Below are 57,671 nucleotides of genomic sequence, written 5' to 3' on the forward strand. Positions count from 1 at the left end.
CTAAATCTTAAAGGCATCGCTGCCCCCAAAATCTATTGTCAATTCAATATGTCAATGAACTTGTCAATTATCAATTAGCAGTTATCAATTAACAATCCTAAAATTGCCCTATGATCATTGCTTATTGATCATTGTCTTAGTTAAAACCCAAGGATTCGAACCTTGCTCCTAGCGCCCCACCTGGCGGCCTCTTTTTTTCTATCTCAATCTCTTGTTAGGAACGTCCCGCTTTCTTGCAAAGCCTGCCGGGCCTTTCGTGGTAAGCGGGCATGCCTCTCGGCAAATGCGGGTGCAAATATACAACTACTTTTCTATCTAAACCAAAAGTTTTTTTGAAAAATTTTAACCCCCTTCCAAAACCAACCCAATGAACGTCGCCTTACTCGCTTAGCGGGGGCAAATATACAGCAGATTTTCAATCACACAATAGATTTTTCAATAAGAAATCATTTTTATGAAAAAGAGAAGATTTCAGCTAAAACTACCTTGCCTTAAGCAATGATTTCTATGTTTACTTCCGAAGAAAAAGCGAATTCAACTTAAAACTTAAGAAGTAGATAATCTAAAAGTATAAATATTACATGAAAAAGTCCCAAACAATACCAAAACGGAGCAGAAAATCACCGTATGGATAACCCGGAGCAGAGAAATTATTGTTTCCGTTAAACAAAGCATTAAGATGCTGCAGTTTAAAAAACAGCCTGGCAGTATCCACTTTTGCATTAAAGAAAAAGTCTACTACCGGAAAATTACTAAATTCCTGGGCATCCTGAATGTAAAATTCAGCCAAAACAGGATCATATGCATTCATTTGATATTTGGTGAAATATTTAAGGGTAAATCCCGTCTGCAGGTACAATGCCTCCTTAAACCAAAAATCCTGATAGTACACGGAATTTCGGGTCACAAAATCTGGAACATTCAAAACATCTGATCCTTCCAGGACATTCTGATACATTAGCGTATGATACATCCCAAAAATGCCCCAATTAAACTCCCTTTCTGCTCTAACCTTGAAATAGCGTAAAGGATCACCACTTTGGAAGGGTTTTACATCTCCATTAGCATTTTCAGCAAAAAAAGTATAATTCTGGGTTTGTATCAAATCGGCATTTACCTGGGCAATTTTGGAAAGATCTAGTTTGGCATATAATCGCTGAGAACTTTCATTACTAAAGTCATTTTGCCAGTTGTAATTTATATAATCACTTTGGTACAATAAAAAATTAAAATTGGGTGCAGAACTGTTTTGATTGAATCCGAAGCGTATTTTGTTAAACTCATTTAAACGATAACCAGCTGAGGCATCGAAATAATTTCCAGGCAATTCTGAAGATATATTGATCCTCGCCTCCCCCGTAACGTCAAAACCACCAATATTTTTTTTGTAATTTCCACCTACATGAGGAATATTACCCGCAAGTTTATTCGTCACAATTTCATCTTCCCCATTTATGTAAATTGAATTATAACCATACTCATAATTTGTCATTCCCGCCGCTAAGCTTATGCTTCCCAAAACATTATTCTGAAGATTTAGTGAAAGTTCATTCATTAGATGCTTCAACCTTGTTTCATCATTGAGATTACTGGATTCGAAAGAAGGACCAAAAATATCTGTTTTTGATGCATTCTGCTTAAACTGAAATTTTTTATAACTATAATCGAATACATGTCCCAGAGAAAAACTATTCAGCGAATCTTTTTGCCCGGCAAGCCGGTAGGAATGATTTAAATAAAATCTTTTTCCGAATAGCGTGCTTTTAGCATCTTCAAAATTTACCTCTAATATAGAACGATCATCAAATTCTTCTTCTTTATCTATATATTGTTGAATGGATTGATCTGTTAATCCCCCATTTTCCTCATTAAGCAAATCTTGAGAAACAAAATGACCTTTTGCGTGATACCGATCATCATCGGAATCATAGCTGAATCCCATACGCAAGTTACCCGTACTCGTTAAAATATGCTGAAATCTTCCCAACGCCCTGGTTCCTTTATAGGCTATAAAAGCATTAAAATTTTGCGAAGTATTGATCGTAAATAAAGCATCGAGCTGCTGTCCCTGCTCCGGAACCGTTTTAAAATATAAATCGGTAAAAGGTGTGGGAACATGATAATAATTAATATCCTCCACTTCCATAAAATTAAAATGGCGCGCACGCGCGCCAAATTCAGGAAAGAAAGAGTGGTAATCTTTAATAAAACTTAGGCTGTTATATGTTTGGCCAGTATTGGGGAATGCCAATAATTCAAAGTTATCCTTCCTTAAGTAATTAAACGTATAATCTTTTGTGATCGTAAGAGTTGTATCTACAAAAGTAGTATCGTTTTTGAAAGAAATAATCTTATAATCTGTAATTGGGGGTTTTATGGTATCTTTTTCATTTTGCCCTGGAGGTCCCTGCTCCTGTCCTCCTGCTCTTCCCCCAAGTTTAGTTTGACTAAATACTGAAAGGGATAAGCACAAAAAAAAGAATAAAGAAATGTATTTCATCAAATTTTTCTAAGTGGTAAAAATATAATAATTAACGTAAGACTACTGAAGTTTATTGGAACAAAAAAACCACCCGGTTTGGGTGGTTTGCGATATTTGAAATATTTATATACCAAGATTTTTTATCGCATCACTTTCTTTGGAATATGGATACCCCCTCCAGAAAAAACCTTCCCCTTTATATTTCCAAACAACTTCTTTAGTATTGGTCACTTCCCAAAAACCAAAAGTGCCCTGAGTAATCAAAGTATTTCCATTTGCCAATCTATACGCTCCGGAAACTTTAGCAGAAAAAAGATCAGGATCACTAAAGCTCCATAAGATCTCAAGTTCGTTAGTCCCTGCTGTTTCCAAGTTAAAAATTTCAGGAATTTTTAATTCGTATACTGTAGAATGAGGGTCTACAGATGGAATTCCATTGGAATAGACCAATAAAGAGTTTCCGCCAGCTACTAAATTTGGATTGTGGTTGTGAAAAAATAATCGCTCCCCACTACCGTTGTAAGCTTCCGGATTGCCAAATCGATATACCAAATCTCCACCTTTATCATAATTGCCGCCTTTGGAAGATGATGCTTCAGCAGTTGTGGTACTATGATCGATCACCCATACTTCGCTGAAGTAATTTACACTTAAATAAATAAGATTATTTTCTTCGTCATATTCCAAAGCATTTGCGTGAAAAATATCACCTTTATAATCTCCATCCTTTAAGGCGTCTTCATAATTGATATTCACTTTCATTGGACGTTCTGAAATAACACCAAAGTTTTGAGAAGTAGTATCCCTGTCCTGTATTAAATGGTCCCATACATTCCATTCCCAAACAATTTCATTTAAGTTGGGATTTATTTCTAGGATCTTTTCTGCATATACCTGCTCATCATCACCTGTAAACCCCACCTCCTTTAAGTCATCACCAGTTTTCTTCTCCCAGGCTATAAAAATAATATTCCCATTTGGCAAAATTTCAAGGTCATGGTGAGATAAGCTAAATTCATCAGAGTATTTAAAATCCCATACAATTTCTCCCTGAGGATCAATAATAGCCATACGGCCACCAAAGCCGCCAAAAGTATATGCAGGATCATCATCTGTAAGTGCTACTAATAGATTTCCGTTCGGTAATAATTCTGCGTCATTCCCAATTCCGGATGGGAGGTCCCATTCAAAAATTATCTTTCCATTATTTTTCTCTATCAAATATACCCTGTTCGATGCAGCATTATTAATAAGAACATAACTATCCTCTATGAGTGCTTCGTTATAAATTAGAATTTTAGATACAGGATCTTCTTTAACAGAATTTTCTTCTCCACTTTCATCAGGAACTTCTGTTTGACCGGGTGTTTCTTCAGGTATCCCTACTTGCTCTGGTTCTTCAGGCAACGTATGGTAATCGTCTTTTTCACAGGAAGAAATAAGCAATGAGAATAAAAATATAAATTTGAGTTTCCGCATGTGCTAAAATAAAAAAAAGGTGATTTGAAATTAATCAAACCACCTTTAAAATTAGAACTTTAATATTAGAAAGACACTTCGACACTTGTTCCTGAACCAAAATTACCATCGAAAGATGTTAATACTGTTCCAGCATAACTTATGGTCACAGAACCTAAATTAGGATAGGTTAAACCATCACCATATGAATCTTCAATATTAAAAGTATAGGTTCCTGCAGGTATACATAACGAACGGTTTAAGGTTGCAGTACCTCTAGAAATAGATCCCGCAGCTGCACTGATTATTGTTTCACCTGCAGAATCAACTAAAGAATAAGAAGTTTCATCAGAATATCCATCAAATACGATGTCTATGACAAATTCCTTTCCAGGACAAACTCTGGCTACATTCAGTCTAATAGGCTTACCTACGGAAAAACCGGCTTCTTCCTGAATATTAAGATTTAACGCTTTTCCAGCCACACCCAAACCAACATCGGAAACCTGAACACTTAAAGTTCCTTCATTAGAACCTGCAGGAATCGTTACAGTTGCAGGTACAGAATATCCTTCTGAACCTAAACTGGTATTATCCAATACCAATACATTAAAGGTTCTGGCCTGATCTACCACATTAGCGGTATAAACCTTTACATCATAAGTGGTGGTTCCACCAACTTCAACACCAACATTAGTTCCTGAAGGTGCTGCTTCGAAGGTTACATAATCTGGTTCAGTAAAATCATCATCGAAATCGCAACTAGAGACAAGCCCAAGTGAAAGAAGGACAACGAATATTTTTAAATAATGTTTCATCATTTTTATCTTTTTAGGATTGACTTTTTAGTTTTGAGTACTAATGAATGGGTTGTAAAGAATTTCTTCTTCAGGTATTTCGAAAGTTAACCTTTCATCATCATAAGGAATGGCAACACCAACAAAAGACAGATGATTTGCTCCTCTTACCACAGTTCCCTGGTTTCTTTTAAGAGCAAGGTAAGATTTACCTTCACCCCACAGCTCAATTCGAGTTTGTAGATAAATTTCATCTACTAAAGCCGGACCTGAAAGACCATCTAAATAAGAAGTATCATCTACTCTCATATCAAGAATTGCTCTAAGTGAAGCTTTAGCATCAGCATCCATTCCTAAGTTTGCAGCAGCTTCAGCATTTAAAAGATACATTTCGGCTACTCTCATATACACAAGATCACTAATGATCGTTTGTGAAGAACCTCTAGGTACTCTTTGCTCTTCGAAGAATTTATACCATGGTTGTAAATAGTTAGAAGAACCGGGGTTTTGAACAAACTGTCCTTTTCTAACATCATCATCAGCAATCTCAGCATATAATCCAGCGTCCATGGCCTTGTAATCACCATACCCCGCATAACTATAAGAGAAATAGTCCATTTGTCCCCACCAGGAAACAAGACCTACTCCACTATCTGAAGTTAAATCAACACCCCACATCCAACCTGGAGAGTTTACACTGTTAAATCCTCCACCAGAACCGTTATCAACATCATCATCAGTATCATCTGTATAAACAACTTCCTGATTTGTCATAATAGAATAGTTACCAGTATTGATCACCTCATCAGTCAAATCCTTAACTTCCTGCCATCTGTCCATTTGAGCAGCTAAAGCATAAGCTAAAATACCTTTAGCAACATCCTGATTCACCTCATTTTTCGCACTTCTGTTAAAACCTTCCAATAGAGAAATTGCAGAATTCAAATCACTTTCAATAAAATCATAAATTTCACCTGCAGTTACTTTTTCACCATTTACATCATCCGGAGAATCATAAAAAGGTAAAATTGGTTGAGATGGATCATAACCATTCTGAAAATACTGAGTTAAGTAGAAGTAAGAATGAGCTCGTAAAGCCTTCGCCTGTCCAAGAATATAGCGATTGGCTTCAACTTCCGGAATAGCATCATTACCACCAGCAGAAGCAATTACTACGTTTGCAGAACGAATAATCCTATAGTAGTATCTCCAGGGCATGTAGTTTCTGGATCTCGTAAAATCCTGCGGAGCCTGAAATTCAGTAATATCTGCACGATACCATCCAAAAGAACTAACTGAAAGGGCTACATCTCCGGAAAGCATATCTCCATAGATATCATAACCCTTTTGGCCAAAATCATCATGGTTCCCTGTTCCACCAGTACCGGAGTTGAACTGTAGCGAATAAATTCCCGCTAAGGTTCCGGCAAGTACATCCGGATTATCTGTCGCAGCTTCAGTTACCTGTTCCTGCGTTAAAAATTGCGAAGGTTCTTTCTCAAGAAACTCTTCACTACATCCAATTCCCATAAAGAGAACAGATGATAACAGTGTTATTTTAATTAAACTTTTCATATTTTGAATTTTTATTTTTTAAAATTTCACTCTTACTCCTACAGTTACTGTAGTAAGAGGAGCATATAAACGACGTCCAGAGTTACCTGTTTCACTCGTATTAGGCAGGAAGCCATCTCTTGCAGTCTTTACGAACAAATTGTCACCAGTTGCAAATATATTCACAAGATCTATACCAGTTTGGCCTAAAAGATCCTTTGAAATTGTATATCCAATCAATGCGTTATTAAGCGCAAGATAATCTGTACTAGTAACAAACCTATCTGAAGTTGAAGTCGAATTCACATAAAAAGCATCAGATAAAGCAGGAACATCAGTAATGTCACCAGGGTTCATCCATCTGTCTCTAATATCTGTATGAAAGTTGTTTCCAACTGCACCAAACCTGTCACTCATTAACTCCGCATATTGAAAGTCAATAGCATAACCTCCTAGACTGTAGATAAACTGAGTTGAGAAATTAAAGTTCTTAAAAGTACCACCTAATCTTATACCACCTCTTACATCAGGGATGGCAGATTTGCCAATATACTTATCAGTTGCCTGGGCATAGGTAGAAGTTACTTCTCTTTCTATAGTAGCATCTGGATTAGTTGCTAAATATGGTGTTAAAGAGGTAATGGTTTCATCCCCATCATCAAATAAACCGTTCCCGTTTATATCATCAAAATACCTGTAGAACAAAGGAGCTCCATTTGCTGGATCTACCCCCGCATATTCTCTAACATAAAGATCAAAAATTGAACTTCCTTCAGAATAAGCAAATGGACTATTAGATGGATCTAAAATTCTCTCCTCCCCAGTTGAAGGATCAATTGGCATTCTAAGAATTTCATTATCTAAAATTTCACCATTAATATTGAGGTCTAAAGAGAAATCTGTAGTATTGATCAAATGACCTGTAAGATTAAATTCTAAACCGGTATTTCTCAATTCACCGTCATTCACAGTAACTACAGCAATACCTTGTGATGGACCCACTCTTCTATCAAAAATAAGGTTGTCTGTATTTTTAATATAATAATCTACAGCACCGTCAATATATTTTCCTAAACCAAACTCAACACCAGCCTGGAACTGTTTTGATGTTTCCCAGGTAAGATCAGGATTTCCATTTCCTCTTGCCGAAAGTGAAATTTGATCGTTCAGGTTATTGATATCAAAAGTATCGTATCCTGAATAGTATCCAACACCAGCTTCATCCCCAGTAATACCATAAGAGGCTTTTAATTTCAAGAAGCTAAGAACATCATTGTTGTACAAAAAGTCCTCATTAGTTACAACCCAAGCAGCACCAACAGAGCCAAATGTACCCCATTTATCATTTACAAACCTTGAAGATCCATCACGACGAACAGAAGCTGTAAGGTAATATCTATCAAGAAAGTCGTAGTTTACCTGACCGAAGAAAGACTCAAGTGCTCTACCTTGATTGAAACCAGTAGATGGACTAGCTGTAACTACATAGTTATTCAACTCATAAAGTTCTGCAGCCACCTGCTTAGTTTTGCTGGATGTATTATTATCTAAATCAAAATCGTTTGTCTCATGAGCAATCAATGCTTCCAAAGTATGATCACCAAATTGATTGTTGTAACGCAATAATTGCAAGAAGTTCAACGTAAGAACCTCAGTATCCCTGGTAAATAAAGCACCTCCATCACCTACAGAAGTACCATAGAATGCATTGGATGCACTTTTAAATCTATCAAATGCATATTGCGCTCCAAATCTAGTTTCTAGAGATAAATGTTCACTAAAATCAATATCTAATGAAAAATTACCGTTGATCTCATTTCTCTCAGTAGCATTGTAATCGTATAATGCTGATCCAATGGGATTCAGGTTATCAGACTGGGGACGTGTTCTAAATCCAGAAGTACTACCATAATCTAATTGATTTCCTCCAAAAATTGGATCCGGAACTAATTGCCCGTTATCATCTCTCAAGTAAACCCCAAAAATTGGAGCAGTTTTGTCTGCAAATTCAAATAAGTTTTCAGAACCAACGGTTTGTCCATTATTTAAACTTTCAGAATAGGCATAACCAATATTCACACCTACATCTAACCAGTCTTTCACGTTAGAATTAACGTTTAAACGCGTAGTATATCGATCATATCCCGTATTGATTGCATAACCATCATCATTTAAATATCCAACAGATGCAAAGTATTTTGTTTTTTCATTTCCACCACCAAAACGAACATTTGCTTCCGTCCTAACTGCAGCACTAAAAGCCTCATCTGCATAATTTTCAGGAGTATATCTTCTGGTTACACCCGGTCTTACCTGTCTGGTTTCCGGATCAATAAGTTCCGCGGCAGTTTCTACATTAAAGATATTATATCCAGCCGGGATATAGTTATCTGAAAATAAACGCGCATTGGCATAAGCCGCAGGATCTGCCACTCCAGTAAATCTACCTCTGTTATAAATACCTTCATATACATAACCTGTATAAACTTCAGGAGATCTTATTACATCATACCGTGGTATAATCTGGTCGTTAACCCCCGTTTTTACATCAACTTCAATATAATCTTTCCCAGAAGTACCCTTCTTAGTAGTAATTAAAACTACCCCATTTGCACCTCTGGAACCATAAATAGCAGTTGCAGATGCATCTTTTAGAATAGTAGTGGATAATATATCTGATGGGTTAATGGAGTTTAGCGTTGCTTCAATAATATTAGTTTGAGTAGTACTATTGGGATCTCCCCCAGATAATGGCACTCCATCTAATACATAAAGTGGTGCCCGGTTACCGTTTACAGATCCAAATCCACGAATACGAACAGTTGAAGTCGTACCAGGTTGTCCTGAATTATTAATAACATTCACCCCGGCAACCTCTCCGGCCAAGGCCTGAGTAACATTCGAGTAAGACTTAGCTTGAAGATTTTCTGCATCAATAGTTGTTGCAGTACCCGCAAAAGATTGCTTGGTTGCAGTACCATAACCTACAATTACCACTTCATCCAGGGCAGCAGCGTCCGCAGCCATAGCAACGTCATAAACATCAGCCGCAGAAACAGTAACCTGTTGATTGGAAAATCCTAAATAACTAAAGACAATAACATCACCTACCTCTACAGATAGACTGTATTTACCATCAAAGTCAGTTTGAGTACCATTCGAGGTACCTTGTTCAATAACATTCACTCCAGGCAGTGGTAAACCATCTTCGTCTATCACCGTACCCGTTACGAGTTTTTCTTGTGCAAAACCAATTTGCACCACTAACACTAACAAGAGTGTTAGAATTCCATGTAGTTTTCTTTTCATTATTTGTTAAATTTGAATTAGCCTGTGCCAAAAATCATAATAAATTATTAATACACCAAACTTTTCTGACTTTTAACTTTTCGAAATCTTTCCCAATAATACTACATTTACGGAATGTTTACACCTTTTGGATTTAAAAAAACCCTAAAATTTTAAGAAGTTTGCTTTCATTTTATTCTAAAAATTTAACTATTGCCGGCACAGATGAGGCGGGAAGAGGTTGCCTCGCTGGCCCGGTAACTGCTGCCGCAGTCATTTTACCAAGATCTTTTGAAAATTCTCAACTAAATGATTCGAAGCTTACCAGTTTGAAGATGAGGAATATCCTAAGAGCATGTATTGAAGCAGAGGCTCTTTGTTTTGGCGTAGCCCATGTTGACATGATTGAAATAGATAAAATAAATATCCTCAACGCTTCCTTTCTCGCCATGCATCGAGCTCTGGACCAACTTTCCCACGAGCCTAACAAAATTATTGTAGATGGAAATAGATTTAAAATATATCGTGATATACCCCACGAATGTGTCATTAAGGGTGATGGAAAATTTTTAAGTATTGCCGCTGCTTCTATCCTGGCAAAAACTTACCGAGATAAATATATGGAACAGATTCATCATGAATTTCCCATGTACAACTGGAAACAGAATAAGGGATATCCCACAAAAGAACACAGGCAGGCCATTAGAGAATATGGGGTAACAAAATACCACCGAAAAAGTTTCAGACTTCTTCCCGAACAGTTGACCATTGAGTTTTAAGTCATTAAATTTGCAATAACCAGTTATTTTTAATGAAAGATCTCTCAAAATTAGTTTTCCTTTTTTTCCTTATTATTTCATGTTCTTCTGAAGAAAAAGGCGAAATAAAGCTTTCGAGGCTTATACATGCTGATACAGAGTTGATCATTACCACACCAGATTTTTCTGAATTACAACAAACACTTAACGCCAATGCCTTTTTAAATATTAGTTCTTCTGCCTTAAAAAAGAAAATTCAAAAACAACTAAATTTCCTTGATAAGCTGGCACTGAAAAGGGAAATATTGTTCACATTTTCTAATCTCGAGAATCAAACGCTTACGTATACAATAAGTACCAGAAAAGATTCTTCTTTCTTTCAACTGGATTCCCTTCAGGATAAAAAAGTGGAGAATTTTAATGAAAATGGGGTCTATTTTAAACGATTTACCTTAGGAAATAGCAAATTTTTAGTCACAGAAATTGGGGATTATTATATAATAAGCAATTCCAGAGACAAACTTACCCAGATTTCAAAAGGTGAGAATCTCCTTGAATATAGTGAGTTTAAAAAAGTATTCGAGGCAAGGGATCCTGCAAAAACTTCCGTCATCTTTCGAAAAGATCTGAAACTACCAGAATTAGATAATTTCCTTGAAAGTTTTGGCCAGTTTAATTTTAAAAACCTGGCTAACTGGACTGTGCTGGATCTCGATCTTGAAGATAACCAGTTCAAAATAAATGGAATTACAATAAACTCTGAGCAGAAAAATTTTCAGGATGTACTGAGGGATCAGGAGGCAACCCCGTCAAAAAACATCAATATTATCCCTTCTTCCTTTATCTCATTTTCAACAGTAAACTACAGCGATTATCAGGTTTTTGATTCGCAGCGCAATTCTTATATTTCAGATTCTATCCCATCTATAAATAACCTTTTTAATTTCTCTTCGGAAATTTCAAAAACTGAAATTCCAGATGGAACCGCTTTTTCTGTTGGTTTAGACGATCTTGAACTGGGAATAGAATCGCTGACTGAAATTGCAGCTGAAAACCTAAATTTTCGTGGCGTTTCTATTTTTAGAGTAAATGATTCTGAAGAAATTGCGCAAAAATTTAAACCATTTTTCAATGCTGAAAATTTGGCCTACGCCTGCGTTATAAACCATTCCGCAGTTTTTTCAAAAGAAATTTCTGTATTGGAAAATATGATTTCCGCAAACCTTAATTCCTCTTTATTATCACACCAAACTTATTTCAAAGATTTCATCAACCAACTTGCATCTGAGTCTTCCATGCTAATACTGGCGAAAACGACCAATTTCAACAAAGCTGTTTTTAATAAAGAAAACTCCGGTTTTGAACAAAACAGCCTTTTCGCAATACAGTTTATCACCGAAGATAACTTTACTCATATCCACGGAATTTTTTCCGCCGAAAGTAAGAATTCGGAACAAATTCAAGCTGTTGCCCAATCTGGTTCTATAAAAATAGAAAAAACCATTTCCGGAAAGTTCCAGTTCTTTAGAAATCACCAAACAGGTCAATTGGACGTTGTTGTGCAGGACAAGGACAACATGCTTTATCTACTTTCGAATAAAGGAAGCATCTTCTGGAAGAAGCAATTAGAATCAAAAATTTCAGGATCCATCCATGAAATTGATCTTTTCAAAAATGCTAATAAGCAACTTGCATTTACTACGAGCCATGAGTTGCAGGTGATTGATCGCCAGGGAAAAACAGTAAAACCTTTTCCAAATAAATTTAATGATACTTTCACGCAGCCTTTATCGGTTTTTGATTATGATAATAATCGCACCTATCGTTTTGTCTTAACTCAGCATAGTAAGGTGTATATGCTTGATCCAAATGGAAAAAGCATTAAAGGTTTCGATTTTGAAAATGCCAAAACTGAAATTATCACAGCGCCAAAACATATTCGAATTGGTTCCAAAGATTATATTTTGGTAGCGGAAAAATCTGGAAAGCTGAATATATTGAGCCGCCAGGGAAACATTCGTGTTCCTGTAACTGAATCTATTAATTTTTCTGAAAACGAATGGTTTGGTCATGAGGGGAAATTTATTTCTACAACTGCAGATCATCGAATCATCGAAATAGATCAAAACGGGAAAGTTTCGACTGGAACAGAAACGCTGGCGGAAAATGTGCGTTTAGTGTCCAATGATGAAAATTTAGTCTATCTAAATGAAAATCAATTGCATATCAATGGCGCAACTATTAATTTAGATTTTGGATTGTATACAGATCCCCAAATTTTCGAAGTTGGGAAAAATACCTATGTTGGGATTACAGATCTACAAACCAGCCAGGTTTTTATTTTTGATCAGGATGCGCAGTTGTTACCAGGATTTCCGGTTTATGGAACTTCAGAAATTAATATCTCCCATGCAAATCCCGATACAAAAAAAGAATTGATCGTAAAAGGTGAGGATAATGAGATCCTGATCTATGAATTTTAATAAAAAAAGGGCTGAATGTCAGCCCTTTTTTTATTCATTCTTTAGCAAACTCTATTCGTATCCTGGATTTTGAGTTAAAAGATCATTGGCATCTATTTCACGCTGTGGAATAGGGAAGGATAATTTTGGGGAACTTGCGGGTAAGGTTGCGATCTCCCTTCCTGTTCTTTTATAATCGAACACAAGAAAACCTTCAAACATTAATTCTAATTCCCTTTCTTTAAGCACGTCTTCCACAGTAACTTCAGTAAGAAGATCAGCCCCTGCTCTTAATCTTAATTTATTCACGTCTTCTACAGGACTTGCCCCTATTACCGTACCCTCTCTAAGATTTGCTTCAGCTCGTATTAAATACATTTCAGCAAGTCTTAACAGGGAGATATTCGCATATTGATTGGTGTATTTCCCGGTCAACGTCCCCTCATTTTGGGCACTGGTATAGAAAAAATCCCCTCTCGCATCATTCTCCCCGAACATTTCCAAATAGGCTTCATTCACTGTAACATCGCCCCCACGACCTCCGAAGGTTTGATCCGCATAATGCGTGACCAGTACATTGGCTCCGTCCTGGGTGGTTACCTGAAAAGCAAAAACGTCTTCAGTGCTGTCTACATCATTATTAAATGCATCTTCAAAAGTACTGGTTAAAGAATGAGCACTATTTTGAATGACATCATCAGCGGCATCCCGGGCTCCAGCATAATTACCCATTTGCAAATATACTCTGGCCAGCAATGCCTGAGCAGCATATTTATCGGCAAAAATTCCATTATCCTCTGGCAACAGGCTGTAGGCCATTTCAAGATCTGAAACTACCTGGCTATAAACTTCAGAGGCACTGGCTCTTGGAATTTGCAAATCCTGGGCGTAATCTATGATACCTTCTAAACTCAAAGGCACTCCTATTTGTCCATCTGGCGACATAAAAAATCTGTTTAGATCGAAATAATTCAGCGCTCTTAAGAAATAGGCTTCTCCCATTACCTGATCGCGATCTTCCTCTTCTAGCAAATCCGAATAATCCAGCACCAGGTTTGCCTGATTTATCGCTTCATATCCATTAAGCCAAAGGTCACTTACAAAACCATTATCAATAAAAATATTTTTATTAAAAACCTGTCTTGGGGGCTGGAAAGTTCCTCCCCAGGTAATTTGATCTGTTGTACCGTAAAGGTCTGCCAGAAGTTGCAAATATCCTCCATAAGACGGTGATTGGCCAGTCTCGTTATAAACTCCAATAAGGATGTTCTTTACATTTTCTGCAGATGAAATTGCGGTACCTACTGAAATTGATTGCCTTGGTTCAAGATCCAATTTATCATCACAGCCAGAGAAGCATAGAACGAGTGCAATCATCCAGATTGAATTATATAATTTTTTCATATTATTTTTTTAGAAGTTAATGTTAAGTCCTAACGACATAGTTTGTACCGCAGGAGCCGAATAAAATGTCACTCCTACCCCCTGACCGGCATCACTGGTAGATTCCGGATCATACCCGTCATAATCTGTGATCGTAAGCAAATTAATTCCAGTAAAATAAATACGGAATTTATCAAGTCCCACTTCCTGTATAAACCTATCCGGAATGGTATATCCAAGTGTTAAATTCCGAAGCCGAATAAAATCTGCCTCCTGAAGGTATCTGGAAGAAGTAGCCGTACCATTCCCACCAAAAAGTCTGGCTTGGGGTACATTGGTGATATCACCAGGTTGCTGCCATCTGTCTAACTGATCTGCACTTTGGTTATCAAAATAATCAGCATTTGCACTTTGATAAATTCCACCTCCGTTATAGATACTTGCACCCCAGTTTCCTGTAAAAGTAAACCCAAAATCTACTCCCTTATAATAAAGATTATTGGTGAAACCAGCAATCCAGTCAGCATAAGGTTGTCCAAGTATAACGCGGTTGGCTTCATTAGGATCTGTAGTAGTTTCACGACCTCCACCTTCTTCATTGATATAATACAGCGCATCTCCATTATCAGGATCAACTCCAGCATACTCTCGGAGATAAAAAGCCGATAAAGATTCTCCCTCCCTTAAAATCGTTTGTCCCGAAACCACATCGTCTCCATTTGGCAATTCTTTTACTTCATTATTATTTTTGGCTATATTAAAATTGGTACTCCAGGTGAAGTTTTCTTTTTGAATATTTTTAGTGTTTAGGACAAATTCGATACCTTTATTTTCTAACAAACCAATATTTTTGGTGATGTTGGCCTGTCCTGAAGTTCCAGGTAGAGGTTGGGAAAATATAAGTCCGTCAGATCTTTTGATATAATAATCAATTTCTCCCGAAATTCTATTATTCAAAAATCCATATTCCAAACCAATGTCAGTTTGTTTAACGCTCTCCCAGGTTAATTGCGGATTCGCAGCCTGTATTGGTGCAATACCCGGACGTTGATTGTAAGAAATTCCGCCGAATAATCCCAATGCAGCATAATCACCAATATTAGCATTTCCGGTCTCCCCATAACTTGCCCTAAGTTTTAAGAAAGATAAGACATCACTATTTCTCAAAAATTCTTCCTCACTAATGATCCAACCTGCAGAAATTGCCGGAAAAGTACCATAGCGTACATCTTCTCCAAATCTTGAAGATCCATCCCTTCGAACACTCACTTTCAGGAGATATTTATCATATAAACTATAAGTAAGCCTGGCAAAATAGGATAAAAAGCTATTTGCAGATTCAGCACCTGAGCCACTTGTAATCTCCGCAGCACTATCTATGGTCTGGAAATCATCGGTGGGGAATTGAATACCTGTTACATCCTGAAAGCGTCTATTGGACTGATTGTATTCCATACCAGCTACAATTTCCAGATCGTGAATGTCATTAAAAACTTCAGAAAAGGTAAAGTAATTACTACTTACATATGACTCGGTCCCCACACTAGATGCATAGGCCTCTCCATTAGTAGACTGGAATGGAGCCAACCTTCCTGTATAGCTATCTTCATTCTGATAGTAAAGGTCGTATCCAAAATCTGAGTTAAATTTGAGATTATCTAAAAATCTATATTCTCCAAAGACCCTTCCCAAGACTCTTTTAATTACTGTGTTATAAAATGAATGTTTATCCTGAAGTAAAAAGTTTGGATAAAGCGTATTTGGATTGGGATCACCATTTTCTAAATATGCCGGGGAAAGCGCCGGTTGGGCAATTGCCTGTAAAGGTGTAACAAAGGCGTTATCATTCGCTATCCTGTCTATATTAGTTCTTGAAAAACTCAAATTCATTCCTGCTTTAAATTTTTCATTGAATGTATGACCTACATTCACCCGGGCATTGATCCTTTCAAGTTCATTGCCTGTTACTATACCTTCAGTATCATTGAAGGCTCCGGAAAAGAAATACGTAGTTTTCTCATTTCCGCCAGACATCGAAAATGTCGCATCCTGTACGTGTCCATTTTGAAGCGCGAGGTCTTGCCAGTCTGTATCAATTTCCCTGTTTTGCCAATCTGTTCCATCTGCAAGAAAGTCAAAAATTCCATTAATATATTCCACACCTTCATCCTGTCCAAAAGTATTAACAGCAGCTTCCGTAAACAACTCTACATATTCATCAGCATTTAGCCAGTCCCTAAGATTAGTGGGCTCGCTGACACCATAAGAATAATTAAGCGAAAAAGTAGCAGGTCTGTTAGCTCCACTTTTTGTAGTAATAATAACAACACCGTTAGCTCCCCTTGAACCATATACTGCTGCTGCAGAGGCATCCTTTAAAATATCTATAGATGCAATCTCATTAGCACTTAGGGTTAGCAAAGGGTTAGTGGGCGAACCGTTATTAGATTCATTACTATTGATAAGAGGTACACCATCAAGAACATAAAGAGGTTCCGATCCTGCACCAATACTGGCAATCCCACGGATACGAATATTGACCCCACCCTCTACCTTTCCATTAGTAGGGGCAATCTGTACCCCGGCCGCTTTACCTGCAATGGTACTTTGAATGCTAGGTACAGGGACTTCTTCAATGTCTTCTGAAGTAAGCTTAGCTACATTATCAGTAAGGGTTCGTTTGCTTTGTGTACCATAACCTACGACCACGACTTCATCAAGTTGGGCAGCATCTTCACCAAGGGTGACGTTGATAATATCATCTGGCCCCACACTAATGCTTTGAGATGTAAAACCTACGTAACTGAAGGTTAATACATCGCCTTGGGCGACATCAATGGAATAATTACCATCAAAATCTGTTTGAGTTCCTCTATTTGCATTCTGTACAATAACATTAACCCCCGGCAAAGGCAGGGAATTCTCATCGGTTACGGTACCGGTCACTGTTTTTGATTGTGCATAACCAAAATGCACAGTCATGGTAAACAGCAAAACACAGATTAATTGTAGTTTTTTCTTCATATTATACTTTGTTGATTTCTTATAAAAGTCTTCATTATTCATCACAATGAAAAGTGTTTGGCGAAAAAATTAAAACTAATTTGAACGAATTATTTAATTAATGATTTAAACGGAGAGGAAATGATAAAAATGCAAGAAGAATTTTATTTATAAAGAAAACGGGATTTCAAAATTTATAATCCAATTATTTCCGCTTCAAATAATTCAGCAAAATGTCTTATTAATTTCTGCTGGACTTCTTCCAGGGAAATTTCTTTCTTTCCAAGTTCCACATTTAAAGAGGTCACGGCTTTACCTTTTATTCCGCAGGGAATTATATGATCAAAGTAACCAAGATCTGCATGCACATTAAGGGCAAAACCATGCATAGTTACCCATCTACTGGCTCTAACCCCCATCGCGCAGATCTTTCTCGCAAAGGGCGTCCCAACGTCCAGCCATACACCGGTTTCACCCGGACTCCTTTGTGCTTTGATTTGATATTCAGCCAGGGTGAGAATGACCATTTCTTCCAGCAAACGTAAATATTTATGAATATCGGTAAAGAAATTATCCAGATCAAGAATAGGATAACCCACGATCTGGCCGGGACCGTGGTAGGTAATATCCCCGCCCCTGTTGATTTTATAGTAACTGGCATTTTTAGCTTTTAATTGCTCTTCACTAAGCAATAAATTTCCAGCATCACCACTCTTTCCAAGTGTATAGACATGCGGATGCTCTACAAATAATAAATAATTTCTGGTTTCCACTCCAAGATTTTCCCTGCGATTTCGAATTTTAAGATCAAGCGTATTCTTAAAAATTTTCTCCTGGTAATCCCAGGTTTCTTTGTAATCCTTCAATCCCAAATTCTGAATTTCCACCTTCTTATTCATTATTTTCTATTCTTAGGATTATTAAGAATGATCAAAGCGGCAATTACGCCGGGAATCCATCCTAAAATGGTAAGGATTAAAACGATTATGATCGAACCGCAACCCTGGTCGTAAACTGCCAGTGGCGGAAATAATATAGATAAGATCACCCTCCAAACGCTCATAAAACTTCAATTTTGATGCAAAGATAGAATTATTATTTCGGCTAGTATGGACGTTGTTTGGGAGACTGATAGTCACTATATTTGCATCCGCATTTTTAAGCAATGCCATAAAAATTTGAATATGCAGCAATTATCAGAACAGGAACAAATTAGACGTGAGAAATTATCGGCGATCCGCAAAGCGGGAATTAATCCTTTCCCTGCAGACCTTTTTCCGGTAGATCATTTAACTTCTGAAATTAAGGCTAATTTTGAAGAAGGAAAAAAGGTGGTTATTGCAGGAAGATTAATGTCCCGAAGAATTCAGGGAAAAGCTTCCTTTGCTGAATTGCAGGACAGCCAGGGAAAGATTCAGGTTTATTTTAACCGCGATGAAATTTGTACCGGCGAGGATAAATCAAAATACAATGACTTCTATAAAAAATGGCTGGATATTGGCGATTTTATAGGAATCCAGGGCGAATTATTTAAAACCCAGGTTGGGGAGATGACCGTGATGGTAAAAGATTTTCAGCTTTTAAGCAAAGCCCTGAGACCGCTTCCTCTTCCTAAAACGGATAAAGACGGGAATACGCACGATGGGTTTAATGATCCTGAACAACGTTATCGCCAGCGTTATGCAGATCTTGTGGTAAACCCTAAAGTGAAAGAAGTATTCGTAAAGAGAACAAAATTGTTCAACGCCATGCGAAATTTCTTCAATGATAAAGGTTATTTCGAGGTGGAAACTCCTATTCTACAGCCCATTCCCGGTGGAGCTGCGGCAAGGCCTTTTGTAAGCCATCATAATGCCCTGGACATTCCCTTATATTTAAGAATTGCCAATGAGCTTTACCTAAAAAGATTGATAGTAGGAGGTTTTGATGGGGTTTATGAATTCTCCAAAAACTTTAGAAATGAAGGCATGGATAGAACCCATAATCCTGAATTTACTGCAATGGAGATCTATGTAGCCTATAAAGATTACAACTGGATGATGGAGTTTACGGAAAATCTATTGGAACATTGTGCCAAAGCTGTAAACGGAACTACAGAAGCAAGCTTCGGTGAACACCAGATCGATTTCAAAACCCCTTATAAACGGGTGACCATGACCGATGCTATTAAGCAGTTCACTGGTTTTGATATTACGGGGAAATCTGAAAAGGAACTTTTTGATGCCGCCAGAGGAATGGGTGTTGATGTAGATGAAACCATGGGAAAAGGAAAGTTGATTGATGAGATCTTCGGTGAAAAATGTGAAGGAAAATTTATCCAGCCTACGTTTATTACAGATTATCCCAAGGAAATGAGTCCGCTATGTAAAGTTCATCGGGAAAACCCCGAACTAACCGAGCGTTTTGAACTTATGGTATGTGGAAAAGAAATTGCCAACGCCTATTCAGAATTGAATGATCCTATAGATCAAAGAGAACGTTTTGAAGAACAATTGAAATTATCTGAAAAAGGCGATGATGAAGCAATGTTTATCGACAACGACTTTCTACGTGCGCTGGAATATGGAATGCCCCCAACTTCGGGCTTGGGTATTGGAATGGATAGATTGATCATGTTCTTAACGAACAAACAATCCATTCAGGAAGTTTTGTTCTTTCCGCAAATGAAACCGGAGAAAAAACAGGTAGAATTAAATGAAGAGGAAAAGGTAATTCTGGATTTAGTAAAAGGCGGTGAAGTACATCATCTTGATAAGATTAAGGCTCAGTCAGGTTTAAGCAATAAAAAGTGGGACAACTCTTTAAAATCACTTAGAAAGCATAAATTAATTGATGTTTTTAAAGAAGAAGAGATCTTAAAAATTAAGATCTCTTAGAATAGTGAATTAAAGTTTCTTCAGTTTTTTAAACCTTTGGGAACTATTATAGTCATAAGACCGCCAAATGGTGGTCTTTTCTTTTTTTACAGTAAATTACCGCCTTCATAATTCATATTAACTACAAAACAAACTTTATGATCAAAAAACAGAGCTTAAGGCTTTTAGTAGTCTTTCTTTCTTTATCCGTTTCAGGTTGCGCGGTATTCAATCCGCCAAAAAAGGAAACTACTCCTACTACCGCTAGCGGTGATGATGCAAAAAAAGACAAAGGGGGCCTAAAACCCTATAATAAAGTAATAACCAAAGAAGCAAAATCAGACGAAGGTCTTTTTACCGTGCACCAGGTAGATAATAATTATTTCTATGAAATACCTGACAGTCTTTTTAATCGCGAAATGCTTACCGTTACAAGAATCGCAAAAACTGCTACCGGAATTGGTTTTGGTGGTGGCAAACAAAATACCCAGGTAAATCGTTGGGAAAAGAAAGGCGATAAAGTGCTTTTAAGAGTCGTCTCTTATGATGTATTTGCGGCAGATTCGCTTCCTGTTCATGAAGCAGTGGTAAATTCTAATTTTGAGCCTATCCTTCAGTCTTTCGAAATAAAAGCCATTGGGAAAGATTCAATTTCCAAAACCACAGTTGTTGATGTGACCGATCTTTATAACAAAGATGTGCAGGCATTAGGCTTGCAGGATGGTGCAAGAAAGCGCTACAAGGTGACACGCCTTGACGAGAGCAGGTCGTATATAGATACCATCAGAAGTTATCCTGAAAATATTGAAGTGAGACATGTGAAAACTTACAACGCAGGCGAACCGCCATCCAATGAAAGTACGGGTTCTATCTCATTGGAATTCAGTAATTCCATGATCCTTCTTCCAAAAATCCCTATGGAAAGAAGATATTTTGACGAACGTGTAGGTTGGTTCACTACAGAACAAACCGATTATGGCCTAGAAGCTCAAAAAAGTGAAACTATTGAATTTCTTGATCGTTGGAGACTTGAAGTGAAAGATGAAGACCTGGAGAAGTTTAAAAACGGGGAGTTGGTAGAACCAAAAAAACAAATCGTTTATTATATCGATCGTGCCACTCCAGATAAATGGGTGCCTTTTATCAAACAGGGAATTGAAGACTGGCAGGTAGCTTTTGAAGCAGCCGGATTTAAAAATGCCATTATTGCGAAAGATGCTCCTACGAAAGCTGAAGATCCAGACTGGAGCCCGGAAGACGTAAGGTATTCAGTAGTGCGATACCTGGCTTCACCCATTCCAAATGCCAACGGCCCTCACGTAAGTGATCCCCGTTCTGGAGAAATTCTGGAATCTGATATTAACTGGTACCATAACGTAATGACGTTGCTAAGAAACTGGTTTTTTGTACAAACTGCCGCTATCAACGATGACGCCAAAGGAGTGGCATTTAAAGATGAAGTAATGGGAAGGTTAATTCGTTTTGTTTCTTCTCACGAGGTTGGCCATACCTTAGGTCTCCCCCATAATATGGGAAGCAGTGTTGCCTATCCGGTAGAAAAATTAAGAGATCCTGAATTTACTGCGGAATATGGAACGGCTCCATCTATTATGGATTATGCCCGCTTCAACTATATCGCGCAACCAGAAGATGGAGATGTTGCCTTAATGCCAAATATTGGGCCTTATGATAAATATGCCATTATGTGGGGGTATAAACCAATTCCCGGAAAAACCCCGCAAAGTGAAAAGCTGGTTTTGGATGAATGGATTTTAGAACATGCAAATGATCCAATTTATAGATTTGGAGGACAACAGGGAAATGTGATCGACCCGAGTTCTCAAACTGAAGATCTTGGTGATAATGCCATGTTGGCCAGTACCTACGGAATTGAAAACCTCAAAAGGATCGTTCCAAATCTGATAGAATGGACTGCAGAAGATGGTAAAGACTATGAAGATCTTGATGATCTTTACGGCCAGGTGCTTGCCCAATTCAACAGATATATGGGACATGTTGCGGCAAATATTGGGGGAGTATATCAGTATAACAAAACCTATGATCAGGAAGGTGCTGTATATACCCACGTTCCTGCGGAAAAGCAAAAAAGCGCCATGAAATTTCTTCAGGAGCAATTATTTGAAACTCCGGAATGGATGATCAATCAGGATATTTTCAATAAGATTGAATTTGATGGTAACCTGGAAAGGATCAGAAATATGCAGGAAAGAGCCCTGTCCAATATTATGGATTTTGGCAGAATGCAGCGTTTGATGGAAAATGAAGAGGTAAATGGTAACAAAGCCTATACTCTTTTAAATATGATGGAAGATTTGCGTAAAGGAATTTTTACTGAAGTAAATAATGGTCGAAATATAGACCGCTATAGAAGAAGTCTGCAAAGAGCCTATGTAGATCGTATGGAGTATTTAATGACTGAAGAACAGGAACCAATTCCTGCTCAATATCGCAGATGGATTAGCCGCAGCAATGTAAATGTTGCCCAAAGTGATATTCGCCCAATTGTTAGAGGTGAGTTAAACACTTTACAAAGACAGTTGCGGAATACAACAAATACTGGCAACACCTTAACCAGATATCACAAACAGGACATTTTAAAAAGAATTGATTTAATTCTCAATCCCATAAAATAATTAAAATTCTTTAACAGGATTTTGTAATTGAGGCTGCCGTTTTAACAACGGCAGCTTTTTTTAGTTAAAGTCTAAATTACTGATTTTCATATACTTTATATTTACATAATAATTTTAAAAATTTACATGATGAAAAAGATAAGTTTAATATTGGTCATGCTTTTTATATCTATAGGTGCTTTTGCACAAAAGGATATGAAAAAGATGAAAACAAACGAAGAGAAATCAGCAATGTATGCCGAGAAATTGTCTTCTGAACTTGGTTTAAACGCGAACCAGAAGGCGAGGATAAAAGATGCTAAAATAAAAATGCTTGAAGATAAAAAAGAGCTTATGGCAGAGCATAAAGAAGAAGCAATGGAAGGCCATCATAAAATGGCTGAAGAATCTGCTGAAATGAGGGAAGCAAAAATGAAAATTCAGGCAGATTTCAAAGAGGACATGAAAGATATTCTGGATGCTAACCAGTATATTAAGTGGGAAGCCATGCAGGATAAAGGAATGCATAAGAGCATGGATAAGAATAAAAAAATGATGTCCAAGAAAATGGATAAAATGGATCATGATGATGATGATGATGGAACTCTCTAAATGATGCCATATATAACAATTTTAAAAAGGGAACAGATTTTGTTCCCTTTTTTATTAAACCATTTGGATTATTTAAAGTCCAAGAAGAAAGTTTAAAACTTAAAAAGATGAAAAAAATATTTTTATTATTAATGTTGTTCGTGGGAGTAACCACTTTCGCGCAGGAGAGAGGGGAAAGACGTTCAGATATGTCTTCCGAAGAGATGGCAAAACTCAGAGCTGATAGACTGGGAATGCAACTTGATCTCAACGCAGAACAAATCGCAAAACTTCAGGCTTATTACGCAAAAGAAATTGAAGACCAGAGAGAGAACGCTTCTGAAAGGCGCAAGGAAACTAAAGAGGCCAGAGAAAAACTTTCCGAAGAACGTGCGGAAATGATGGAAGATCGTAAAGAGAAAATGGCTGAACAGGATAAAAAATTGAAAGAAATCCTAACTCCGGAACAGTTTATAAAATACCAGGCGCTTCAGGAAAAAAGAATGAAAGGCCGTAAAGATGGAATGCGAAGAAATAAATAGGTTAGTTTTTTGGTTGGTTAGTTGAAAAAGAGGGCTGTAGTTGGCCCTCTTTTTTTGGTATAAAACATCACGGTTATTTGATCAAGTTCAGCATGAGGGGATTGTAAAAACCCGCATCGTCACCCTAACTGGTTCCAGGTCTCTAATACGTAACCAAAAAAACGTTAATACTAGTGAAACGAAGCAGTCTCCATAATAGATTGTTTAATGCCTTCGCAATAACAACCAGCAGGGATACGTCCTCAGTTTCGGATTCGGGACCCGTAGGTGCATAATCCGTTCAAAAAGAATTGCTGTTTGAGCGAAGCGAGTTCAATTCTTTTAGGATTTAAACCGTTACGGGTGAACGAGAAACTGTAGACTAGCTTTTTTGTTTCTTTTTCAGCAATGGAAAAAGAAAAGAATGAAAATATGCTTCGACTGCACTCGCGATGATGAATAAAACTAAAGTCTAACTTAAATTGTTCCTAACGGAAAGAGGAATCTCATGATCATTAGCAATAATCAATTACCGAAATCCTGCTTGCACATTTCGACTCCGCTCAATGTGACAAAGCCTTCGTCATTGGGAGACCTGAATAATTTTCTGGCGTAGGAAATTGACGTATTTTTTAGTATCCCTAATGAGATGCTGAAACATCCCGATAGCTATCGGGACAGCATGACGACAATTCTAATACCGGCATCTTGACCCTGAACTGGTTTCAAGGCCTCTAATACGTAACCAAATAAAAAATACGTCCATGGTAAAACGTCAATGGCAGCAATGCGACTGAGAAATCTTATTCTTAACAAAGTGCGTTACTCGTTTAGAGATTTCTCCCTTCGGTCGAGATGACACAAAACCTAAAAAAAAATTACAATTTCGAATTCCTTAACCTCAACGCGTTCGCAATCACTGAAACCGAACTAAAGCTCATCGCCAAAGCTGCGATCATGGGTGATAATAAAAGTCCGAAAAACGGATATAACACACCCGCAGCTATCGGCACTCCAATCGTATTATAAATCAATGCGAAAAAGAGATTTTCCTTGATATTTTTCATCACCTTTTCACTTAGCCGAATTGCCTTAAGCACCCCTTTTAAATCTCCTTTTACCAGCGTAACCTCAGCAGATTCTATTGCAACATCGGTTCCCGTTCCCATAGCAATCCCAATATCGGCCTGGGCAAGTGCCGGTGCATCATTGATGCCGTCTCCTGCCATGGCTACTTTTTTTCCTTCCGCCTGAAGTCTTTTTACTTCTTCCATTTTATCCTGTGGCACCATTCCCGCTTTAAAGTCGGCGAGATTCAATTCTTTTGCCACGGCTGCCGCAGTTTTCTCATTATCCCCGGTAAGCATTACTACATTGATCCCTTCTTTTTGAAGTTCATTTAAGGCTTCCCTACTCGTTTCTTTGATCTTATCTGAAATAGTGACGAATCCAATTATTTTTGAATTGACAGCGAGGTAAGAAACTGTTTTTCCCTGTTCCTGCTCTGCAGTTACTTTACTGTTGATTTCTTCGGAAATTGCAGCATTTTCAGCCTGCATTAATTTATCATTTCCAAGAGCCAGCTGCTTTCCTTCAAATTTCGCCTCTACCCCTTTTCCTGTAACCGAATTAAAATCTGAAGCTTCTGCGTATTCAATATTTTGCGCATCGGCATATTTTACTGTTGCTGTAGCGAGGGGATGTTCACTTTGGGCATTTACTGAAGCAATCAAACGTGCGATTTCCTTTTCAGTATATTCTTCAGCAACTGAAACCACTTTTTCTACAGAGGGTCGCCCTTCGGTTATTGTTCCGGTTTTATCGATGATTAGGGTATCGATCTTATTCATTTCTTCCAGTGCACGGGCATTCTTGATCAAAACTCCATTTTTCGCACCTTTCCCTACTCCTACCATAACAGACATTGGCGTAGCAAGCCCCAGCGCACAGGGACAGGCAATAATCAACACGGCAATAGCATTTACCAGGGCATATACATAGGAAGGTTCCGGCCCATAAATGGCCCATACAATAAAAGTTATCACTGAAATAATGACTACCACCGGCACAAAATATCCAGAGATCGTATCGGCTAATTTTTGAATAGGTGCCCGGGAACGGCTAGCTTCATTCACCATTTTAATAATTTGGGCGAGAAGGGTTTCATCCCCTACTTTTTCAGCGGTCATGGTAAAACTTTGAGTTCCATTGATAGTTCCCGAACTAACTTTATCCCCTTCTTTTTTATCCACCGGAATTGGCTCGCCGGAGATCATAGCTTCATCAATACTGGATTTGCCTTTTTTAATTGTCCCATCCACAGGAATTTTATCCCCTGGCTTTACCCGTAAAATATCACCTTGCTGAATTTTATCTACTGAAATAGTTTCTTCTTTTCCATCTATTACCCTTACCGCAGTATTAGGGGCTAGTTTTAATAATTCTTTAATCGCTGAATTCGTACGGCTATGTGCGCGTGCCTCCAACACCTGCCCCATAAGAACCAGTGTAAGGATTACCGTAGCTGCTTCAAAATAAACATGCACGGTCCCCATTTCAGTCTTAAATTGATCGGGAAAAAAGTTTGGAAAAAGCATTCCAAAAACACTAAAAATCCAGGCCACCCCGGCGCCAATCCCAATAAGGGTAAACATATTTAGATTCCAGGTTTTTATAGACCTCCAGGCACGTTCAAAAAACATCCAGGTCGCATAGAAAACCACCGGAAGCGAAAGGCCAAATTGTACCCAGTTCCAAACTTTCATATCTGCCAGATTGTAAAGGGGATTATCCGGGATCATTTCAGACATCGCAATAAGGAAAATTGGCACGGTGAAAGCAACCGCGATCCAGAATTTTTTAAGTAAATTCTTATAACCCTTCTCTTCAGCCGATGCTTCAGGCTCCATAGGAACCAGATCCATCCCGCAAATGGGGCAATCACCTGGTTCATCCTTAACAATCTCAGGATGCATGGGACATGTATATTGCGTAGATTGAGAAACTGAGCTTACTTCTTCCACTAAATCCATCCCGCATACGGGACAATCGCCGGGTTTGTCATAAGTTTTATCTCCTTCACAATGCATAGGGCAATACCAGGAGCCTCCCCCCGACTCCCCGCCTAAGGAGGGGGGCTTTTTTTCAATTTTAGTACCGGGAGGATGGATATGGTAATTTCCACCGTCTTTTTGAAGGGCTTTTTCGAAAGTTTCAATTTCGATATGCTCTTTCATGCTAATTTCTGCTTCTTCTTTTTTAAGATCTACGGAAGCTTCAATTACGCCTTCTACTTCATTTAATGTCTTTTCTACATGGGAGCGGCAGCCATTGCAGGTCATTCCGCTAACTTTATATGTATGCTTCATCACTTTATCCATCTTCGCTTTTTCGGAATTAGAACCTTTGGAAGAGTTTTCTATAGCATAATTCCCGCCCGCTTCTTTTAAAGCCTGCTGTAATTTTTCAATTTTGATATGCTCTTTCATGCTAATTTCCGCTTCGGCTTTTTCAAGATTTACTGAAGCATTTGTTACACCTTCGACTTCATTCAAAGTTTTTTCCACATGGGAGCGACAACCATTGCAGGTCATTCCGGTAATTTTATAGGTATGTGTCATCTTTATAATCTATTTCAGTTAAATTTTAAAAATCAGCTTCTTCTTTATTTGCCCTTTGTATCAGTAGTTATTGAAAGAATATCCTTTCTATATAAAGTATTCCTAAACCATCATCCATTTTTAATTTACCTTTTTTGAAAAACCCGTCAACAAGGCAAGTCCTACTAAAGCAGCGCCAAAAATTCCAATGACCTTTTTATTTTCAACAATTTTATCATAAATGCTATAATCCTGAGCCCGATTGGCAAAGCCACCGTAAATACCCTGATCACCCGGTACCGGGTCCCAAAGGTTATTTTCTCTATCTTCATCTTCAGGCTCATTGGTCAACTGGCCGCTTATACCATTTTTCGCCATATAATGGTCCAGAAATTCAGGCACTAATTTATTGCCCCAAATAGTTTGCACCGTGGGATAACCAACCATACGCAACCGTACACCAGATTTTGCGACTTCTACAATTGCCCGCGCCGCTACTTCCGGTTGATAAATTTTTCCCATTGGTTGTGGTTTTTTATCGAACCTGGTTTTCACCCAACCAAATTGTGTGGTGTTCATGGCGGGAAGATGTACAATAGAAAGGTCTATATTTAAATTGTCATGTAAAAGCTCTGCGCGCAAGGATTCAAAGAACCCCTGAATAGCGTGTTTGGAAGCACAATAAGCTGACTGAAGTGGTATTCCCCGATAGGAAAGTGCCGAACCGACCAATATGATCCTGCCCGAATTTCTTTCCTTCATTCTTTTTAATGCTGCCAGTGTACCATATACCTGTCCCAAATAAGTGACATTGGTCACCCTGCTATATTCTTCAGCGCTCATGTCTATAGCTTTACTAAAAACACTTACCATAGCATTATTTATCCAAATATCTATGGGACCAAGATGTTCTTCGGCATAATCTGCGGCTGCTTCTATTTGTTTCGCATCAGCAACATCAGCTGAATAGACCCAGGCCTGGCCGCCGCAGGCTACTACATCACGCTTAGCCCCTTCCAGTCCATCTTTACCTCTGGCGATCAATAATATTTTAGCCCCTTCTTTGGCAAATTCTTTGGCCGTTGCCCTTCCAACCCCAGCTGAAGCGCCGGTTATTACTACTACTTTGTTTGTATTTGAATTGTCCATTCTAATTAAATTTTTTATTCGAATTGATAATTTACAACAGCTAGTGATTTATGGTCATTAGCGTTTTATATTAATTATATTTATGTCTCCTTATGTATCCTTTTTGGAAATCATATCGGTTATTAGCCCAGCCCAGGTAAAATCCTGTGCCCCATAACCTTCTCCCGTAAAGGGATTATAATATTCCCTGAATCCACTTTTTTCAATAAGTGTCCTAATATTATCTGCTATTTTTGCGGCTTCTTTCTTATAATCGTTATTTAAGAAAACATTATAAAGGAACCAATTATTAACAATCCAGGTAGGCCCCCTCCATATATAGATGGACTCTTTAGGATTAAAGGAAGGCTCACTTATAGCGACCGAAGGTAATGGGAAAGCAGTATTAAAATCCTCCCCTTTAATTAAATGCTTTTCGATTACCTTTTTAACTATACTTTTTTCTATAGTTTCCAAAGAGAGGGGGTAAAAGATCGTTGGCGTTTTCACTTTTAAATGCGTATTGTCTTTTCCGTAGCAATCATAAAAAGCAGCGTCTTCTTCATGGTACATTATTTGTAAAATGCTTTTTTCTACTTTATTGGCCAGTTCGTCGTAAGAATTAGCGTCATTATCTTCCACCATATCGCAGAGCCTCGACATGGCTCTGAGGTTTTGAGCATAAATACTATTAAACCCTGCACCCTTTACCTGAAAATAATCTTTCTGATGAATTTTTTTTAAATTATAATTATTTATAAAATTCCTGACATCTACTGCTACCACTTTCACAAAAAGTTCGGCATTGGCTTTACCCCGAAAATTAAAAATTTGATCGTAAGTAGGTTTCCAGTCCATTCCCGATTCAAAAGGGGAGATTATCGTCAAAAGATGATCACCATCAAAATCCCTGTTCTCTTGCAGCCACTGGTAATATTTTTTTAAATTGGGCAGTACCTCTTTTAAAAATGCAATATCGCCCGATTTGTTAATGAGCCTTTCTACAGCCATAGCTATTATTGGCGGTTGAATTAATGCGCTCATATGGCTTTTATAAAGGTTCTTAAACCGGGGCTTGGACTGAAAAAAATCTACCCATCTTCCCGGTTTTAATCGATCCCAATAAATCATATGTCCTAAAAATCCATCTTCCTTTTGAAATGAAATCAGACTTTTAATGTGCGCCTTGGCCATTCCGAATTCGTCTAAATTGCATAGTATAAATACATGAAAACAGGTATCCCAAAAAAACTGATAAGGATATGTATCTGGAGAAGGTTTTGTATAATGGTAAATTACTTTATTTCCTTCCTTTTTACGCACCATATTTTCATGTAGGAGCTTACGGCTTTTTTCAAAAATTTCGTTATTGGTCATTTAATTTGAAAATGTTATTTAACATACTTATCCCAAAGGCCATACTGTTCCAATATAGGCCCCCTGGGGAAAGATAGACCCGCCACTACAACACCCGTTATCGTGCTACTTATGGAGAGCATAAAGTTACCATCTTCAATAAACCACGGTAAGATGGCGATGGCCAATCCCAACAAAATATTTAGATATCGACCAAACCTTAATGGTTCAGCCATTACCACAACGGCGATCACTACCACCAATGCACCGCCCAAATGGTTTAAATCTGCCGCTGACGCCTCTATCCCGACCCCAAATACCGTAGGTGAAAACATAAGCCATAATCCCAAAACAACGGAAAGGCTCAGGGTCCAGGAGGAACTCATTCCCCAAATAGAAGACTTAAATACATTCCAGGGTTTTTGCGGAAGTTCAAGCAATGCAGGCGAACGCTCATCATTTTGGGTAGATATTGCCTCGCCACCTTTCCAAAACACTTTCCATAAAGAATCCCCTTTACGTTTTCTTTGTACCATGTGTTGCCCCATGGCAATCACCTCATCAATTTGTAATGGGATCATAGGCAGCATAACAATGGCCGTGAAGAGACAGAGGGCACACCAGGCCCCTACAGATAGGGGTTGGGAAATTACCAAAAATATACTTACAAAACCCAGGGGGATTACCAGGATCCCAAAGAAAGTTACCATCCAGGGCATGGTACGCCACCTGGAAGTCCCTCCCATAAACCCCATTAAAAATTCAAGGGAATATGCCAGGGTCCCCAAAGCAGCATCTGAAATTGGAATGGAGTGGGACATTTTAGAATTTAAGACCTTTAATGTACCATCCCCGAAAAATGGGTCCCAGGCATAATCTACATATCCCAACTGAAAAGCCCCCAGGTAACGGGAAGCTATCCACCCCACAAAAGCCAAAGCTATCATGATCCATCTTTGGGGCCAACTTGAAGGGTTATAAGACCATCCCGGCGGGACATCGCCCCCCATTTTCATAAACATAATCATATTGGGCATCCCGGGAATAAGAATAGTCAAAGCGATAATCAAGGCTCCCACCACAGTGCTATTATAATAGGCTACCGCCGTAGGCGCCCAAAAAATAAGGGGTGCCATACTTATCCATATTCCCACAAAACAGCAAATCCATATACTTATAGGCCTGTTAGGGGTAAGGGACCGCAATCCTAAAATCATAAGTAACAATCCGCTGAGTATATCGCTCCATTTCATATAATTTATGCGTTCGCTTAAGCTAAGCCATAGCTCCCTGCCACCACTGGGTTCTACCGTCCCTACACTATAGCTAAATGTAAATGGCGATGATACCATCCAAATACCCAGCAATATAATGGCCCAATACACCCACAAAGTTTGCTTGTGGTGCATACGGAGCATTTTCATCCGGTCCATACCCGATCCTTCTTTCTCTTTTTCCTCCTTTTCATCCTGGTTACTTTGATTGTTGGAAGATTTTTTCATGTCCATCTCGGCCATTGGCCGTGTAACTCCCCGTTTGCCCATTTCCCCATGCTGATTTTTTTCTTTTTCCGAATGATCTCCTGAATTTTTGTTGGTTGCCATGAATTAATATTTTACTGGTTTAACGTGTTCCATTATGTAATCCTTCTATTTTTTAATAGCTGAAGGCGGTTCCAGGTTGTTTTCCTTATACCAGGAAAGCGGATCCGATTCTAAGTTTTCAATGATTCGCGGCAAGGTTGTCTTCAACCGGTGCCGGGGCTCCCAATCCAGGAATTTTCGCGCACGGCTTATATCAAGTTCCATATGGTCATCAGTAAGATCCACCATCCAAGGCTTAATAAATGGATCTCCAAAAATGCCCTGCACCCAGGCCCCAGATTTTGCCACGAATTTGGGGATTTTGTAAGTTTTCCACTCTTTGTTATGAAGGAGTTGGGCAATTTCCTGTTGCAGCTCGATAAAACTCATCGTTTCAGGCTCCCCAAGGTTAATGGTTGTCTCATCTGAAAAATTGCTCCTTTTCTCTATCGCCTTTAGAATAGCACCAACTAAATCATCAAGATGAATATAAGGGTTGCCATGATCGAACTTCCCAGGGTATAGGTGACTGGTTAATTGATTTTCATTGATACGCTGAATGTGATTGGCAATAGGGATAGAATGTCCTTTATCGCTATAGACCCCGGCTATACGCAGGTTCATCACCGGTATATCCCCTCGTTGGGAATGCAGGATTTTTTCGGTATCGACTTTAGATTGCGGATAGTCCCATTTTGGCTCCACAGGGGAATCCTCTGTAATTTTAATTCCTGGGCTTGTAGGTTTATAGACTAATAAACTGCTAGAAAAAATAAACTGTTCTACCTCAAAATCCTGTAATAATTTTAAAAGCCGGGCTGTACCTTCTACGGTTATTTTTTGATAGAGAGGGCTGGGCTCTCCGGAAAAGTCATAATATGCCGCAAGGTGGACAACACACGCAATTTTATTTCCATACGCAAAACGTATACGTTCAAAGGCATGTTTCATGCTTGAATCTGAAGTGATATCAATACAAACACATTCTGCCGTTGGGGGTGGAAAAGGGTAACCTACATTATCCAGGCCTACTACCAGATAATTTTTGGCAAGTTCGTTAATAAGGGTTGTACCAATTAGTCCGCTACTCCCACTAACTATAATAACTTCTTTCTCTGTTTTAATTGCCGGTTTATCCATAAGATTTTATTCCAGGTGTAATTCTTCATGTAGGTTAACATCCATTTCCCAAAGATTTCTTTTGTTTTATATTATAGCTCCTATCAAGCTAACACAAAGCATTATTTTTAGGCTTATTCACCGGTATATTCCAGCTATTCTTCAAAAAAACCCGGGCTATGCCGGGTTTTGAACAAAACTAAACTTAATGATTTATTAAGCGGCAAAAGCATTGCAGGCTTCAACACATTCACGACAGGCTTTCGCGCAATCTTTACAATGCTGAGCTTCATGTTTTTCACATTCATCGGCACATTTTTCACATACTTTTTTACAATATTCAACCAATCCCTGCACATCCTTATAACTGGTGGCCAAAATTTGACTTAATGAAGAGCAAGCTTCAGCACAAACACGGTCTATGCGTATACAATCTACCATCATCTTTACATCATCTTCATCCAGGCAGGCATCTGCACAGTAATTACAGTGGTTGATACAATTTCCCAGTGCTTTAATCAATTTTTCATTTCTCATAATTCTTTATATTTAATATGGTTTATATAAAAATAATGAGGATTATCTACTCAGACATTGAAAATAATGCTAAGATCTTTCGATTTTAAAGATATTTAACTAAGCCTGCTAAAATTTAAGAACTTTTTTTGTCTACCTCGTCCCATTCCCAGCCATCCTGAGCAACCAATGTTTTAAAAAACCTACGTTTTTCCTTGATACTATCTGCTACAATAATATTAGCAGAGTCCTCAAGCACCATACTTCTTTTTTTCAGGATTTGGATGGAAACAGCAGGTGGGGTTTCCTTTACCAGGCTTATATGGGTAACTTCAGAAATGGTTTCAAAATAGTTTTCAAAGGCAATGATCAACGGCTGGATATCTTCAGCAGCGGGTTGATTTTCTTTCTTTATTTTATCTGTAATAATAATCATCGCTTCATATAAACGTGCCAGTTGCAAAACGACATTATTTTTTTGCTTGGGATTGTGGAAGTAATGAATAACCGGGTACGCCCTATGCTGCTGACTATATTTTATAATGGAATCTGATATATCATCAATTTTATCGATCAACCTTTTAAAATCTTTTTTATTCCATGAATTAAGCACGATTTCCTGTGGGGTACTGCCTAAAGTACTAAGACTAATACCTAATTTTTGCTGCTCGATTACTGCGGAAAGAACAGGAATAAAATAGGTGACAGACATGGTAAGTAGAATAAGCCCGGTAAAGGAATAAATGCTAGTTAAAATCCTCCATACATCGCCAGCGGGTATAAAATCACCCATCCCTAAAGTTGAAAGGGTAAAGCCACTATAGTAAACCACCTGCCAGAACCCAGCCGCCATTTTAGTAGAACTTTCAATGATAGCTCCAGGATTGGAATATAACATAAGGACCATACTACTCCATAAAGAAACGACCCATATCAAAACAATGAAAATTAGCAAAATATAACCTGCGTGGCTCAGAATTTTTGAGCTTCCATTTTTACCTGACAGGTTTAAAAACCCTTTCCAAAAAATATGGGAAAAACGGCTCGTCAACCAGCCTGCCCCCTGCATGGAAAGTGTGGTTTGTATCACATCGATTACTATTAAGAGATAGATGATAATGCCTAAAATGGAAAAAATATTCATTTATATGATTTCTTTGATTAGTAGAACTTTATTAAAAAGTGTAGCAGTTCCAAAAGTTTATGTTGTACTTACCTTAGAAAATATCTAGGCTTTGCCTACATTTTACTTTTAAATTTTTATATACCGAAGGGGAATAACCGGTAGCTTTCTTAAAAGAACTCGATAAATAAGCGGGAGTGGAATATCCCAGCCTATCAGAAATATTGGTGATGCTCAATTCATCATACTCTAATAATTCCTTAACACGTTCAATTTTTATCCTATTGTAGAAACTCTGGATGGTATAGCCTTCATGCTGAGTAAAAAGATGCGTAATATGTCCATATTCATACGGAATTTTTTCAATAATAATTTCGGAAAGTTTTTTTGAAGAAAATTCATCAGAATAAATATCATCCAGGATCGCCGATTTAATCTCATTTATAATTTTGTGCTCACGGCGCTCAATCAGCTTAAAACCCACCTTAGAAAATTCTTTGCCCAGCTTCAGCTTTTGCATATTGTTTAAGGGACTTTTTAAATGCGCCTTTCCCAATTTTATTTCATAAAAAGGAATACCCAACTGGTCCAAAATATTCTGAACACTTATAATGCACCTTTTACAGACTACATTTTTAATATGAACGATGGTTTCACCAGGCATAATAATAATTTATGAAATTAACCCTGCAAGGTTTTGAAAACCTTGCAGGGTTAAAATAATTTAATTGAGGGTTTCTTCTACCCTACCGCATTTAAGCATTTTATCCCCAAAATATGGGTTTCTAATTTCTTTGGAATTCGAATACCAATAATCCCCTTTTCCTTCAAAAGCCATGGGACAATATTGCTTGTAAATTTCGCCGGAAGTCAATGCCCCATCCAATATCGGTTCCATCGCGCTGGTTAATTCTGAAAAAGCCTCACGCTGTACGTTAATGTCGCTGGCAGAAGCTATTTTATTTGCGGCTGCCAAAACCTCCCCCTGACTCTTTTCTGAAAGTTTTTGGGCATGTTTTGCAGCAGTTTCCGTCTCAGCCGCCACAAGTGCATCTTTTACTTCTTTATAATATTTAAAGATTTCAGCAGTTTTCTCTTCATTAAACGTTACCTCGTTTTCCGCGCCCCTTTGAGCGATATCATTATTGGTGTCATTTGCTTCTTCACCCCGCATTTGCATTTCTACTTTTGCATCTTCATCCTCTACTTTACTATCCTTGCACGAGCTAAACCCAAGAGGTATTAATGCTAGAATAGCTACATTTTTAATTATCCTGTTCATTTTTTAAAATTTAATTGTACTTGAAATTATTTATAAATTAGGGCTAAGCCTTGCCTTTCAGCTTTTGTAAAACTTTTCTAACACTAGGGGAAGAAATATACCATAATAAGAAGCCACTTAAAACGGTTATTAATCCCAACAAGGAGAAGGCGCGCAATAAGGTATTGTTAAAATCATCTCTTCCTTCATAATCCATGGTATGGGTCATCCATAAAAAATCGAACCAGCGCCAGTCCCTATGGCGCACGCTTTTAAAATTCCCGGTTAATGCCCCTACATATGCCTTCAGGTTTTCATTTGTATTATAAGAAATTACATAGGCAGGCAATAAATTTTCCCGGTATTCGTGGTGCTTGCCAGTTTTAGTAATTCTTTTAATGCCTGAAACTTCCAAACCTTCTAGCATATATCTTGACGCAATATCCAGTGCCTGCTGCTCGCTTATTTCTCTGATCTTTTCTCCAGAACAGGCATCCATCAGGAAATCCTCATTAATATAATAAAAAGGTTTTCCCGATATTTCCTGAAGTTTTACCGTGGTTACTTCAAGAGCTGGATCCAACATCGTCGGACTTTTAAGATCCGAAAACGCCGAATGCATCGGTTCTTGTTTTTTAAACTGATCCCCATGGATTTCATCCAAATCGGTCCAGCTAAAATAAAGTCCGCTTAGCGTCCACATTATAAATTGTATCCCAATAAACAATCCCAAATAGCGATGCGTTTTTCTAATATTCAACGCGGTTTTTCTTTTTACGATCATTTATAACTACTTAAATGTATTTGGTGAAACCTAGATTTCATTTGAATACAAAATTAGAATAATCCAATCTTCTTAAATAAATTAGAAAACTAATCTAATGACTATGCCCCTCTTCTTCAGGTTCCAAGTATTCACCCTGAGGGCCTACTCCTTCTATATACACCAATTGTGCGCCATAGTGCCCTGCTTCTGAAACCGAATACGCAGCAAATGCCAATACGAGAAAAACAACAACTTCGAAGATCCGGTTCTTTTTTAATAAAAATAAACTCACTAATTTTAAGGTAGCAGCAGCGGCACTGGACCATATTGTCCAATCTGCATATTTATCGTGTTGTTCCAGAACTTTCTTGGCCATTGCCGTAAGTTCATGGGTATGGGGATGCGCATATTGCCCGGCTATGTAAGCCCCAATAAACCCGAATCCTACCATTAAAAAGATTACCCAATCCATGTTTCTTTTTAGTAGAAATAATTGAATTAATTGAAGTATAGCTCCTATTAAAAGCAATACGATAGGAAAATGCACTACCAAAGGATGTAAATTTGGAAAATCATCCAGATTCGCTTTTACGCTATTTTTCTCACTATTTTTATTTTCCTTTTGAATTTTAGTTTGCCCATCATTTTCCGCAGCATGCAATTCTGTATGCGTGGTGATGGTATCTGGGTCTAATATTTGTCCCTGATTTTCTGAAGAATGTTCATGGTTTTCATGATTTTCCTGCGATTGCACAACCAAGGACAGTATGCTAAAAATGAATAAAAAAACCGTTCTTTTCATATGTAGATATTTATTGTTTTTTAATGGTCATATGCAATTCGCATATCTTTATTGGTGTTTGTATTTGTATTCCCGTTATGCTCATTTCATAATTCTGATTTTTGAATCTTCTCAATTGAATAAAATAACTCTCTATGAAACGGTTTTAAAAAGGGTCTTTATGGCAAAAAGGAAAATGGAGGATAACTAAAATAATCAACTAACTACATTAAAACAAACTCCTCCTTTTTCCCTTATAACTTCCATTGATACCTTAGTCGGTGTGACTATGATCATCTTCGTGATCCATACCTTCCTCATGATCCATTTGCATATCGTCATCTTTCATTCCATCATGTTCCATTTCCATATCATCCATATCGTCGTGTTCCGTTTCTGTAGTCTCCCTGCAAGAAATTACAGAAAAGTTTAATGCGCTAACAAACAAGAGCATTATTAAAATTTTTAAATTTTTCATTGGTTTATGGTTTTTAGTGAATAATATAATTATAAACTTGAAATTACTTTTTCCAGTTTCCCCTGTATTTCCTTTGCGACCTCATTTAAAGCATCATTTTCAACGGCCTGCATAGATGCTATAGGATTCACGGCTGCGACTTCAATCTCCCCTGGATTCTTTTCCTGAACTATAACATTACAGGGCAGCATGGTGCCTATCTTGTCTTCTGCCTTTAAGGCCTTATGGGCATAAGGTGCATTACAGGCCCCGAGTATGCGATAATTTCTAAAATCGACATCCAGTTTCTTTTTTAAAGTTTCGGTCACATTGATTTCAGTCAAAACCCCAAAACCTTCTTTTTCCAGTTCTTTGGTTACTTTATCAATAACCTGTTCAAATTCGCCTTGAATTGTTTTATTAAAATAATACTTCATGGTTTATTTATTTTAAATCGAGATTTTCTATTTTTCAAATTCGTCCTTGGATATCTCAGCCTTGCATATATTTTTTTCAAGTATTTGCATAGGGCCATTGCCAAGGTTTTTATCTTTTTTCATCCATCCCCCAACAGGTAAAATGATCGCTGCCATCATCGTAGCTCCAATCAAGACCAACCATCATCATAATTTTTAAAAATTATGGTAGTGGATTATGATCTTTATGTTCCTTGTTTTCTTTTTTTGATTTTTCCATATGTTGCTTCATCTTCTCCATCATCTCCGGGTCGTCATGCATTTTATCCATCATCTTCTTCATCAATTCAGGATCTTCCTTCATTTTCTTCATCATACCATCCATCATTTTATTGCGAAATTCCTGGTCCGTTTCCATCTTGTGCTCCAATTCATGCATCATTCCCTTTTTCATTTCGGGATTGTCCTGCATCATCTTTTGCATTTTTTCTTTCATTTCCGGGTCATTCATCATTTTCTCCATATGCGACATCATTTTCTCTTTCATTTCAGGATTCTTTTCCATCATGACTTTCATGTTTCCGGAATCCATCATTTGCATATGGTTTTGTATCAAGGTCTTTTTGGCTGCTTCATTACTTGCAGCGACATCTAAAAGCTCTGAAAATTTATTCTGATCTGAAACAATAGATCTATAAAGTTCGTTACGGTTTTCGTCATTTTCAAGGATTTCAGGAGCATTAAATGTTGCGGTGCAACTACTCAAGAATATCACAAAGAAGAGACTGACAAATAAAAATTTAAAATTTTTCATAATTTATTATTTTAAGTTTATCTATTAGGTTTGATATACTTCTCTTTTACTAATTCGCCATCTCTGTTTCAGAAGACTGATGCTTGAGAAACCAGTTTTCACTAAAGAAAATAACTAAAATAGAAGCAACTGCTATTCCTATTAATAATGGATCTTTTTCAATTTTTATCCATACAAAAGCAAAAAGAACAACTACATCCAAGACAAGGGCACTGATAACAATACCCGGCTTAAAATCGATCTTGTTCTTCAAATTTTTTAAAACACCCCAATGAACAATAATATCCATAACTAAATAATAGATCGCGCCAAGGGAGGCAATTCTGGTTAAGTCAAAAAAGATGGTCAGGGTGATGGCGATCACCACAACATACACTAACATATGCTTTTGTACGCTTCCCTTCATTCCGAAGTGGCTATGGGGGATCAACTTCATATCTGTTAACATCGTAGTCATCCTGGAAACGGCAAAAATACTGGCTATCACGCCAGATACGGTTGCAATTATGGCAATTGCTACCGTAAACCACAAGCCAAATTTTCCAAATAATGGTTTTGAGGCCTGGGCAAGGGAATAGTTTTTAGCTTCTACGATTTCCGCAATAGAAAGGTTGGAGGTGACACCCCATGAGACTAGTAGATACACCACTGCGCAAATTGACAAGGAAATAATAATCGTTCTGCTCACATTCTTATGAGGGTTTACTATTTCGCCACCACTGTTTGTGATAGTAGTAAAACCCTTATATGCCAAAATAGATAAGGCTAGAGCACCCATATATTCCATCACCCCATTTTGTGGTGGCCCCGCTGGAACTAAATCTGTTGCTACAAAACCCGAAGCATAAATTGCACCGCCGGCAAAAATCAACAATCCTCCAGTCTTAAGAACCGCCATGATGAAGGAGGATTTTCCAATCACCTTATTCCCCAGGATATTAATTAAAAAAGCAACGATAAGGAGGCCTACTCCCAGGGCAGGAACCAACAACTTATTGTCACCGGCATCGAACAGTTGCAAGGTATAAGTTCCAAAAGTACGTGCAACAAGACTTTCGTTGATAACCATGGAAAATGTCATTAATAATGCTGCGAAAGCCGTTATGATGCCCTTGCCATAAGCTTTTTCAAGATACATCGCTATACCTCCTGCTGAAGGGAAGGCATTGGACATTTTTATATAAGAATAAGCACTAAAGCCAGAGATTATCCCTCCAACCACAAAAGCCAGAGGGAAGTATTTTCCTGAAAGTTCAGCTACCTGACCCAATAAGGCAAATATACCCGCACCGATCATTACATTGGTTCCCATGGAAATTGCGCCAATTAAGCTAAGACTGTTCTTTTTATACTTCTCCATTGTTTAAAATCTTAGGGACAATCCTCCTCCCGCTCCAAAACGATTATCATAACTTCCCATTAATGAAAAGTTCTTACCTAGAAAATATTCCAGCCCGGCACTCCAGGTTTCTTCTTTTACAAAATCCTCCCCCTCAGGTAATTCATCTACCCAGCCAAAGTCAGCCTGAAATTCGTATGTCCCGAATATCGCAAGCTTAGGAAAGATCATAATCTCTCTTGCCAGGCTAACCTGAGGCCTCAATTTACTATCCAGCCTTACATCTAGAGCAAACATGTATGGGGTAAAATACCTAATCCCTCCAATGGCCGTAGTACTAAGTTCTTCCATACTATCCTCCATTTCATTTTCTACATTTACCCCTCCAAACAGCCGTACCCAATCGTTAAGGTAGTATTCATAAGAAAATTCAGCTTCGATATTTTGGTTCCATCCATACTCTGCCAAGGCAGTAAATTGATTCCTTATATTAGAACTAACAACATTAAGCTCGGTCATATGGGAAGCGGCATCCAGCATTCCCCAGGTGTAGAATTTATTGGTTTCTTTTACCAGTTTGCTTACAGGATAACGCTTCATACGCTCATCCCTCTTCGTATCATAACTTACTATCCTTGCCATTCCTGCGTCCATATGGTATAAAATGTGACAATGGAAAAACCAGTCACCATATTCGTTGCCATAAAACTCTATGGTAACCTCCTGCATAGGAGGTACATTCACTGTGTGTTTTAAAGGGGAATATTCTCCGTTTTCATTAATTACCCTAAAAAAGTGGCCATGCAGGTGCATGGGGTGGTGCATCATGGTTAGATTATTAAAAGTGATACGAGTAACCTCATCGCCTTTTATCTTAATTTTATCTGACTCTGAAAGTGGTACTCCGTTCAAACTCCAGACATAGCGGGACATATTACCGGTTAAGTTCAATAAAATATCTGTTACCGGAATGTCTTTATCGTAATTCGTTTTTTCAGGAGATCTTAAGTAGTCATAATTATACTGTGAAAACATACCTGCCTCGCCGGCAGACAGGTCCATGCCATGCATTTCATCTTGATTCATGCCTTTCATCTTATCCATCTGCATGTTTCCTTTTTTAGAGTCGGCCATTTTCATAGTATCCTTTTTCATCCCCATTTGATTATGATCCATCTTTGAGTGATCCATCTTCGTCATTACAGAGTCCTGCTTCATATCCATCTTTGAGTGATCCATTCCCGGCATATTCTCCTCTTTTTTCATGTTCATACCACCATGATCCATCCCTTCCATACCTACCCCTTCGGCAGGTGGGTTCATCTCATCCATTTGCATTCCCCATTTTTCTTTCATTTCATAGGGATCAACATTTTTTGGATTAAATTTTAGTGCAGGAGCGCCCATCTTCATTTTCATCTTAGCCATTTTCTGCATCATGGCAATTTTATCTGGTCTGGCTACGTCGGGCGCTGGAAGAACTCTTCCACTACCAAGAAAAGCCGAGGCTGTACCGGAACCATCCTGGGCCATAATTTTAAACTCCATTTTTCCGTCTTCAGGAATGGTAACTATAAAATCATAGGTTTCTGCTACGGCGATAAAGGTTTTATTCCTTTTTATCGGCACCACATCTACACCATCTGCTGAAACCAAGGTGGGCATATCCCCTCCAAAAGTCATCCAGAAAGAGGTGGATGCCGCCCCGTCTATAATTCGTAACCTTACTTTTTCACCGGGTTGAAATTCAGGATATTCAAGCTTTTCTTCACCATTAATTAAAAAAGCGGGATAGTATATATCTGCAATATCAGCTCCTTCCATTCGTTGTCTCCAAAAATCGACTTGTGCACCAAAGGCTCCACGTTTAATTACCTGATTAAGCGGGGTAGCCGTTCCCTTTTTAATATTGTACCACTCAGTCCCCCTCTTCAGAAATCTCAGTACATCTTTAGGTTTTTCATTGGTCCAATCTGAAAGTACCAACACCAGGTCTTGGTCATATTCCAAAACCTTCTCTTTTGGATGAATCAGCAAAGAACCATATACCCCACTTTGTTCCTGGAGCATCGTATGGGAATGGTACCAATAGGTACCATGTTGTTTTATCTCAAATTCATATTTAAAGGTTTCACCCGGTTTTATGGGCGGGGTGGTTAGATAGGGCACCCCATCAAAAAAATTGGGCAAAATCATCCCATGCCAGTGGATGGAAGTTTCCACATCCATTTTATTTTCCACATAGATCACAGCATATTCGCCTTCGGTAAATTCCAGGGTAGGGCCGGGAATACCTCCATTAATGGTCATTCCCATGACTTCTTTACCTTCCGCCTTGATCACCTTTTCCTGGTCTATGGTTAGGTTATATTCGTGAACTGGTAAATTATTGATGTTTCCTTCTACAGATTTTTCCATGTGCCGTTGACCATAAGAAATCATCATGGAACACATAGTTAATACTAAAAAAATATATTTTTTCATTCTTAAATATTAATGCCTACGCATTTAGGCTTCACAAGGCTTAAACAAACCTTAAATGATCGATACTATTTAAAATTTCTACGATGGTAATTTATAAAAGAGCCCACAGATTTTTACCTGCCCGTGACAGGAAACCTGTGGGTCTCGTTCCTTTAATACTATTCTTCGTTCTCCAGACGATAAATAATTTTTCTCATTTGTGCAATCTCCCTTTTCTGGGCTTCAATGATCTCTTCGGCCAATTTCTTTGTCTCTGGATCCTGTAGATCTGCCCGTTTACTGGTTAGAATTGCGATGGAGTGATGGGGAATCATAGCCTTCATATATAAAACATCTCCAATAATTGGCCTTTGCGCCCTTACCAATCCTAATGCGGCCACAAACAAAACAAGGCTGCCCACGTAGATGGCTATATTTTTTTTCCTATTCTTATACATTTTCAGCATAAGTGAAAGCATAATTACCGCCATTGCCGCAATCCCCAAACAAACCATATAAAATCTGGTTAAGCTGAAATAAACATGATCCCACTCATACGTATTCAGGTACATGGTGATATACATGGCTACAAAGGACAACCCCAGCATTAAAAAGAAATTACCGTAATTGTTTCCACTCATTTTGTGCTGCTTGTTTTCTTCTGAATTCATTATTTTTTGGTTTTTTGGTTGTTCGTTTATATTTATTTTTTAATTGTCTTTTTTACAGACCCACAATTCAACATTTTTTCACCGAAATATGGATTTTTTATCTCCGAAACATCAGCATACCAATAAGCCCCTTTTTTATTGAATGCCATTGGGCAGAATTTTTTATAAATGGTACCGCCGGAAAGCGCCTCTTCAAACATTGGTCCGGCCAATTCCGTAAATTCAGCAAATAGTTTACGTTGTGTTTCCAGGTCATCTGTATCGGCCATTTTTTCGGCAATCGTTTTCATAGCTGCACGCTCTTCTGAAAAGGAGTCGGCCATACTATTAGATATGTCTTTCACCTCCTTAACGTCGTCATTGGTCAAGGCCATTTTAATTTCCAGATAGTTATGCCAAATTTTACCAGTCATCCCATCTATAAAATCCTGATCGGCAACATCTGCCGTTTTCTTTTCTGCATTCTTAACCTCTTCAGGAGTGTTTATTTCTACCGATTGTTCCGCGGCTTTATCAACACAAGATGTAAGCGCAATGATCATCAACATGGCCATTCCAAAATTTAAAATTATTTTCTTCATTTCTTTTAGTTTTGATTTGAATGCTAAATTACAGGTTGACAAGCCCTTACAGTGTTATATTTCTGTAAAACTTCTACAAAATTCGGTCTAAAGAATTTCTAAAATTTTGCTCAAGTGTTTTATATTCCGAAAGATTCATCCCTGTTTCTGTTTTAAATTGCCTGGATAAATGGTTTACATTACTGTAATCCAGCAATTGACTAATTTGGGTAAAATTGTATTGTTTCGACTGAATAAGTTCTTTTACTTTCTCAATTTTCAGTCTAATAAAGTATTTTTCTATGGTAATATTTTCGGTATAGGAGAAAACCCTGCTTAAGCTGGAATATTTATAGTGTATTTCTTCTGATAAATAGTTGGAGAGCGTACCCTCTTTTTCTATAGGTAATTTTTGTAGGAGTTTTATGAGGCATAGTTTTACCTGTTCCACAAGAATCTGATCTGATCCCTGGATTTCTTCAAAACTATTCTGTTCAAGTACTTTCGTCAATTTAAGCTGATCTTCTTCTTTGTTTTCGGTTTTATAGACCACTTTTCCTAATTCTACCTCCTGGACAGCTACCCCTTCTTCTACTAATTCATTTGTAACTACTTTAATACATCTATCACAAACCATATTTTTAACAAAGACTTCTACAATCATAATTTGGCTGGTATTTTATTCTGAAATATTTACTCTTTAACGCTAAAAGGAATCTCAATTTTTAATTTTTCCCAGGCTAGCGAAATTCCCCCTTTATTCGCTCCTAGCTTATTTACTTCAAACGTTAATTCTTCCTGAAGGTTTTCCAGATTTACAGGTTCGGTTTCCAGTACTAATACATTTTTAGTTTCGTCATACTCATCTTTACCGTGTTGGTCCCAATGGCTGTTGAATATCACTTTCCAGGTTTCCTTTCCGGGAACGGTGAAAAATGCATATTTCCCTGCGGGCAAAGTCTTACCGTTAAAATTAAGGTCTTTACTGGTGTCCAGCCAGGTCACTTTATGCGCGCCAGATTGCCAAACACGGTCGTAACCAACAAGGCCGCCAAAGATCATCCTATCCCTTACCGAAGGAGATGAATAATCTATATGCACATGTGCATCCCCGATCATGGCCATGGCACTCGTGTGAGGGCTTAGGCTTTTCTTGGTAGTTTCCGCTTTTTTATCCATGTCATGGCCGTTGTGTTGGTCATGCTGCGCGTTAGTAGAAATACTTAAAACTGCGATAAAGATTATATAAATTAAATTTTTCATTTTTAAAATTATTGTTTGGGGTTATAGTTTCTTGATGAGGAATGGGTCTTGATTATTTTCCAGTTATCTCCCTGTTTCTTTAAAATGGAAGTAGCCACGCCTTTTTTCTGAATTTTCCGTGGTTCCCCATCCTTTTTATTCAATATAATGGTATAGATATAGGTTTCGGTAGTAAAAGCATAGGGTAAATCTACTTCCACGTCCAACGAATAATCTGAAAATTTAAAGCTTTCAAAATGTCCCAGTTCCGGGCCCAGGTGGTGGTCTATATATTCTTTATAGGCACCTTCAATCCCACCAGATTCATATACTTTCGCGCTGTCGGCAAATAATTCGAAAGTCCCTTTTGTGGTGAGGTTTTCCAGAGCATATTTGTAAGATCCCATCACCTTGGCAACGGCTTCTTTATGAGCTTTTGCAGTAATAGACGCTCTATTCTCAAATTGAATTTTTTCACCTGTTTTTTCTGAAGGTTTCTTATTTTCTTCGCAAGCATTAAAGCCTACCAGAATGACAAACAGTCCTATAATTAAAGTGAATTTTCTCATAATTTTTAATCTTAATTCGTTGGTTATAAGGTCTTGGTAGTTTCGCCACAAGTAAGCATTGCCTCACCGTAGTAGGGATTTTTCACTTCCTTAGAAAGGCTTAACCAATCTGCCCCTTTAGTGCTATTGGCCATAGGGCAATGTTGAATATATACCGCTTTATCCAGTGTTTCCATATTAGAAGCAAAAGCGATCATATTTTCTGAAAGCACTATAAAGTGATCCCGCTGGTTTTCGATATTGTCATTTTCTGAAATGGCCTCGAGCATACTCTTAATTTTATTGAGATGTTGAGTTTCCATTGCGCCCAGGTTTGAAATTTTAAGGCCTTCCACCTGCTGAAGCATATCGTTAGCGGAAGCTTTTGCAGCCTCTACATTGGTATTTACAAAGGCATCTTTTAATTCAAAATAGGCAGCGAGTACCGTGGTGAAATCCTTTTGAAAGGTGTCTGGCAATTTCATTTTCATACCCGCGGAATCTTCCTTTATTTTCCCCTGACTCATCATAGACTTTTTCCCTTGTAATTGCGCTGCGGCATCTACGGTAAAAGTCCCATTGGTAACGATTTCCTCATTCCCGTCAAGTCCAGATAAGACTTCGTAAGTATTGCCCATAGCGGCACCTAACTTTATTTCCCGCATTTCAAAAACAGGCTCATCAGGACTGGTTTTTACATAAACCAGAGAACGTTCCCCCGTCCATAAAACCGCACTTTTTGGAATATTTACATTAGATTCCTGAGCCTGTCCTGTATTCACTTCCAGTTTAGCCAGAACGAACATTCCGGGTTTTAGAATCTCATTTTTATTTTCCAGTACAGCCCGAACCCGAACTGTCCTACTCGCTGTATTTAATACAGGATCTATAAAGGAGATCGTGGCATCAAATTCTTTATCGGGATAGGCATTGGTGGTGACTTTAATCTTCTGACCTTCCTTTACACTGGATATCTGATTTTCATACGCATCAAAAACCGCCCAAATAGAATTTAAATTGGCGATTTTAAACATGGGTTGTCCTTGTTTTACGTAATCGCCTTCCTGCACCAATTTTTCGGTAACCGTTCCTGAAACCGTGGCGAAAACCGGAAAATTCTCCCTCACCTCCCCGGCTTCTTCAACAGCACTTATCTGAGAGTCTGATAATTTCCATAATTTCAGTTTATTTCGAACTGCATTATAAAGGGCGGGCTGACTTTCCTTCATTTTCGAAGCAGTAAGTAATTCCTGTTGCGCCGCTACCAGTTCCGGAGAATAAATAGTGGCCAGAAGTTGTCCTCGATTTACACTTTCACCCGTAAAATTAACATTAAGGTTTTCTATTCTCCCCCCAAAATAAGCTACCTGTACCGAGTTGTCTTCTTCATTTATCTGGATTTTCCCGGATAAATTCAGCGTATTCCCGCTACTTTCACTTCCCCCAACCTGAATCGTTTGAATATTAGCGAGGGCCATGGCATTTTCAGTCATTTTAAACTGATCTACACTTAAGCCAGATGCCGTCGCATCGGCAGGAATAAGTTCCATCCCGCAAATTGGGCAATCACCCGGCTCAGGTTGCATAATTTGTGGATGCATGGAACACGTCCACATTTGAGGATCTTCCCCTTCGTGATCGTGGCTTTCAGCCAGTTCGGTTCTTTCTTTTTTATTTTCCCCGGCCCCTGTTCCGAAGAAAAGGTATCCCAGCGCGAGCCCGCCCAGGAGGATTGCTGTGTAAATGATATACTTTTTCATAATGTTCTTTTTTATCTCTTATCTGTTGTCTTTTATCTTTTGTCTGTTGTAAGTAGTTGGTAGTTGGTAGTTGGTAGTCAAAAATTGAATTTGAATTTTCATCTACACTTTTTACTTTCAGTTTCTAACTTTTCCAGCTTCTAGCTTCAATTTTCGCTTTTTAATTACTCAAATAATTGATTACCGCAGATTGCATATAATAATTTTTAACCGCCTCGATAAGGCCTGTTTGAAATTTTAATTGTAATTCCTGTACCTCCAGGACATCATCAAAATCTATCGTGCCGGTTTCATAACTTTTAATCAGAATTTCTTCGGCATCATCCGCCTGTTCCAGGTTCCTTAAAAAAGTGTAGGCGGTTACTTTTGCTGAAGTACGACCGCTCAAAGCTTCCTCCAGTTTTGTTTGGAGCACGTTGAACCGTTGGCTTTTCTGAGCTTCTAATTCTTTTTGCCGAAGTTCATTTTGTCTGGTAACCGACTTATATTTATTGTTGAAAATTGGGATAAAAACCGAAACCATCGGCATAAGGATATCCTTACCATTATCGGCGAGGCTCATATCGGTGCGCTCCTGCACATTTATATAATCCAGCCCAAAGCCCAGTTTTGGTGCCGCTTCTTTCTGGTTCAGCTTTTCAGCTTCCGCCACCGACTCATAAAGCCGATCAAATTTTAATAATTCGGGATGCACCTCAGCTATACGTTCCCTCTCTACCGCTTCTTCCTGCGGAATAAAAAGGGAATCATAAACTTCTACCGAAAGATTCTGTTCCCGGTTGAGCAAATTGTTGAAAAGCACTTGCTGTGCATTAAATTCCTGTTCCAGACTCACTTTTTGCTGAGCAAGGTCATTTTGCCGCATTTGCAATCTTAACACATCCACCGCAGAAGCACTTCCCACTTCCAGGGAATTTAGTGCCAGTTCATGAAAGGTCTCCAGCAATTCTATATTCTCCTGCAACACTTTTTGTTTGGCACTATTGGCATATAGTTGGTAATAGCTCTGTGCCACAGAAAGGGTAAGCTTTCTCTTGGCGATAGCAACTTCCACGTATTCTGCATCTGCCATGGAACTGGCATAATTCTCCCTTGCCGTGATAGAACCAAACCAGGGAATCATTTGCCGGATAGATAATCGCTCTTTTTGTGCCCCCGTTCGGGTTTCCGGCTCACTTACAAAATATCCTACGCCAAATTCGGTATCAGGATAAGAATTCACTTCATTGATCTTTTCCTCTGCAATCTCATATCTTAAATTAAAAGCCTGGATTTCCGGATTGTTCTCTTCTGCTGTTTGGATGTAGCTTTGAAGTTGCTGCGCGCTTAATGAGTGAAAAGTGAAAAGTGAAAAGAATACTATCACCACGGAAGCTGGAAGTTGGAGACTGGAGGCTTGACGCTCGAAACTAAAAGCTAGAGGTTGTAGATTAGAATCTAAACCCAGGTATTTGAAAAATTTGATTTGAATAGCTTCCTGCATCAACTTCCAGCTTCGTATATTTTTTCTATTTTTCATGACTTTTCCAATTTTGGTGAAGTTTGGTGATCTTTCGGCCAATAACTGCATTTTTATCTTTCAATTTTTGAAAAGTATCAGCATTGATATATTCACAATCCAGAGAAAATTTCAACCAGGTTTCGACTTCAGCATTTGAACCTAGAGCATGAATCAAATGTTGTTTGAAAGTACTTTCATAATTTCTTTTAGCCCACCCTTCAGAAATATTTGCCGGCACCGATCTGCCTGCCCTAACTATTTGCGAGGTGAGTGAAAAAACCTCTTCTTTCGGAAATTTTCTGGTTAACCAGAAAATTTCCATAGCTAAATCATATGACTCTTTATAAATCTCCAAATCCTTAAAAGACTTAATCATAATATTTGTAATTTATATCCTTAATAAAACTTCCAACTTCCAACTTCCAACTTCCAACTTCCAACTTCCAACTTCCAACTTCCAACTTCCAACTTCCAACTTCTAGCTTCTAATTTTGGCTTCCTTCCTCCAACTAAACAATACCGGCACCACGAATAACGTGATCAATGCGATGAGCATTCCGCCGAAACTGGGGATGGCCATTGGGATCATAATATCGCTACCACGTCCCGTTGATGTTAAAATTGGTAATAGTGCAAGAATGGTAGTGGCTGTAGTCATTAAACAAGGCCGGATACGCTTTTCGCCCGCTTCTATTACTGAAGCCCTGATCTGGTCTTTGGTTTCTGTTACATTTTTATCAAAGGTCTGGGTCAGGTAGGTCGCCATCACTACTCCATCATCGGTAGCGATCCCAAAGAGGGCAATAAAACCAACCCATACCGCCACACTCAGATTAATAGGATGCATCTGGAATAAATCCCGGAGGTTTTCCCCAAAAAAGTTGAAATTCATAAACCAGTCCTGCCCGTAGAACCAGATCATTAAAAATCCGCCGGCAAAAGCTACCGCAATTCCCGTAAACACCATTAGGGAGGTGGAAACCGATTTAAACTGAAAATAAAGGATTAGGAAAATGATAACTAATGATAAAGGCACTACAATAGAGAGTGTTTTTTCTGCCCTTAGCTGATTCTCATAGGTCCCTGTAAAACGATAGTTAACCCCTTCTGGCACTACCAATTCTCCGGAATCAATTTTCTCCTGAATAAGTGCCTGGGCATTTTCTACCACATTTACCTCGGCATAACCATCTATCTTATCGAATAATACATAACCAATCAAAAAGGTATCCTCACTCTTAATCACCTGCGGGCCCTGTTCATATCTTATGTTTACCAGTTCGCTGAGTGGTACAGGACTTCCCCCTTCCACAGGCACATAAATACCATTGATATCCTCCGGGTTTGCCCTTAACTCTCGTGGGTAACGCACCCTAACCCCATAACGTTCCCGGCCTTCCACCGTCTGTGAAATTTGCATTCCGCCTACGGCTACTTCCAGGATTTGCTGCACATCTTCAATAGACACCCCATATCTCGCTAGCCGGTCACGTTTAATATCGATCAATAAATAAGGTTTCCCCACGATCCTGTCGGCAAAAACAGCTTCATCTTTTACTCCATCGGCCTCTTTTAGAATTTCTTCCAATTTTAAACCGAATGCTTCAATTTGTTGCAGGTTTTCGCCTTTTACTTTTATTCCCATAGGCGCCCGCATCCCGGTTTGGAGCATGACCAGTCGCGTTTCTATAGGTTGTAATTTTGGTGCCGAAGTAACCCCGGGTAATTTGGTGACTTTTACAATTTCGTTCCAGATATCGTCTGCTGATTCTATTCCTGGCCGCCAATTTCGAAAATATTCCCCATCCTCATCAGGCACCAATTGCTCCCGTTTGAGCCTTGTTGGATCGGAAACAAATTGAGATTCTTTATAATTTTCCCCCGATTGCACATCTTCATCAAGTTTTGTATTATGGTTTAAAGCCAATTTTCCATTTTTCAGCATAAAAAAACCATCCTCATTTACCTTATAGCGCTGGCGTTCCCCTTCAGCATTGCGCATATATTCAGATTTGTACTGGATGATATTTTCGTACATGGAAAGTGGGGCGGGATCCAGGGCAGATTCAGTTCTACCTGCTTTACCCACTACGGTTTCAATTTCAGGAATACTGGCCACGGCCATATCCAGTTGTTGCAACACGCGTTTATTTTCCTCCACACCGGCGTGTGGCATGGAAGTAGGCATCAGCAGAAAGGAACCTTCATTTAAAGAAGGCATAAATTCCTTGCCCGTATTACGCATAATAAAAAATCCAAAAATCACAATAACTGTAGGCATCAATAAGAACAGGATCTTGTTGGCCAGGGCCCAGCTCAAAATTCGGGTGTAATACTTTCTGAAAAGTGCAAAAACAGCCAGCAGTCCAAAGGCGATAAGGCCAACGAAAATAAGGTTCATAAATATGCTCCGATCAAAACCAAGCGGCCTCCAGTATTCAGCCAGTAGAAAAACGATCGCAAAGGCCGAAATAATGATATTGATGAGATTTGCCCTTTTTGGCGTGATCTTTTTCTGAAGGATCAGGATACCCGTTATCCCAAAAGCCACCAGAATAATTCCTGTAAAATAACCAAAAACCATAGCTATAATTCCTGCTAAGACAAGGATTGCATTAATACCATACCCTACACTGGCTTTGGTAGTCCTTTTCTTAAAAAAAGTAGCAGCAAAAGGCGGGATAAGGAATAATGCGACAATTAACGAAGCCGTTAGTGCCATAGTTTTGGTAAAAGCCAACGGCCAGAACAGTTTCCCCTCAGCCCCAATCATCGTAAATACAGGGATAAAACTGATAATTGTAGTAAGGACAGCTGTTAAGATCGCTCCGGAAACTTCAGAAGTCGCATTGTAAACAACAGCATTTATAGGAAGTTTATTTCCATGCTCATCTGTACTGAGTTCATCCAGGTGCCGCAGGATATTTTCAGATAGAATAACCCCGACGTCCACCATGGTTCCAATAGCGATGGCAATACCTGATAAGGCCACAATATTGGCCGGTACATTAAACAGCTTCATCGCAATAAAGACCATCAACACCGCAACCGGCAACAAGCCGGAAATTAGGACTGAAGCGCGTAAGTTGAAAACCATTACAATAATTACCAATATCGTGATTAAGATTTCCAGGGTCAGGGCCTCATTTAAAGTGCCCAGGGTCTCTTTTATCAATTCGGTACGATCATAAAAAGGAACGATGGTGACCTGGGAAACCGTTCCGTCTTTTAATTCTTTTGAAGGCAGTCCTCCACTAATCTCATCTATCTGCTCTTTTACATTATTGATCACTTCCAGTGGGTTCGCACCGTACCTTGCGACTACTACCCCACCAACTACTTCAGCACCTTCTTTGTCCAGGATGCCCCGTCTTTGTGCCGGGCCTAAAGTCACTTTTGCAATATCCTTGATCCTTACCGAAGTATAATCTTTTGAAGTTACCACGGCATTTTCGATATCCTCAACAGATTTTACATAACCCAGTCCGCGAACCAGGTATTCGGCATTATTGATCTCCAGCGTTTGTGCACCGATATCCCGGTTGCTCTCTTTTACCGCCATGACCACTTCCTTTAATCCAATATCGTACTGGCGCATTAGTTCGGGGTTCACATCGATTTGATATTCCTGAACATAGCCTCCAATAGAAGCGACTTCTGAAACTCCGCTTGCTCCTGAAAGAGCATACTTCACATAATAATCCTGGATACTTCTTAGCTCGTGTAAATCCCAGCCGCCGGTAACATTTCCATCTTTATCACGCCCTTCTAAGGTGTACCAGTAAATCTGGCCCAAGCCGGTAGCATCTGGCCCCAAAGCAGGATTTACGCCATCTGGCAATAAGTTTGAAGGAAGGGAATTCAGTTTTTCGAGGATCCTGCTTCGGCTCCAATAGAATTCAATATCTTCTTCAAAAATGATATAGATACTGGAGAAACCGAACATGGAAGAACTCCTGATGGTTTTTACCCCGGGAATTCCCAGTAAAGAAGTAGTGAGCGGGTAGGTGATCTGATCCTCAATATCCTGCGGCGAGCGCCCGGGCCATTTGGTAAAAACAATTTGCTGGTTTTCACCAATATCTGGGATCGCATCCACCGCTACGGGATCTGAAGGCAGGAAGCCTGTGTCCCAATTAAAGGGAGCATTTACAGTACCCCAGCCTACAAAAAGAACCAGTAATAGTACTGCTATGAGTTTATTTTCTATTAAGAATTTAATGCCTTTGTTCAGCATAATATTTCAATTATCAAATTTTAAAATCGATTAAAGCCGCTTGTAGAAATGAGGCTATTGCCGGATTCAAATATGAACCGGTAAGTGTCTAAAATTCAATAATCAAATAAGGAAAACCTGATCATTCAGCTGAATATCGCTAACGATCAAAGGAGGGGAATAATCTTTAAAAGGAATGGACTGTTTTGGAAGTGTTTCAAACAGTTCAAAATAGGTAAATGTAAAAGTGGTGATGAATAATTGCTGGTTAAAATCGAAAGTATCAAATGAAAGATTTAATTCATCCTGACCTTCAACTGAAACTTTTTCATTAGAACAACAGTGATCTTCAACATTCTCGCTCATCTGCATTCCACATGTATTCGCCTTGGAGAACACAGCAGTATCAATGAGATCACTTCCGCAGAAATGTTTATCAACCGTAAAGGACAGGGTTGAAAACATTACCAGAAAGGCCATGCTCAAAGAAATGATATGCTGAAATGCTTTTTTCATCGGGTACAAAAGTACAAAAAATATAGGTTTGGGCAACAATGTTTATTGTATTCCAAGATTGAGGCAAACATAGAGATAAGATATAAACTGAAATATGACCAATATCATATTCTAGATAAAATCCATCTTATAAATTTAACCTTGTTTAAAAGAAAGCTTTATGGATTTTTCACAAAAGCATATTACATTAAAAAATAAGTCTCTGACGAAAGTTTTCTTTTTAAGAATATTATCCATTTTTTTATCATTGGGGGTTTTGTTCGCCACCATGTCGTTTTCAGTCAATACGCACTATTGCTGTAACGAACTGGTTGCCACATCCTTTTTTATTAAAGCTAAAAATTGTAATTATAAGATCCCCGATAAACGCCCGAAAATATGTGTTATCAATGAGGCTGCCTGCTGCCAGGATAAGTTTATTGCAAAAACAGGACGAGAGGATTTAAAAAAGGTGGATTATATAGTAAACCTTTATCCTTTTGCTTTATCCAACACTTCTATCTACCCCTATAATATTGACCTTTTTGAAGGACTTCAGCAAAAAAATGCTCAATTTATACATTACTCCCCACCCCTTATATCCAAGGATATCCTCATTCTCCATGAAACTTTCCTGATTTGATCCTTTAGAATAGAAATAATACAGGTTTTAAAACTTTGAGGTTGTTCTTAGGGAAATCTTAAAAGCAAACTAATATCAAAGAATTAAGAATAGTTCATCTATCACTAGAAATTTATAATAATTATGAAAACGAAACAATACATATTAAAAATAAGCCTTGTATCAGCTATATTTTTGCTGTTCGCAGGCTTTAATAGCTTTGCCCAGGAAAAATGGGTAGCACCCGAGAGTGCCGATAAAATAACCAACCCTGTAAAGAATGATGCCAGTGCTACAGCCTCAGGTAAAAAGCTTTTTAACTCCTTATGTTCTGTATGCCATGGACCAAAAGGAAGAGGAGATGGTATGGCCGGGGCCGGCCTCACTCCAAAACCCGCAAATCTAAGTAGCGAGACCGTACAAGCTCAAAGCGATGGCGTTCTGTTCTGGAAACTAACAGAAGGCCGTACCCCCATGCCTGCTTACAAAACTTCCATCCCAGAGAATAAAAGGTGGGAAATTATCAACTATATAAGGACACTTAAAAAATGAAAAATCTAATAATATTTTTACTCGCACTTTCATTCGGTAGTCAGTTCTACGGGCAGACTTATAACAATTTTGAGCCTAGCAAGACTCAGTTTATGATTCGGGGCTACGGGCATACCGGCTTTAACTATATGGATTCCGGTGATGAAAAAGAATCGTCGTATGTAGGTTCGGCATTCGCCCCCATCTTTTTATTCAAGCATTCCGATAAATTGATGTTTGAAGCTGAACTTGAATTTGAGCTTGAAAACAATAACCTTGAAATAGGCCTGGAATATGCAGACGTCATGTATGTTCTAAATAAGAATATGACAATTAGAGCCGGTAAATTCATCCTCCCTTTCGGAACTTTTATGGAACGCCTACACCCGGCATGGATCAACCGGCTAACAACCAGGCCCCTGGGTTTTGGACATGACGGGATTGCCCCCGCTTCGGGAGTTGGAGTGGAATTAAGGGGCGTATTTGATCTTGGGGGATCAAGCCTGAATTATTCGGTCTACTCTACCAACGGACCACGCTTAAAAGATGGAAACGTTGAACCTGAAGAGGCAGGAATGCTGATGTTTGAGAATTTTGAGGACAATAACCTGAGTAAGGCCATTGGTGGCCGCCTTGGCTTATTACCATTTGCAGATTCTTCAACCGAAGTAGGTTTCTCTGCCTATTCTACAAATGGAGTTGGGGAGAAAGATTCAGAATATGAAGACATAGGTGCTTTTCTATACGCCCTGGATTTTTCCTTTGTAAAACAAGTGACCCCTTTAAAAGGCATAATCGACTTCAAGGCCCAGTATAATAATTCTAATGTAGATACGGCCGAATTTGCTGAAGCCCACGGGGAAGAGGGGGAATTAGAGGAAGTAGAAGGGGAAGAGGTATATAGCTTTGAAAATAAAAGTAATTCATTTTACACCCAGTTGAGTTACCGTCCTACAATGGCTGGAAGCGATTTTATTAGAAAGTTGGAGCTGGTAGGAAGGTTTTCCAATTTTAATACCCCTGAAGGAGCTGAATGGGAAGAAAAATCCAACCAATATGCTTTTGGTATCAACTATTGGCTTACCTGGCGGTCTGTAATAAAATTAAGTTATCAAACTACTGAGACCGAAGGCGGGCACGGTGACTCCGGGATTACCAATACAGATGGATTTTTTGTGCATTGGGCTATAGGATTTTAATTATGATATTCAAAATTTAGAGATATGAAAACATTATATAGAATACTTATTGGCAGTTTAATGATCTTTGCAATTAGTATAAGTATTATCGCATGCTCCACTAAAAAGGATGTTTATACAGAGGTGCCGGATACTGAAGTTGCTGATATGGGAGAGGAATTCAAAATTGAAAAATCTGGGGCCCAATTGTGGGGCGAAGTTTGTAACCGCTGTCATTTGGCACCATCCCCGGCAGATTACAACGATACTGACTGGGAGACTATAAGCCTTCATATGAGGGTAAGGGCTAATTTAACAGAGAAGGAAATAACGGGCATTAAGGGATTCCTCCAATCAGCGAATTAAATTTCCTTAAAAGAAAAGAAGATTTAACGAAATAAAACTTCACCTCCACGAAAATTGTTTGGTTTAAACATCAATAGAATATCGGACTATTTAAGTGGAGGTGAAAAAATTAGTTCATCCGCTTACGGCTCAAATGGTAATAATAAAAGGCCGGTATAAGAATAAGGATAAAGAGCGGATGAATTAGAAAACGGCGTACATAGAATAGGGCGAGATAATGTTCGCGTTCAATATTCAATACTAAAAAAATGAACGCAACAACTCCCAGAAGATATAAGACAGCATACAGTATCACAGAAAATTTTAAAATATTGATATTCTGGAATGCGATATAAATTATTGCCAGACAAATAAACGTATTCATGATAAACCTAAACGTTAAATTCAGCATGAGCTCGGCCATATCCATTGGCGGAATGATATGAAGTAAATAATCTGATCTAAAAAAATTGATCAAGGGATCGTAAAAAAGACTGTTTTCAAAAAATCTAATAGCAACCAGCATAATTACCAAAATGCTTATCAATATTACACGATATCGGGTTTTTATCTTTTTTTCCATCGCGAGTAAATTCTAACCCAAGTTAACCAAAGTATAAAAACGGTTCCGTAGATAGCCAAAGGAAAAAATAAAGTATGTAAATAATCTGAATATTGCGGATATTCATAAAGCCCTACAGAAAGTAGCACAATGCGGAAAATATTTATGACATAAATAATCACGGATCCTGCAAAAATAAACAATAAGGTCGTAGAAGCTTTTCCGAAGAAGGCCAGCACAAAACTGGTAAAAAGGATAATAATACTCACTGAATTACAACCCTCAACGATACCGGCCAGAAAAACATCTTCCACCATAAGCATCATGGAAAGTCCAGAATGATGCATGACCACATTTACTTCGTAGCCTAAATTTGCCAAAACCTCGCCACTTTGACAGGCAACCAACTGTGTTATAGGATCAGGAACCGGGTGTTTTGTATCATATAATATTAAAAAACCGCTGTATAAACTCGAAAGAAGAAAATAGCTTCCCAAAAAGATGAAAATAAATCGAAGGACCAGGCGGTATTTTCGGAATAATTTGAGCAAAGTTTAGATTCGGATTTTAACAAATTTATAGAATTGAACCAAGCATATAACAGAGGAAATTAAATACTTTTGCACTAAAGATTGTTAATATGCCCTTTCAAAAATTAAGACCACAGGTTAAGGATATTCTAAATAATGAGAAGCTCTCTGTAGATCATCGTTTATCCCAGGTATGCGAATTATTGCAAACCAATATTCCTTATTATGACTGGGTTGGTTTTTATTTTAAAAACGGTGACAAAGAAGAATTAAAATTGCGGTCTTTCGCGGGCGAACCTACAGATCATGATATTATCCCCTTTGGAAAAGGAATTTGCGGACAAGTAGCGCTTTCCAATAAAAATTTTGTGGTACCCGACGTAAAAGCTCAAAACAATTATATC

Annotated in this window: 48 protein-coding genes (1 of these 48 running past the window's edge); 11 read left to right on the plus strand and 37 right to left on the minus strand. The window is 38.4% G+C overall.

Going from position 1 to position 57,671, the window contains the following annotated elements:
- Positions 1–577: 577 nt before the first annotated feature.
- From DHD80_RS11300 to DHD80_RS11320, 5 genes are all read right to left on the minus strand, one after another.
- A complete protein-coding gene (locus DHD80_RS11300) occupies positions 578–2,500 on the minus strand; it encodes a putative porin (RefSeq protein ID WP_251741287.1) in 1,923 nt (640 codons plus the stop codon).
- A gap of 105 nt (positions 2,501–2,605) precedes the next feature.
- A complete protein-coding gene (locus DHD80_RS11305; RefSeq protein ID WP_251741288.1) occupies positions 2,606–3,961 on the minus strand; it encodes an aryl-sulfate sulfotransferase in 1,356 nt (451 codons plus the stop codon).
- 65 nt (positions 3,962–4,026) lie between these two features.
- Positions 4,027–4,761, minus strand: coding sequence for a hypothetical protein (locus tag DHD80_RS11310; protein WP_251741289.1), 735 nt, complete (start codon positions 4,759–4,761; stop codon positions 4,027–4,029).
- 24 nt (positions 4,762–4,785) lie between these two features.
- On the minus strand, positions 4,786–6,312 hold the full coding sequence (locus tag DHD80_RS11315) for a RagB/SusD family nutrient uptake outer membrane protein (protein ID WP_251741290.1): 1,527 nt from the start codon (positions 6,310–6,312) through the stop codon (positions 4,786–4,788).
- An 18-nt stretch (positions 6,313–6,330) separates the two neighbouring features.
- Positions 6,331–9,600, minus strand: coding sequence for a SusC/RagA family TonB-linked outer membrane protein (locus DHD80_RS11320; RefSeq protein WP_251741291.1), 3,270 nt, complete (start codon positions 9,598–9,600; stop codon positions 6,331–6,333).
- A 161-nt stretch (positions 9,601–9,761) separates the two neighbouring features.
- On the opposite strand from DHD80_RS11320, the gene DHD80_RS11325 reads away from it, so the two are divergent.
- Both DHD80_RS11325 and DHD80_RS11330 read left to right on the plus strand, forming a co-directional pair.
- Complete coding sequence (locus DHD80_RS11325; protein ID WP_251741292.1) at positions 9,762–10,358, plus strand: ribonuclease HII; 597 nt, start codon at positions 9,762–9,764, stop codon at positions 10,356–10,358.
- Between the two features lie 32 nt (positions 10,359–10,390).
- Positions 10,391–12,820, plus strand: coding sequence for a hypothetical protein (locus DHD80_RS11330; protein WP_251741293.1), 2,430 nt, complete (start codon positions 10,391–10,393; stop codon positions 12,818–12,820).
- Positions 12,821–12,871: 51 nt separating this feature from the next.
- On the opposite strand, the gene DHD80_RS11335 is transcribed toward DHD80_RS11330, so the two are convergent.
- From DHD80_RS11335 to DHD80_RS11350, 4 genes are all read right to left on the minus strand, one after another.
- Positions 12,872–14,203, minus strand: a complete 1,332-nt coding sequence (locus DHD80_RS11335; RefSeq protein WP_251741294.1) for a RagB/SusD family nutrient uptake outer membrane protein — start codon at positions 14,201–14,203, stop codon at positions 12,872–12,874.
- 9 nt (positions 14,204–14,212) lie between these two features.
- On the minus strand, positions 14,213–17,206 hold the full coding sequence (locus DHD80_RS11340) for a TonB-dependent receptor (RefSeq protein ID WP_251741295.1): 2,994 nt from the start codon (positions 17,204–17,206) through the stop codon (positions 14,213–14,215).
- Positions 17,207–17,379: 173 nt separating this feature from the next.
- Positions 17,380–18,084, minus strand: coding sequence for a lipoyl(octanoyl) transferase LipB (gene lipB, locus DHD80_RS11345; protein WP_251741296.1), 705 nt, complete (start codon positions 18,082–18,084; stop codon positions 17,380–17,382).
- On the minus strand, positions 18,084–18,248 hold the full coding sequence (locus tag DHD80_RS11350) for a YqaE/Pmp3 family membrane protein (protein ID WP_251741297.1): 165 nt from the start codon (positions 18,246–18,248) through the stop codon (positions 18,084–18,086). Before DHD80_RS11350 ends, lipB begins: the two co-directional genes overlap by 1 nt.
- Positions 18,249–18,369: 121 nt before the next feature.
- Here DHD80_RS11350 and lysS point away from each other — a divergent pair, with 121 nt between their 5' ends.
- The 4 genes from lysS to DHD80_RS11370 all read left to right on the plus strand — a co-directional run bounded on the left by lysS (position 18,370) and on the right by DHD80_RS11370 (position 23,806).
- A complete protein-coding gene (gene lysS / locus DHD80_RS11355) occupies positions 18,370–20,061 on the plus strand; it encodes a lysine--tRNA ligase (RefSeq protein WP_251741298.1) in 1,692 nt (563 codons plus the stop codon).
- 137 nt (positions 20,062–20,198) lie between these two features.
- Complete coding sequence (locus DHD80_RS11360) at positions 20,199–22,694, plus strand: zinc-dependent metalloprotease (protein WP_251741299.1); 2,496 nt, start codon at positions 20,199–20,201, stop codon at positions 22,692–22,694.
- Between the two features lie 129 nt (positions 22,695–22,823).
- Positions 22,824–23,285: a hypothetical protein gene (locus tag DHD80_RS11365; RefSeq protein WP_251741300.1), complete on the plus strand. Its 462-nt coding sequence runs from the start codon at positions 22,824–22,826 to the stop codon at positions 23,283–23,285.
- Positions 23,286–23,392: 107 nt separating this feature from the next.
- Positions 23,393–23,806 carry a hypothetical protein gene (locus DHD80_RS11370; RefSeq protein ID WP_251741301.1) on the plus strand — a complete coding sequence of 138 codons (414 nt, stop codon included), beginning with the start codon at positions 23,393–23,395 and terminating at the stop codon, positions 23,804–23,806.
- Between the two features lie 857 nt (positions 23,807–24,663).
- Here the strand turns inward: DHD80_RS11370 and DHD80_RS11375 are convergent.
- The 26 genes from DHD80_RS11375 to DHD80_RS11500 all read right to left on the minus strand — a co-directional run bounded on the left by DHD80_RS11375 (position 24,664) and on the right by DHD80_RS11500 (position 53,520).
- On the minus strand, positions 24,664–27,405 hold the full coding sequence (locus DHD80_RS11375) for a heavy metal translocating P-type ATPase (protein WP_251741302.1): 2,742 nt from the start codon (positions 27,403–27,405) through the stop codon (positions 24,664–24,666).
- A gap of 120 nt (positions 27,406–27,525) precedes the next feature.
- Complete coding sequence (locus DHD80_RS11380) at positions 27,526–28,533, minus strand: SDR family oxidoreductase (RefSeq protein ID WP_251741303.1); 1,008 nt, start codon at positions 28,531–28,533, stop codon at positions 27,526–27,528.
- Between the two features lie 90 nt (positions 28,534–28,623).
- Positions 28,624–29,889 carry a trehalase family glycosidase gene (locus DHD80_RS11385; RefSeq protein ID WP_251741304.1) on the minus strand — a complete coding sequence of 422 codons (1,266 nt, stop codon included), beginning with the start codon at positions 29,887–29,889 and terminating at the stop codon, positions 28,624–28,626.
- 14 nt (positions 29,890–29,903) lie between these two features.
- Complete coding sequence (locus DHD80_RS11390; protein ID WP_251741305.1) at positions 29,904–31,472, minus strand: vitamin K epoxide reductase family protein; 1,569 nt, start codon at positions 31,470–31,472, stop codon at positions 29,904–29,906.
- Positions 31,473–31,517: 45 nt separating this feature from the next.
- Positions 31,518–32,591, minus strand: coding sequence for an NAD(P)-dependent oxidoreductase (locus DHD80_RS11395; RefSeq protein WP_251741306.1), 1,074 nt, complete (start codon positions 32,589–32,591; stop codon positions 31,518–31,520).
- 195 nt (positions 32,592–32,786) lie between these two features.
- The gene (locus tag DHD80_RS11400; RefSeq protein ID WP_251741307.1) at positions 32,787–33,107 is read right to left on the minus strand and encodes a four-helix bundle copper-binding protein; all 321 of its coding nucleotides are present in this window, start codon (positions 33,105–33,107) and stop codon (positions 32,787–32,789) included.
- 115 nt (positions 33,108–33,222) lie between these two features.
- Complete coding sequence (locus tag DHD80_RS11405; protein WP_251741308.1) at positions 33,223–34,230, minus strand: potassium channel family protein; 1,008 nt, start codon at positions 34,228–34,230, stop codon at positions 33,223–33,225.
- Positions 34,231–34,303: 73 nt separating this feature from the next.
- Positions 34,304–34,873 (minus strand): helix-turn-helix transcriptional regulator, encoded by a 570-nt coding sequence (locus tag DHD80_RS11410; RefSeq protein WP_251741309.1) that lies wholly within the window; start codon positions 34,871–34,873, stop codon positions 34,304–34,306.
- 60 nt (positions 34,874–34,933) lie between these two features.
- Positions 34,934–35,491, minus strand: coding sequence for a DUF3347 domain-containing protein (locus DHD80_RS11415; protein ID WP_251741310.1), 558 nt, complete (start codon positions 35,489–35,491; stop codon positions 34,934–34,936).
- 43 nt (positions 35,492–35,534) lie between these two features.
- On the minus strand, positions 35,535–36,251 hold the full coding sequence (locus DHD80_RS11420; protein ID WP_251741413.1) for a PepSY domain-containing protein: 717 nt from the start codon (positions 36,249–36,251) through the stop codon (positions 35,535–35,537).
- A 97-nt stretch (positions 36,252–36,348) separates the two neighbouring features.
- Positions 36,349–37,038 carry a DUF2231 domain-containing protein gene (locus DHD80_RS11425; protein ID WP_251741311.1) on the minus strand — a complete coding sequence of 230 codons (690 nt, stop codon included), beginning with the start codon at positions 37,036–37,038 and terminating at the stop codon, positions 36,349–36,351.
- Positions 37,039–37,291: 253 nt separating this feature from the next.
- Positions 37,292–37,471: a hypothetical protein gene (locus DHD80_RS11430; protein ID WP_251741312.1), complete on the minus strand. Its 180-nt coding sequence runs from the start codon at positions 37,469–37,471 to the stop codon at positions 37,292–37,294.
- A gap of 53 nt (positions 37,472–37,524) precedes the next feature.
- Positions 37,525–37,911, minus strand: coding sequence for a DUF302 domain-containing protein (locus DHD80_RS11435; protein WP_251741313.1), 387 nt, complete (start codon positions 37,909–37,911; stop codon positions 37,525–37,527).
- 202 nt (positions 37,912–38,113) lie between these two features.
- On the minus strand, positions 38,114–38,704 hold the full coding sequence (locus DHD80_RS11440) for a hypothetical protein (RefSeq protein WP_251741314.1): 591 nt from the start codon (positions 38,702–38,704) through the stop codon (positions 38,114–38,116).
- 49 nt (positions 38,705–38,753) lie between these two features.
- Entirely contained in the window at positions 38,754–40,064 is a 1,311-nt protein-coding gene (locus DHD80_RS11445) for an APC family permease (protein ID WP_251741315.1), read from the minus strand.
- Positions 40,065–40,067: 3 nt separating this feature from the next.
- On the minus strand, positions 40,068–42,527 hold the full coding sequence (locus DHD80_RS11450; protein WP_251741316.1) for a multicopper oxidase domain-containing protein: 2,460 nt from the start codon (positions 42,525–42,527) through the stop codon (positions 40,068–40,070).
- A gap of 158 nt (positions 42,528–42,685) precedes the next feature.
- Positions 42,686–43,177, minus strand: coding sequence for a DUF305 domain-containing protein (locus tag DHD80_RS11455; protein WP_251741317.1), 492 nt, complete (start codon positions 43,175–43,177; stop codon positions 42,686–42,688).
- A gap of 32 nt (positions 43,178–43,209) precedes the next feature.
- Positions 43,210–43,758, minus strand: coding sequence for a DUF3347 domain-containing protein (locus tag DHD80_RS11460; RefSeq protein ID WP_251741318.1), 549 nt, complete (start codon positions 43,756–43,758; stop codon positions 43,210–43,212).
- A gap of 73 nt (positions 43,759–43,831) precedes the next feature.
- Positions 43,832–44,401: an AraC family transcriptional regulator gene (locus DHD80_RS11465; protein WP_251741319.1), complete on the minus strand. Its 570-nt coding sequence runs from the start codon at positions 44,399–44,401 to the stop codon at positions 43,832–43,834.
- Positions 44,402–44,430: 29 nt separating this feature from the next.
- On the minus strand, positions 44,431–45,000 hold the full coding sequence (locus DHD80_RS11470; protein ID WP_251741320.1) for a DUF2911 domain-containing protein: 570 nt from the start codon (positions 44,998–45,000) through the stop codon (positions 44,431–44,433).
- Positions 45,001–45,008: 8 nt separating this feature from the next.
- Positions 45,009–45,548, minus strand: coding sequence for a nuclear transport factor 2 family protein (locus tag DHD80_RS11475; protein ID WP_251741321.1), 540 nt, complete (start codon positions 45,546–45,548; stop codon positions 45,009–45,011).
- Between the two features lie 23 nt (positions 45,549–45,571).
- Positions 45,572–47,287, minus strand: a complete 1,716-nt coding sequence (locus DHD80_RS11480; RefSeq protein ID WP_251741322.1) for an efflux RND transporter periplasmic adaptor subunit — start codon at positions 47,285–47,287, stop codon at positions 45,572–45,574.
- 160 nt (positions 47,288–47,447) lie between these two features.
- Entirely contained in the window at positions 47,448–48,806 is a 1,359-nt protein-coding gene (locus tag DHD80_RS11485; RefSeq protein WP_251741323.1) for a TolC family protein, read from the minus strand.
- Positions 48,796–49,164 (minus strand): four helix bundle protein, encoded by a 369-nt coding sequence (locus tag DHD80_RS11490; RefSeq protein ID WP_251741324.1) that lies wholly within the window; start codon positions 49,162–49,164, stop codon positions 48,796–48,798. The genes DHD80_RS11485 and DHD80_RS11490 overlap by 11 nt, the downstream gene beginning before the upstream one ends.
- Before the next feature lie 102 nt (positions 49,165–49,266).
- Positions 49,267–53,025, minus strand: coding sequence for an efflux RND transporter permease subunit (locus DHD80_RS11495; protein ID WP_251741325.1), 3,759 nt, complete (start codon positions 53,023–53,025; stop codon positions 49,267–49,269).
- Between the two features lie 102 nt (positions 53,026–53,127).
- Positions 53,128–53,520, minus strand: coding sequence for a hypothetical protein (locus tag DHD80_RS11500; RefSeq protein WP_251741326.1), 393 nt, complete (start codon positions 53,518–53,520; stop codon positions 53,128–53,130).
- 160 nt (positions 53,521–53,680) lie between these two features.
- Here DHD80_RS11500 and DHD80_RS11505 point away from each other — a divergent pair, with 160 nt between their 5' ends.
- The 4 genes from DHD80_RS11505 to DHD80_RS11520 all read left to right on the plus strand — a co-directional run bounded on the left by DHD80_RS11505 (position 53,681) and on the right by DHD80_RS11520 (position 56,196).
- Positions 53,681–54,142 carry a hypothetical protein gene (locus tag DHD80_RS11505; RefSeq protein WP_251741327.1) on the plus strand — a complete coding sequence of 154 codons (462 nt, stop codon included), beginning with the start codon at positions 53,681–53,683 and terminating at the stop codon, positions 54,140–54,142.
- A 123-nt stretch (positions 54,143–54,265) separates the two neighbouring features.
- Positions 54,266–54,673: a cytochrome c gene (locus tag DHD80_RS11510; protein WP_251741328.1), complete on the plus strand. Its 408-nt coding sequence runs from the start codon at positions 54,266–54,268 to the stop codon at positions 54,671–54,673.
- Entirely contained in the window at positions 54,670–55,851 is a 1,182-nt protein-coding gene (locus DHD80_RS11515) for a hypothetical protein (protein ID WP_251741329.1), read from the plus strand. The genes DHD80_RS11510 and DHD80_RS11515 overlap by 4 nt, the downstream gene beginning before the upstream one ends.
- A gap of 24 nt (positions 55,852–55,875) precedes the next feature.
- On the plus strand, positions 55,876–56,196 hold the full coding sequence (locus DHD80_RS11520) for a hypothetical protein (RefSeq protein ID WP_251741330.1): 321 nt from the start codon (positions 55,876–55,878) through the stop codon (positions 56,194–56,196).
- A gap of 109 nt (positions 56,197–56,305) precedes the next feature.
- Here the strand turns inward: DHD80_RS11520 and DHD80_RS11525 are convergent, their stop codons facing one another.
- The gene (locus DHD80_RS11525) at positions 56,306–56,758 is read right to left on the minus strand and encodes an exosortase F system-associated protein (protein WP_251741331.1); all 453 of its coding nucleotides are present in this window, start codon (positions 56,756–56,758) and stop codon (positions 56,306–56,308) included.
- Positions 56,743–57,288, minus strand: a complete 546-nt coding sequence (gene xrtF / locus DHD80_RS11530; protein WP_251741332.1) for an exosortase family protein XrtF — start codon at positions 57,286–57,288, stop codon at positions 56,743–56,745. Before xrtF ends, DHD80_RS11525 begins: the two co-directional genes overlap by 16 nt.
- An 89-nt stretch (positions 57,289–57,377) precedes the next feature.
- Between xrtF and DHD80_RS11535 the strand changes: the two genes are divergently transcribed.
- On the plus strand, positions 57,378–57,671 hold the 5' portion of the coding sequence (locus DHD80_RS11535; protein ID WP_251741333.1) for a GAF domain-containing protein. The gene runs 165 nt beyond the window's last position; only the first 294 of its 459 coding nucleotides appear in the window; its start codon is at positions 57,378–57,380; the stop codon falls past the right edge of the window.

The sequence above is a fragment of the Gramella sp. AN32 genome (assembly GCF_023718305.1).
In the GTDB taxonomy this organism is placed as follows: domain Bacteria; phylum Bacteroidota; class Bacteroidia; order Flavobacteriales; family Flavobacteriaceae; genus Christiangramia; species Christiangramia antarctica.

Excerpts from the sequence above, each read along its gene's own strand:
- DHD80_RS11300 (WP_251741287.1), bottom strand. The coding sequence starts at position 2,500 with ATGAAATACATTTCTTTATTCTTTTTTTTGTGCTTATCCCTTTCAGTA.
- DHD80_RS11305 (WP_251741288.1), bottom strand. The coding sequence starts at position 3,961 with ATGCGGAAACTCAAATTTATATTTTTATTCTCATTGCTTATTTCTTCC.
- DHD80_RS11310 (WP_251741289.1), bottom strand. The coding sequence starts at position 4,761 with ATGATGAAACATTATTTAAAAATATTCGTTGTCCTTCTTTCACTTGGG.
- DHD80_RS11315 (WP_251741290.1), bottom strand. The coding sequence starts at position 6,312 with ATGAAAAGTTTAATTAAAATAACACTGTTATCATCTGTTCTCTTTATG.
- DHD80_RS11320 (WP_251741291.1), bottom strand. The coding sequence starts at position 9,600 with ATGAAAAGAAAACTACATGGAATTCTAACACTCTTGTTAGTGTTAGTG.
- DHD80_RS11330 (WP_251741293.1), top strand. The coding sequence starts at position 10,391 with ATGAAAGATCTCTCAAAATTAGTTTTCCTTTTTTTCCTTATTATTTCA.
- DHD80_RS11335 (WP_251741294.1), bottom strand. The coding sequence starts at position 14,203 with ATGAAAAAATTATATAATTCAATCTGGATGATTGCACTCGTTCTATGC.
- DHD80_RS11340 (WP_251741295.1), bottom strand. The coding sequence starts at position 17,206 with ATGAAGAAAAAACTACAATTAATCTGTGTTTTGCTGTTTACCATGACT.
- lipB (WP_251741296.1), bottom strand. The coding sequence starts at position 18,084 with ATGAATAAGAAGGTGGAAATTCAGAATTTGGGATTGAAGGATTACAAA.
- DHD80_RS11350 (WP_251741297.1), bottom strand. The coding sequence starts at position 18,248 with ATGAGCGTTTGGAGGGTGATCTTATCTATATTATTTCCGCCACTGGCA.
- lysS (WP_251741298.1), top strand. The coding sequence starts at position 18,370 with ATGCAGCAATTATCAGAACAGGAACAAATTAGACGTGAGAAATTATCG.
- DHD80_RS11360 (WP_251741299.1), top strand. The coding sequence starts at position 20,199 with ATGATCAAAAAACAGAGCTTAAGGCTTTTAGTAGTCTTTCTTTCTTTA.
- DHD80_RS11365 (WP_251741300.1), top strand. The coding sequence starts at position 22,824 with ATGAAAAAGATAAGTTTAATATTGGTCATGCTTTTTATATCTATAGGT.
- DHD80_RS11370 (WP_251741301.1), top strand. The coding sequence starts at position 23,393 with ATGAAAAAAATATTTTTATTATTAATGTTGTTCGTGGGAGTAACCACT.
- DHD80_RS11375 (WP_251741302.1), bottom strand. The coding sequence starts at position 27,405 with ATGACACATACCTATAAAATTACCGGAATGACCTGCAATGGTTGTCGC.
- DHD80_RS11380 (WP_251741303.1), bottom strand. The coding sequence starts at position 28,533 with ATGGACAATTCAAATACAAACAAAGTAGTAGTAATAACCGGCGCTTCA.
- DHD80_RS11385 (WP_251741304.1), bottom strand. The coding sequence starts at position 29,889 with ATGACCAATAACGAAATTTTTGAAAAAAGCCGTAAGCTCCTACATGAA.
- DHD80_RS11390 (WP_251741305.1), bottom strand. The coding sequence starts at position 31,472 with ATGGCAACCAACAAAAATTCAGGAGATCATTCGGAAAAAGAAAAAAAT.
- DHD80_RS11395 (WP_251741306.1), bottom strand. The coding sequence starts at position 32,591 with ATGGATAAACCGGCAATTAAAACAGAGAAAGAAGTTATTATAGTTAGT.
- DHD80_RS11400 (WP_251741307.1), bottom strand. The coding sequence starts at position 33,107 with ATGAGAAATGAAAAATTGATTAAAGCACTGGGAAATTGTATCAACCAC.
- DHD80_RS11405 (WP_251741308.1), bottom strand. The coding sequence starts at position 34,230 with ATGAATATTTTTTCCATTTTAGGCATTATCATCTATCTCTTAATAGTA.
- DHD80_RS11410 (WP_251741309.1), bottom strand. The coding sequence starts at position 34,873 with ATGCCTGGTGAAACCATCGTTCATATTAAAAATGTAGTCTGTAAAAGG.
- DHD80_RS11415 (WP_251741310.1), bottom strand. The coding sequence starts at position 35,491 with ATGAACAGGATAATTAAAAATGTAGCTATTCTAGCATTAATACCTCTT.
- DHD80_RS11425 (WP_251741311.1), bottom strand. The coding sequence starts at position 37,038 with ATGAAAAGAACGGTTTTTTTATTCATTTTTAGCATACTGTCCTTGGTT.
- DHD80_RS11430 (WP_251741312.1), bottom strand. The coding sequence starts at position 37,471 with ATGCTCTTGTTTGTTAGCGCATTAAACTTTTCTGTAATTTCTTGCAGG.
- DHD80_RS11435 (WP_251741313.1), bottom strand. The coding sequence starts at position 37,911 with ATGAAGTATTATTTTAATAAAACAATTCAAGGCGAATTTGAACAGGTT.
- DHD80_RS11440 (WP_251741314.1), bottom strand. The coding sequence starts at position 38,704 with ATGAAAAATTTTAAATTTTTATTTGTCAGTCTCTTCTTTGTGATATTC.
- DHD80_RS11445 (WP_251741315.1), bottom strand. The coding sequence starts at position 40,064 with ATGGAGAAGTATAAAAAGAACAGTCTTAGCTTAATTGGCGCAATTTCC.
- DHD80_RS11450 (WP_251741316.1), bottom strand. The coding sequence starts at position 42,527 with ATGAAAAAATATATTTTTTTAGTATTAACTATGTGTTCCATGATGATT.
- DHD80_RS11455 (WP_251741317.1), bottom strand. The coding sequence starts at position 43,177 with ATGAATTCAGAAGAAAACAAGCAGCACAAAATGAGTGGAAACAATTAC.
- DHD80_RS11460 (WP_251741318.1), bottom strand. The coding sequence starts at position 43,758 with ATGAAGAAAATAATTTTAAATTTTGGAATGGCCATGTTGATGATCATT.
- DHD80_RS11465 (WP_251741319.1), bottom strand. The coding sequence starts at position 44,401 with ATGATTGTAGAAGTCTTTGTTAAAAATATGGTTTGTGATAGATGTATT.
- DHD80_RS11470 (WP_251741320.1), bottom strand. The coding sequence starts at position 45,000 with ATGAAAAATTTAATTTATATAATCTTTATCGCAGTTTTAAGTATTTCT.
- DHD80_RS11475 (WP_251741321.1), bottom strand. The coding sequence starts at position 45,548 with ATGAGAAAATTCACTTTAATTATAGGACTGTTTGTCATTCTGGTAGGC.
- DHD80_RS11480 (WP_251741322.1), bottom strand. The coding sequence starts at position 47,287 with ATGAAAAAGTATATCATTTACACAGCAATCCTCCTGGGCGGGCTCGCG.
- DHD80_RS11485 (WP_251741323.1), bottom strand. The coding sequence starts at position 48,806 with ATGAAAAATAGAAAAAATATACGAAGCTGGAAGTTGATGCAGGAAGCT.
- DHD80_RS11490 (WP_251741324.1), bottom strand. The coding sequence starts at position 49,164 with ATGATTAAGTCTTTTAAGGATTTGGAGATTTATAAAGAGTCATATGAT.
- DHD80_RS11495 (WP_251741325.1), bottom strand. The coding sequence starts at position 53,025 with ATGCTGAACAAAGGCATTAAATTCTTAATAGAAAATAAACTCATAGCA.
- DHD80_RS11500 (WP_251741326.1), bottom strand. The coding sequence starts at position 53,520 with ATGAAAAAAGCATTTCAGCATATCATTTCTTTGAGCATGGCCTTTCTG.
- DHD80_RS11505 (WP_251741327.1), top strand. The coding sequence starts at position 53,681 with ATGGATTTTTCACAAAAGCATATTACATTAAAAAATAAGTCTCTGACG.
- DHD80_RS11510 (WP_251741328.1), top strand. The coding sequence starts at position 54,266 with ATGAAAACGAAACAATACATATTAAAAATAAGCCTTGTATCAGCTATA.
- DHD80_RS11515 (WP_251741329.1), top strand. The coding sequence starts at position 54,670 with ATGAAAAATCTAATAATATTTTTACTCGCACTTTCATTCGGTAGTCAG.
- DHD80_RS11520 (WP_251741330.1), top strand. The coding sequence starts at position 55,876 with ATGAAAACATTATATAGAATACTTATTGGCAGTTTAATGATCTTTGCA.
- DHD80_RS11525 (WP_251741331.1), bottom strand. The coding sequence starts at position 56,758 with ATGGAAAAAAAGATAAAAACCCGATATCGTGTAATATTGATAAGCATT.